This is a genomic window from Paenibacillus sp. 1SOY10 (assembly GCF_056836745.1).
Genome location: NZ_JBXENK010000004.1, coordinates 230,687 through 288,025, shown reverse-complemented (window position 1 = coordinate 288,025; position 57,339 = coordinate 230,687). Strand labels below are relative to the sequence as shown.

The window sequence follows — 57,339 nt, the reverse complement described above, 5'->3', positions numbered from 1 at the left end:
GATTGACACCGGTCTGACTGAGGATGGACTGCTTGATGTCTCCGGGCTAGGGGAGACGGTAAAGCGTTGGGCTGGCCGAAGAGGGCTGGCTGGCAAGCAGGTCTGTCTCGCCGCACCGACAGCCCAGTCCTTCATTCGTTTATTGACAGTGCCGAAGGTCAAGAAGAGACAGCAACGGCGCGTCACTGATCTGGAAATCGAGAGTAGCATCCGTCTGCCCTTTGAGGACCCGGTCATTGATTATCACTGGCTGGAGAGCGAAGGCTCGGATGACGAACTCTTGACCTTTGTAGCTGCTGTGCCGCGTCCGGTTATCCAGGCGTGGGTTCAAGCGCTGGAGGAGGCAGGGATGCGCCCGGAAGCTGTGGATTTGTCCACGATTGCGCTGTCGCGCATCCTGCAGCAGCGGCAGTTGCTTGGAGAATCCAATAATGTGATGGCGATCCACTTTAAGCCTAAGGAAGCGGAGGTTTACACGTATCATCATAAGCTTCCAGACTTTGTCCGCACCTTTCCGCTAGAGCCTGCTGTTGGAGAGAAGCTGGGCACATGGAGATACGGGGAGATCGTATCCGCTGTAACGCGAATTATGAATTTTTATGAATTTACACTGCATGAAGGGCATGAGCGAGTACAACGGATTGTGGTGGTGGGAGCGGTACCGGACAAGCCGGAGATTGTTCGGCATTTGAAGGAAGCCTTCTCGCAGGCGGACGTATCCGAAGTGGATCTCACCCCGTTTTTCACTGGAATTGAACTGCCTGATCATGATAGCTATGCCATTGCACTTGGGCTAGCGATGAGAGGGGCTGATATCCGGTGATTGATATTAACCTTCTGCCGCCCAAAGAACGACCTGCCTCGTCCGGACGTGCACTCGGTCTGCTGCTGCTGCTGGGGGGAGTCCTGATTGGCGGATATTTTGTCTACGAATATGTGGTGGCCCGTCAGGCGACGAATTCACTGAACGTGGCACTGGTCGAAATGGAGCAGCAGCAGCTAGCGTATCAGCAGGAATTGCAAACCATAGGCCCTCTTGGGGGAGGACCTATTGATGCCAACCTGCTGGAGGAACTTCGGCAGCGGCGGCCTGACTTGAACAAGCTGTTGAACCTTTTGCAATCCCCTTTGAAGGCAGGCAGCAAGCTGGAGACGGTTAAGCTTGACCAGGACGGACTGATCTGGACCTGCCTCTTTCCCGGATTGAAGGAAGCCAGCGTGTATGTAGCTACGCTGGGTGAACAAGCGGGTGCGGGTGGGGATAGCATTCGTTCCCTCGTAGAAGTACCAGGACGGGGATATGTGGGTACATTCTCTCTGGCAGCTTTGCCGGTGACGATAGAGGAACAGGCAGGTGAGACTCCTTGAATATGGACCAGAAGATGGCTCCGGGGGGACGCTGGGTACTGGCTGCGGCAATCGTTATGCTGGTAGTAGGCTCATTTTACTATTTCGGATATCGACCAGCAGTTGCGGAATTCACTAACCTGGAGCAGCAATTTGCCGAAAACCGGGATTTCCTTCAGAAGACCGAAGCGATTGTGCTGGCCAGACGTGCAGCCGTGGCTGGTGAGCAGGCATCCCCTGATACGGCCAACCGGGACGCGGCTGTGCCCGCCATTCCGGGGCAGGAGGCGATCTTGCTCGAATTACAGCTTACCGCTGCGGCTACAGGCGTGAAGCTGGAGGAAGTCGTATTCGAAGAACCGACCGTACCAGCGTCGCCGGGAACTGAAGTAGAGGGCTTTGCCCTGGAGCGATTTGCTCTGATTAAGCCATTTTCTACTGAAGGGGCTGGCGCTGCTACCGATCTGTCCGCTGCATTGGAAGGAACGAAGCTGCCTGATGATGAAGTGATTAGCTTGGCGGGGATATCTGCGGTTCGGATACAGGTGAACCTCAGAGGGGCGGCGGCATCGGTCAAAGCTTTCTCCAAAGGGTTGCAGCAGACCGAACGCCTCTATATCGTCAGATCCTTTGCGTATGGTACTGACGCTGCCGGGAAGGAGACTTCATCGCTGGGGCTCGTGGCATTTTACAGAGAGCATCCCCAGTAGCAAGTAGGCGAGTATAGGTCCGAATTTTAAAAAATCCGGTTTTCGGCACCGAGAACCTTTAATAAGTTCGTGTACAAAAAGTCGAGTTCACTCCTTGAACAACCTCTATAATAAGGAATTTTCTTGCAAAAAACCGTGTTTTTATCAAGCATTCTTCGGCTTTCTAGGCGGAGGATGCTTTTTTTATCATAAAACCATATCATTCCTTGATACTTTTTGGTATTGTCACCGTATATATAATTATATTGTGGAAAGGTGGTGCAACAGAGGGGATGGAGATATGGGCGATATGGCTTATCATTGCCGGAATCATACTTGTACTGGAAATGATGACGTTAACCTTCTACATGCTATGGTTCTGCATAGGCTCGTTGGTAGCCGCCCTCGTCGCTTGGATTGCCCCAGATGCTTATTTCCTGCAAGTTCTGGCAGGATGCTTGGTGGCTATCGTGTTGACGATATTTACGAAGCCGATTTCAAGAAAATTTCGTACAGCTAAAGGATTTAAGGATATCGGCACAGAACTTATAGGGCAGCAAGGTGTTGTAGTCGAGCCGATTGAGCCGGGTCAGTTCGGCATTGTCAAGGTCGGTGGGGATACCTGGAGTGCTAGGTCAACCGCCTCTTTTGCCAAGGACGAGAAGGTTCGGGTAGTGAAGCGAAGCAGTACAATAATCGATGTTGAACGATGGGAGGAATTTATTTAATGCCGTGGGCTATTGCTGTAGTAGTTGTTTTGGTAGTTGTTGTATTCATATCGTTAACGATCAAGATTGTACCTCAACAAAGAGTGGGTGTCGTCGAACGGTTGGGTAAATTCCATCGGCTCCTGACACCAGGTCTGAACATTCTGATTCCAGTCATTGATCAGGTGCGTCATACTCATGATTTGCGGATTCAACAGGCGAACGTGCCACCGCAAACCGTAATTACCAAGGATAACGTGCAAGTACAAATCGATACCATCATCTTTTATCAAGTAGTAGGTCCTGAACAGGCTACTTACGGAATCTCTGATTATGTATACGGGGTACGTAACATCTCGACAGCAACGATGCGTCAAATCATCGGTAAGATGGAACTCGACGAAACGTTGTCCGGTCGGGAGAAGATCTCCACCGAAATCCGTATTGCGCTGGATGAAGCGACGGAGAAGTGGGGCGTACGGATCGAGCGCGTAGAAGTTATCGATATCAAGCCACCGCTGGATATTCAAGAAGCGATGGATAAGCAAATGAAGGCCGAGCGGAATAAACGGGCCATCGTGCTTGAAGCCGAAGCTGCCAAGCAGGATATGATCCTGCGTGCAGAGGGTGACAAGCAAAGTAAAATCCTGAAAGCCGAAGGTGACAAGGAAGCGCGGATTCGTGAAGCCGAAGGTTTCCGTCAAGCGCAAGAATTGGAAGCCCTGGGTGAAGCGAAGGCTATTCAAGCCGTTGCCGAAGCTGAGAAATCACGGATCGAGTTGTTGCGTGACGCTGCGCTTAACGAATCCGTATTGGCTTACCAATCCTTTGAAGCCCTTAAGGAAGTGGCTAAGGGACCTGCGAACAAAGTCTTCATTCCTTCCAATGCGATTGAGACGCTGGGTAGCCTTGGAGCAATTGGTGAAGTCTTCAAAGCAAACAAGGATGGCAAATAAGAAAGCTTTTGAAGTGCATAACAAAAGGCGATGCGGGATACTCCGCATCGCTTTTGTTATGGCTCCATATATGACGTTATGTCAGCGAACATATACAAACCAAGTGACAGCCATAGACAAAAGGGCCAGTGAAATGAAAGTGGTAAGAACACTGTAGGTTTGCCACACCAGGATCGTTGACCAATCGTATCCGCTGAATACTGGGAAAATCCAACAGAGGATACACATGGCAACAGTAATCGTCAGCCAAGCCATGGTTAGGAGCTGTCTCTTTTTTGTTGTTTGGCGTCGCGTGTTCCTGTTCTTTCTACGTAATCCAAGAAGGAAAAGGGCTACAGCCGATAAGCAAGCAATCATCGTGACCGACGAAAGCACGACGTCCAAAAGTTGTCTGGCACTCATTTTATAAGACTGTTCAAGGTTGCCGTCCAGCATGCTTTTAATACTCTTTACCAGCTCAAGGTTTGTATTAGCGCTATTGGATAGCAGGCAGATGGCAAACCGCTCATCGGGTAGGATCGTCACTTGTGTCGCAAAATTGGGATTGCCTCCCGAGTGCTCCATGATTGTTCTATCGGTGTTTACCGACCATCCGGCTGCATAATACATGCCGTTGATATCCGGAACGGAGATGTCACTCTGATGGGATTTCATGATAACCGTTGTAAACACTTCGGGTATATCCTGTATCAGGCCCATCTGTATATTCATCCAACGGGCCATATCCGTAGCACTTGATATGATATATCCCGCTGGCTTGTTACCAGCATAATCCGGTGCGTCGTATGGAGTTGTTATAGAGAAAGAAGTTCGGTACCCTTGTGCCAGTTGCCCCGTTGGTTGGGCATCGGCTTTATAGACGTATGTATTGTGTAGTCCTAAAGGTTGGAACACCTGCTCGGTCATAAAGTTCTCGTAGCTTTGACCTGACACGACCTCAATAACCAAGCCTAGTACATCATAATTGACAGTTCCGTAGTTGTATTGCTCGCCGGGAGGGAATGCCAGTTCAGCATCCACTAACATGTCTACGGTTTTATATAACATATCCGTTGCGTTACCCTGTGGGATTTCTTGAATATGCTTCCCATTGGTCAAGCCGCTGGTATGATGCAGAAAGTCATTCAGGGTAAGGGTCTGCATGTCAACGGGCATCCCCTGATACTTTAGCGTAAACCAAGGTAAATAGTTCTGGATAGGGTCTGTCATGGACAGCAATCCCTGCTCCTCCAATAATAAAATCCCCGCGCCGGTAAAAGCTTTACTAACCGAAGCCAGTTCATATAGGGTGTTTTCGCTTGCAGGTAACCCCTTCTCACGATCTGCAAAGCCGGATGAGAAGTAGAACGTTTCATCTCCATCAATGATAGAAACGGATATCCCTGGTACACCTGATGTAAGACGAGCGTCATCCAGCAAGGTTTGTATTGCCTCAGACTGCGCGCTCGGTAACGCATACCCTCGTGTTGCCAATCCAACAACAAGGATAAGTGAGGCTATTGTAGTAATAATAAGCTTTTTCGTTAAGCTTCCCATTTAAACTCTCCGTTAGTTCATTTTGAGGTGAAAGGAACAGTGCGCATTTTCGAAGTGAAAATGCGCACTGATTTTCTTATGAATGACGGGAGGACAGTTGCTCCTTCAACCGCTCAAGCTCATCGTTGACCGCTGCGGATTGGGTAGCATCGCTCCCCGCACTGCCCGCTGATCCGTAATGAGAGCCAGCAACCTCCTGACGTGCCTCCCAATCCAGAATTTTCTCCTCCATCCGCTCGAAGCCACGTGCGGCATCTCCGCTTTCAATCCCGTAGCTGAAGTTAGGGCGTTTGGTTTCTGATTTGACTTGAGCTTTGCGCGCCCGGGCCGCCAGTTCGTTGCGTTTTTCCTTCAAGCGGGCATATTCAGCTTTACCTTCGGCTAAGCGAACTTCCAGTTCGGCTACGCGGTCATAAGCTTCCTTGGCTTCGTTGGCATATTGCTGAGCTTGTTCCTCGTAGCGAATCTTCTCGGCTGCGGCATGACGGGCAGTTACTTCGTCCCCGTTCTCCAAGGCGGTTAGCGCCCGGATTTCACTTTGTTTAGCCAAATGGGCGATATCCGCGCTTTTTCTTTCCTGAACGGTAGCGGCGATTTGCTGCTCCTTAATCATTTTCTCGGCAGTATCGATATCTTCTTCCAAATTGCGCAAGTATTGTCCGGTCATCAATACCGGATCTTCCATCTTGTTCAATACCTCATGAAGGGAAGCTTTGGTCAGGTTGGCAATACGATCGAATATGCTACTCATTATAATCTCTCCTTTGTTTGTGTGTTCTTTTTATTTAGGCTATCTACATTTAAAAGCTGGAAAAAGGGTCGTCGTAACCAAAATCAGCCGTTGGCTCCTTTGGAACGAGAAGACTGCCAATCACGTACAGGGCCACGACCGTACCAAAGCTGAAGAAGACAGCAACGACGGCGATCAGTCTGACGACGGTGGTATCGGTCCCGAAGTATTTGGCCAATCCGCCGCATAAGCCACTAATCTGTTTGTCCGTAGCCGAACGATAAAGTTTCTTCATTGAACACCACTCGCTTTCTGTAATTCCGATTTTTGCTTATGGTTTTATTCTAGCTGGAAGGAGAGCAGAGGTTAACGGGCGTGAGAATGGTTTGTGAACTGGACTTTGGTCGGGCTAACCCCTCGCCGGAGGAATGGGTGATCAAGGCGGGAAACAACGCTTTTTCCCGGAAAAGTTGGCATATGAGGGAAGATCATCGTATAACAATAAGGTAGACAATATTTCGGGAAATTTCGCCGGATAACATCGGAAGGGAAGTGCGTGCTATGCGTATCGCAGTATTACAGGGGAGCGCAAGAGACGGCGGCAACACGGAAGAGTTGACGAAGCTGGTCTTGGATGGGATTCCATATACCAATTTTCTGCTCCGGGAGATGGAGATTAAGCCGATTCACGATCAACGTCATGAGCAGGGCGGATTTGATCCGGTAGATGATGATTACGATCATCTGATCCTCGAAGTGCTGAGTCATGATGTGCTGATCTTTGCCACGCCGGTATATTGGTATGGGGCCTCGGGGCTGCTCAAGAATTTCGTGGACCGCTGGTCGCAAAGTCTTCGAGATGTACGGTTTGACTTTAAAGAACTCATGTCGCACAAGAAAGCCTACGTCGTTGTAGTTGGTGGAGACAACCCCAGAGTCAAGGCATTGCCACTAATTCAGCAGTTGCAGTATACGTTTGATTTTGTCGGCCTCCCATTTGCAGGTTATGTTATTGGTAAAGGAAGCAAGCCGGGAGAAGTGCTTAACGACGTCCGGGCAATCCGTGAGGCAGAGACGCTGAATGCTGAGCTGCGAAGAGCAGAGCCGGTAGCGGCCCATCGTCCTTGACTGCACCGGAAGTCTAGGGTGAATTCAAGATTCAAGATTCGATATTCGGATTCACTCTTCGAATAGCTTAGGGTTGCCGCAGGCTTCCTTAGGCTATTATTACTTTCAAAGGTTGCAGAACCATCTAATATAGCATTTACAATGCAGGAGTATACTACAAGGATGGACGATATTTTTGAGATGAATCCTTAGGAGGACGAGCGTGTTGAACCCTATTATCAATTTTGCCCATCGCGGGGCAGCGGGGTACTACCCGGAGAATACAATGCTTTCTTTCACCAAGGCCTTGGAGCTTGGGGCAACCGGGATTGAGACGGATGTACAAGTGACGAAGGACGGACATCTGGTGTTAATACATGATGAGACTTTACAGCGGACCGCAGGGACCCAGGAATGGGTTAAAGACCTTACACTGGCTGAAATCAAGGAGCACGAGGTTGGAGGCTGGCTGAGTTCGGAGTTTGAGGGAGAAGAAATCCCGACATTGGAGGAGCTGCTGGAACTTGTGAAGGGGACGGACATCCTGATTAACCTGGAGCTCAAGACCGGAATCGTGATGTACCCCGGCATTGAGCAAAAGGTGATTGAGGCTGTTCGCCGTTACGACTTAAGTGGACAAACGATCATTTCCAGCTTCAATCACTACTCTCTGGTGGAATGCAAGAGACTGGCTCCAGAAATACGCACCGGCATTTTATATATGGAAGGCCTGTATGAACCCTGGGTTTATGCTAAAGGAATCGGCGCAGATGCGCTACACGCCTATCAATATGCCTTGGTACCAGAGTTAGTTGTTGCGGCCCGGGCGGCTGGAGTGGTCTATCACCCGTTTACAGTTAATGACCCCAAGGTAATGCAGGCCTTGTTGCGTGCCGGGGTAGCGGGCATCATCACCGATTATCCTGACCGCCTTGCAGAACTGCTACAAAAGCAAGGAGGGTGAGCGGATGAAGAGAACATGGCTGCTAGGATTTGGCTTCTTCAGCATCAGCTTGACCTGGGCGCTGTACAATGCGTTTGTTCCGTTATTCCTGGACAATTATTTGAAGAGTGCCGCTATGATCGGGTTTATGATGACCATAGATAATTATTTTGCCATAGTATTGCAGCCATGGATTGGACACCGCAGCGATAAGACCACCACTCGATTTGGACGGCGCATGCCTTATCTGCTCATTGGTATGCCGCTTGGAGCGGTCTTTGCTTCGTTGATACCGTGGCATACGGGCCTGCTCACGCTGGTTCTGTTCATGGTGCTTATGAATCTGTCGATGAGCATCTTTCGGGCGCCTACGGTCGCGCTGATGCCGGATATTACGCCAGAGCAAGAACGAACGAAAGCCAATGGGGTCATCAACTTTATGGGCGGAATTGGCTCGGTGCTGGCCTTTGGCGTCGGATCTAAGTTATACGGGCTAGGCTCGTACGTGCCGTTTCTGTTCGCGGGGGTAGTTATGCTCGGCTGTCTGATTGTACTCAAGATGAACGTAAGGGAGCCTGTTACACTGGCTGCAGGCCAAGTGGGACAAGCTGTGGCTCCCTTGAAACAGCCCATAAAAATCAAGGGGCAGTTGGACAAGACAACACTGTTGATCCTCGGAGCTATTTTCTTCTGGTTTGTATCCTATCAAGGGGTGGAGGCGTTGTTTACTCTTTACGGGACCAAACGGCTGGGGATGAGCGATGGGGCAGCTTCCTTTTCCCTGACGTTCTTCTCTCTGGCATTCCTGGTGTTCGCATTACCTAGCGGATGGCTGGGGGCCAAATTCGGGAAGAAAGCCATCATCTCCATTGGAGTAATAGGCTTATTTCTTACTTTCGGCACATTGGTATTTATTGAATCTGTTCTGTGGCTGCGCGTGCTGCTGATTATCGGTGGTATATTTTGGGCATGCATTAATATTAATTCTTACCCTTGGATTGTAGCTACAGGGCGGGAAGAGAGTATTGGGACGCGTACGGGAATCTACTATTTCGTCTCATCCTTGGCAGCCATCACCTCGCCGCCACTACTCGGCTGGCTTATTGACGCTTTTGGCTACCCGGCATTGTTCGTCAGTGCTTCCGTGGGCATGCTGCTCGCTCTGCTCTGTCTGCTGGCCGTGGATTCAGAACGTAAGGCGGTAAGTTCGACATAATTCTGTTATATTGCTGGCACAACATGTCACACCTTCGTTGTTAGCTATTTAAAAATAGCCAAGGGTAAGCTACAATAGAAAAAACCTGACATTGTTGAGGAGGAAATGGTGTGACAGCAACGATTAAAGTAGGGATTGTAGGGTATGGAAATTTGGGGCGAGGTGTGGAGCTCGCGTTGAGACAGAACCCGGATTTCGAATTGAAGGCGATTTTCTCGCGGAGAAACCCTGACCATGTGGCGGCAGCAAGCGGCGTCGTACACATTTCCGATATTGAGAAATATAAAAGTGAGATTGATGTATTGATCTTATGTGGCGGTTCCGCTACGGACTTGCCAGAGCAGGGACCTGAAATGGCCGCGTTGTTCAACACGGTCGACAGCTTTGATACTCATGCCAAAATTCCTGAATATTTTGAGCGGGTTAATGAAGTGGCCACGAAAGCAGGCACGGTCAGTGTAATCTCGACCGGATGGGACCCTGGCTTGTTCTCGTTGAACCGGCTGTTAGCTCAGTCCGTGCTGCCGGAAGGTAAAGAGTATACGTTCTGGGGCAAAGGCGTCAGCCAAGGTCACTCGGATGCGATTCGGCGAGTAAATGGAGTCAAGAACGGGGTGCAATACACCATTCCTGTTGAATCTGCTGTTGAGCGGGTACGTTCAGGGGAGAATCCGGAATTGTCGACGAAGGACAAGCATCTGCGCGATTGTTATATTGTCGCGGAAGAAGGTGCAGATTTGGCCAAGATTGAGCAAGAAATCAAGACGATGCCCAATTATTTCGCTGACTATGATACCACCGTTCATTTCATTAGCGAAGAAGAACTCAAAGCGAACCACTCCACCATGCCTCATGGCGGAAACGTGTTGAGAAGCGGACGTACCGGCGAGAACAGCACGCAAATTATCGAGTTCAGCCTGAAGCTGGACAGTAATCCGGAATTTACGGCCAGCGTGTTGGTAGCTTACGCCCGTGCGGCCTACAAGTTGTCCCAATCGGGACAATCCGGAGCCAGAACGGTATTCGACATTCCGTTCGGCTTGTTGTCACCCAAGTCCCCCGAGCAACTACGCAAAGAACTGCTGTAGACCGGCTGGGAGCAAATCAAACAATTTAACGCTCTTTAACAGGAGTTTTTCCCGATAAGTAGGAGAGGGAAGCTTGCGCGCCGAATAGAACCTTAAATAAAATGCTTCAAGACCGTGGTCGGGGAGGGTATCCTCGGCCACAAATTTTTGATCCAGCAGAAGTGGCTGGAATCAATCCCCCCTCCGCAACCTCACCTTGCACTTTAACTATTAAGCCCAATTGATCCGCAGTATCTTGAAATGTACAAATATCAATTTATTTCCATATATTTAAATTTTAATTATTCTAAATAAGCATTTAAAAGTGAACAAAATCACAATATAAGCTGTTTATTATGACAAATTTGCGAACTATTGAGGTGGAACGTGACATTGTGAACAAATATCAAAATCGGAGAATTTGCCGAAATTCGCCCGAATATGATCGATTAGCAGCTTTAGTTACCAAGCAAAGCATAAAAAGAGCGAAAATAATTTGAAATAATTTACATAAATTACATTCTATATGAATTGTTATTCGGTGACCCCTTTCCTAACATATAGGGTAGCTAAATGAACAAAGCCGCCCTATTTTACGGGGGTTATAAGTTCGTTAATGAAGAAAGGGGTATCGTTATCCTATGAAAAGGAAAGGGTTGCTTTTGGTTCTGTTCTCAGCCCTGCTTGTCCTCCTGACCGGCTGCAACTCCTTGGCCGTGTTGAACCCGAAAGGTCCGGTGGCCAAGACCCAATCTGAGGTCATTATTTTCTCTATGATTACAATGGCGTTTATCTTGTTGGTAGTTTATGTTCTGTACATTTACATGCTGACCAAGTATCGTGCTTCCAAAGCGGCTCCAGACTATGAACCACCGCATGTGGAAGGTAGTAAATGGCTGGAGATTACCTGGATTACAATTCCGGTGATTATCGTAGCTGTACTGTCCGTTGTTACGGTCCGCAGTACCAATGCCGTGGAGAGAGTCCCGGAAGGCTATGAAGATCAGAAGCCACTGGTTATCTATGCTTCCTCTTCCAACTGGAAATGGCATTTCAGTTATCCAGAGGAAGAGATTGAAACCGTTAACTACGTAAATATCCCAACGCATCGTCCAGTAGAGTTTCGCCTGTATGCTTTTGGACCGATATCGAGCTTCTGGGTGCCTCAGCTTGGCGGACAGAAGTACGCGATGAGCGATATGGTGAACAAGCTGAATCTGGTAGCCGAGTATGAAGGCTCTTATATGGGCAAGAACTCCAACTTCTCCGGCGAAGGCTTTGCGCACATGGAATTTGAAGCATTAGCCCTGTCACCTGCGGCTTATGATGAATGGGTGGAGGAAGTAAAGGCTACGGCATCTGAGCTGACGGAACAGGAATTCGACGAATTGCTCGATACCGCTCATGTCGGACGGAAGACGTATTCCTCCACGCATCTCACATTCAGACCGGCACCGGAAGGTGAAAATGGGGGACATAACCATGGCGGCGATCATGATGCAGAGGATGCGGATTCGCTAGATATGGATATGTCCGAGATGGACCATTCCGAGATGGATATGTCCGAAGATCATGAGCACGGAGCGCATAACTAACAAGGGGAAGGGAGTAGCTAACATGAAATGGGACGAATTTTTCGTCACCGGGGAACCGATGATTTACGGCGCGATGGTAAGTATCGTCTTAGCTTCGCTAGGCATTCTCATCGGGCTGACCTATTTTAAAAAATGGGGCTACCTGTGGCGCGAATGGTTGACCACTGTTGACCATAAGCGTATTGGAGTCATGTATATTATTGCCGCGCTATTAATGTTGTTCCGCGGCGGTGTTGATGGCCTGCTCATGCGGGGACAATTAGCCAGACCGGAGAACGGTCTGCTGGATGGACAACACTATAATGAGATCTTTACTACCCACGGGGTGGTCATGATTCTGTTCATGGCTATGCCGTTTATTATCGGAATTATGAACGTCGTCATTCCACTGCAAATCGGAGCGCGCGACGTGGCCTTCCCAAGACTAAATGCAGTGAGCTTCTGGCTGTTCTTTGCCGGAGCCATGCTGTTTAATATTTCCTTCGTCATCGGGGGTTCCCCGGATGCCGGGTGGACGGCTTACTTCCCGCTCGCCAGCATAGAATTTAGCCCGACGGTAGGGAATAACTACTATGCTATCGCACTGCAAATCTCCGGGATCGGTACCTTGCTGACCGGGGTCAACTTCCTGGTAACGATTCTGAAGATGCGCGCACCAGGCATGACACTGATGAAAATGCCAATGTTCACCTGGTCTGTATTGATCACGAACGTGATTATCCTGTTTGCGTTCCCGGTATTGACCGTGGCGCTTGCGCTGATGATGTTCGACCGAATGTTCGGAACACAGTTCTTCACGATGGCCAATGGCGGCATGGATATGCTCTGGGCCAACCTGTTCTGGGTATGGGGCCATCCAGAGGTATACATCGTAATCCTGCCAGCCTTCGGGATCTATAGTGAGATTATATCGACCTTCTCCCGTAAAAATTTGTACGGCTATAGCTCCATGGTATGGAGTATGATCATCATTTCCCTCTTGTCCTTTGTCGTATGGGCGCATCACTTCTACACAATGGGACACGGAGCCATGGTTAACGGGGTCTTCTCCGTCACCACGATGGCGATTGCGGTACCAACCGGGGTGAAGATATTCAACTGGTTGTTCACCTTGCATAAGGGACGTATAGAATTTACCACACCGATGATGTATTCCTTAGCCTTTATTCCGATCTTTACGATCGGTGGTGTTACCGGAGTCATGCTGGCGATGGCCAGTGCGGACTATCAATATCACAATACTATGTTCCTGGTAGCTCACTTTCACTATGTGCTCATTCCAGGTACAGTGTTTGCGGTTATTGCCGGTCTCTACTACTGGTTCCCTAAAATATTCGGGTTCCGGCTTAATGACCGTCAAGGCAAAATTGCCTTCTGGACGATTGCCATTAGCTTTAACGTGACCTTCCTGCCGTTGTTCTTCCTCGGCTTGAAGGGGATGACTCGTCGGATGTACACGTATTCGGAGAGCACCGGCTTTGGTCCGCTTAACCTGATCGCTTCGATCGGCTCGGTGGGACTCGCCATAGGGTTTATTCTCCTGGTCTACAATATTTATTGGAGCTTCCGCTATGCGGAAAGAGACACGACAGGCGACCCGTGGAACGCACGGACCCTGGAGTGGAGCACGCACAGCCCGGTTCCGGAGTACAACTTCGCCGTTGTGCCTGAGGTGGATAGTCTTGATCCATTCTGGCAAGCGAAGAAGAGTGGCAAGTCATTGTACAGTGATGATAAGTTTGAAGAGATTCATATGCCGAATAATAGCGGTCAACCGGTTATTCTTGGGGGTATCTTCTTCTTCTTCGGATTCTTCATGGTATTCAGTTGGTGGGCACCGGCTATTGTGACGGGCATCGGCATTATTATCATGCTTGCGGTGCGTTCCTTCGAACGCGATCATGGTAGACACATCCCGGTGAACGAGATTATCAAGACCGAGAAGGCCTTGGCTAATCGGGCCGGATTGGATGCAGAATTGCGGGGTGAACATGTATGAAGATAGATCATAGTTTGCCGCTCGAATATCAGACGGAAGAGAACAGTAACCGCGTTCTTGGATTCTGGCTCTTCCTGGGCGCAGAAATCGTATTGTTCTCCACTTTGTTTGCGGTCTACTTTACACTGTGGAACCGCACAGGAAGCGGTCCGGATGGACGAGAGATCTTCGAGCTCGCCCCGGTGCTTGCCGAGACCTTCCTGCTGCTGACCAGTAGCTTTACCTGTGGACTGGCGGTGCACAGTATGCGTCTGGGATTGAAGAAGCCCTTTATGGTCTTCTTCCTGATCACGCTGGCCCTGGGCCTTGCCTTCCTAGGAGTGGAAATTTTTGAATTCGTAACCTATGTCGGCGAAGGTGCCACGATGCAGACGAGCGCATTTCTGTCCAGCTTGTTCGTCCTGCTCGGTACCCACGGCGCTCACGTAGCGCTGGGTCTACTATGGGGTGGGGGATTGGCTATTCAGATCGCTCGCGAAGGCTTCAACCACGGTACCGCGAACAAAGCCTTTATTTTCTCGCTGTACTGGCACTTCCTTGACGTTGTCTGGATCTTCATCTTCAGCTTTGTCTATTTGAAAGGACTGATGTGATATGAAACAACTATTCCCGATCAAGCATGTGATGGGATATGTATTCTCGCTCATCCTTTCCGTTGTGGCGTTGGCGGTAGTCTTCTGGGATATGTCCTTTGTCATGGGCATGACCATTCTGCTCGCATGTGCGGCCATTCAGATGTCAGTTCAATTGTTCATGTTCATGCATATTGGCGAGAACGGCACAAAGGGTGCATTGTACACCAATATTGCATATGCCCTGTTCGTAGGCCTGGTTACCGTATTCGGTACCTTGTTCACGATGATATGGGGATATCAGTAATCTCCTGTAATTTTAATGCCCATCTCCCTTGTAAGGGGAGGTGGGCTTTTTCTATCCCCTTTACATACCCCATGGGGGTATATTATAATGGATGTATTGATGAACACCAAGCCGTTTTGAGAAAGGAGAGAGCCTATGGCGGCAAAGATACAGCAACAGCACGAAGCGGCTCAGAAGCATCTGTTGGCGGAGGAATCACCGCAAGCATGCGCGCATGATCACGGACACTGTTCATCCTCACATGACGGGACTCAGGCTGAGATGGGCAAGGATGGCAAGCTGGTAAGGCGTAGCCATCATTCCGAAGCGATGAAGAGCAACCTGACCAGTCGGTTGAACCGCATAGAAGGGCAGATTCGCGGAATCAAAGGCTTGATCGAGAGAGATACTTATTGTGACGATGTGCTTAATCAGGTAGCTGCTGTACAATCTGCGCTCAATAGCGTGGGCAAGCTGCTGCTGGAGGGGCATATGAAGAGTTGTGTCGTGGAGCGCATTCAAGCCGGAGAGACAGAAGTGCTTGATGAGCTTTTGGTCACTGTTAATAAATTAATGAAGTGAACTAAAAGGCTCAATCTAAAAATTAGTGTTTGACAAAAGACATCTAGAGATCGGAGGGTCGTAGGGATTCTGGAGAAACGAAGTGGTCGTCTTTGCGAGTGGATTTCTACCTTATAAGAATTTATTGAATTAGGAAAATCCAGGAGGGGCAGCGATCGGAAGAACCCTACGAACCCGGAGGACCTCATTGCTCACATGTCAAGTACTGATATCAGTGTTGAGCCGAATTGAAAATAATCAAATTATATAAATCAGGAGGTTAATGAAATGCAAAACATTACTTTAAACGTAGAAGGTATGTCCTGCAATCATTGCGTGAAGTCTGTAGAAGGAGCTATTTCTGGTCTCGGGGCTACCGGCAAGGTGGATCTGGCCGCCAAGAAAGTAGACATTGCCTTCGACGAAGCCAAAGTTACAGTAGATCAAATTAAAGAAGCGATTGAGGACCAAGGGTACGACGTGGTCTGAGGCTGACGCAGAGCTGGCATGGAGTTGTTGGTGCGCTGACTGTAAGTCTATCAGAAATGTCGGCTCTGCAAGGTTCACCCGTAATGATTGTGCATTAAACGCTTAATCCGCAGCCGGGAGCATGAGTTGTCATGTCCGGGTATGGGGAAGTGATGTTGCTTGGATTTTGGATTGAAGTAACATCCTATTTTTGCTGTCTCAAACATACCCCTAGGGGGTATGATGTGGACGCAATGATATTGGAGGAAATATCATGGAAAAAGCGCTGGCTAGAGAAAGCGAACCAACTGGGCAAACGATGCTGCAAATTACCGGCATGACCTGTGCCGCTTGTGCGACCCGGATCGAGAAGGGACTTAATCGCCTTTCAGGCGTAGAACAGGCGAATGTGAACCTGGCGCTAGAGACGGCTCAGGTACGATTTGAGCCGGCCGAGGTATCGCTGGAGCAGATCGTAGCCAAGGTCAGTCAATTGGGCTATGGAGCCGTCGTGAAGCCTACAGAACAGGAAGCTGAAGATATCCGGTCTAGGGAGATTCACAAACAGCGCAATAAATTAATTGTATCTGCGCTATTATCGTTCCCGCTATTATGGGCGATGGCGGGACATTTTTCTTTTACCTCGTGGATTTGGACACCGGAATTGTTCATGAATCCCTGGTTCCAATTGGTGCTGGCAACGCCCGTCCAATTCGTAATCGGCTGGGGATTTTATGTGGGAGCATTTAAAGCGCTTCGCAGCCGCAGTGCCAACATGGATGTGTTGGTAGCGCTCGGAACATCGGCTGCTTATTTTTACAGTCTCTATTTGAGCTTGAAGGCCTCACCGATGTCGCATGGGCATACCACCGAGTTGTATTATGAGACGAGCTCCATCCTGATTACATTAATTCTGATGGGCAAGTGGTTTGAGGCGCTGGCGAAGGGGCGTTCTTCCCAGGCGATCAAGACGCTGATGGGTTTGCAGGCCAAGACAGCCCTGGTCATCAGGGACGACGAAGAAGTAATGGTGCCAATTGAAACGGTGGTACCTGGCGATATTGTAATTGTGAAGCCGGGCGAGAAAATTCCGGTGGACGGCTTCGTCATTGGTGGGGCTTCGGCTGTCGATGAATCCATGCTGACCGGGGAGAGCATTCCCGCGGAGAAAAAAGAAGGCGACCCCGTCATCGGGGCCACGGTGAACAAACACGGCGTACTGCGAATTGAGGCTACCAAGGTGGGTAGCGAAACGGCGCTGGCTCAAATCATTCGCGTCGTAGAGGAGGCTCAAGGCTCGAAGGCTCCGATCCAGCGGGTAGCGGATGTAATCTCGGGCATCTTTGTGCCCATCGTGGTCGGGATTGCACTGGTGACATTTCTGGCCTGGTTCTTCCTAGTAGAACCGGGAAGCTTTGCCGGAGCCTTGGAGAAAGCAATCGCGGTGTTGGTCATTGCTTGTCCGTGTGCGCTGGGCCTGGCTACGCCAACGTCAATCATGGCCGGTTCCGGGCGTGCGGCGGAATACGGCATCTTGTTTAAGGGCGGCGAGCATCTGGAAGCCGCCCAGGGGATTCAGGCGATCGTGCTGGATAAGACCGGCACGATCACCCGGGGGCAGCCGGAGCTGCGCGATGTCGTCCCTGCCGCAGGCTGGGACGAGGTGGAGGTGCTCCGGCTCGTTGGCGCCGCGGAGCGCGGCTCGGAGCATCCGCTCGCGGATGCGATCGTAGCCGGGGCGCGGGAGCGCGCCCTGGCTTTGCCCGAGGCATCCGCCTTTGAGGCGGTGCCGGGGCATGGCATTGCGGCGGTCGTAGAGGACCGCCGGGTGCTTGCCGGCACGCGCCGCCTAATGGCGCGTGAGGGCGTAGACGTCACCGCTGCGCTTACGGAGATGACGGCGCTGGAAGCCGCCGGCAATACCGTGCTGCTGGTAGCGGTGGACGGCGTCTACGCCGGCATGGTCGCCATCCGGGACAACGTGAAGGACACCTCCCAGGCCGCGGTGGCGCGGCTGAAGGAACTGGGACTTCACGTGATCATGATCACCGGCGACAACGAGCGTACGGCCAGAGCCATCGCCGCCGAGGTCGGGATCGACGAGGTTCTGGCCGAGGTGCTGCCGGAAGGCAAGGCAGCCGAGGTGAAGAAGCTGCAAAGCCGCGGCATGAAGGTGGCGATGGTGGGCGACGGCATTAATGACGCCCCGGCGCTGGCCGTAGCGGATGTCGGCATTGCCATCGGGACGGGAACCGACGTCGCCATGGAAGCCGCGGATGTCACTCTCATGCGCGGTGACCTCCAAGGCGTGCCTGATGCCATCGCCATGAGCAAGAAGACGATGGGCAATATCAAGCAGAACCTGTTCTGGGCGCTGGCCTATAACACGATTGGCATTCCGGTGGCGGCGGCCGGTTTTCTGGCCCCTTGGCTGGCCGGAGCGGCGATGGCCTTGAGCTCCGTGTCCGTCGTCCTGAACGCGCTCCGGTTGCAGCGGGTAAAGCTGTAAGCGAAATCGGGCGTTACTAACTAGCACGCATTATTGCTATTTACTACAGTTCCTACTGTAGCTGTCACTACGGTCACTACCGTCACGTCACTGGTACTATGCTGTGCCGTGCCGCTATAGATGCAGTTACGTTATTCTGCTCCATGCCAGGGCGGCCTGAAATCTAGGCCGCCCTATTTCTATATGTAGCAATGCGTAGCAACTTACAGAGCAACAGATCTACCGCACCAACTTAACTGGAAATCCTCATGTTAATTTGCCGATAATCGGCCTGTAGCAAGCTTTATATGGAATTTCTCCTTATAAAATCAGCATTTTTCCTCTGTTTTCTGTATTTCGGAAGAATTAACTGGAGGATTTCCATATAATAGCGCCAAAAGTGGATGATGTGAGCATTTTAGCTGGAGGATTTCCCTCTAATGTGGTCAAACATGCTAACTCAGCAAACCTAGCTACCTCACTTACCCCAACTAGCTACAACCACCACCACAACCACACCTAACCCAACAAACGCCCACTAATCTATCCTACCAATCTTGCATGCTGACCTACCTCACCTATCTTAAGTAGCCTAACTTGTCACAAAAAATTGGTGTGGCTTATTACGGCACTACTGAAGGAAGCAGCGGTGAGAGTATATGAGCTAAAACCTGCCTAAGCCAAACAAGCCTTACGGTAAAACGGAAACTCTATCCGTTTGATCCGTAAGGCTTGTGAAGTTGAGGCTATTTAGGTTGAAATCCTGCCCAGCACACAGCCGATCACCCGTATCGACAGTGTGCTACTGCCAGGCATTAAGGGCTAAATAGGATTAGGTCAGATTAAGAGTTCGTTTAATCTAAGCACATCCGCCAGTTCAATCGTTATTTCTGTGAGTGTGAACAGGCTCGCCGACGGCGGTTTGCTCCTCTAGTGCGTGGAGGACGAGCTTCGTCAGCTTTACCACATCCTGCAAAGAGTGGGCATCGGCCTCTTTGACCCTGTTTGCACAGCAGAGGGTAGCAACGCCGTTCTTCACACGAAGCCGTAACTGTACCTCGGGATGCAGTTCCAGCCATTGGCTTACCCCCTCGTGTTTTAGAACTGAGCGCAGGAGGGAGGGATGCGATGCCTTGGCTACGTAGTTTTTGCTCATCGCAGAATTGGGCATCGCTGTTTCCTTAAGATGTTTGGTGAACAGCAGCAACATCGGATTTTTGGCAGGGGCAACCGTGAATTCCAGCTTGCGGCGTAGGCGGTAGCTGTATTTCATAGTGATACCAAACGTAAGCCCCGTTTCATTTGTCGGATCAGCAACGGTAAGTTCGCCTGTGCCGTAGTGTTGCCCGAGCTTAATGCGCACATGATGTCCCTTGTATTTCCAGCCATGTAGCTTGGCAGGGACGAAGGTGCCATCCTTATAGCTTTTCTCATATTCCTTGAGGAGCACTGTTGATTTTAATTGCCACCATGATTTGTTTAACTGGTTAGTTCTGGTCATGTTGTTCCTCCTCCTTGTCAATTCTTTTGGGTGAAGGGAGTCGGCCTTCCCGGCGTAACGCTTCCCGTAGTAGATACTCCATATGACCATTCACGCTTCGGAATTCGTCCGCTGCCCAGCGTTCCAAAGCCTGATAAAGCATCGGGTCAAGGCGAAGAGGGAAGCTCTTTTTGCTGGCCATTGGTTATGGATTGCCTTTCTTAGTATAAGCTACTCGTGTTGATGACCGGCTGGGCGGAACGGTCTGACACAACGGCAACGAGCAAGTTGTTGATCATCGCGGCCTTACGTTCATCATCCAGCTCAACCACTTGACCGGCTTGCAGTCGTTCAACGGCCATCTGTACCATGGTTACGGCCCCGTCCACAATCTTCTCACGGGCAGCGATGATGGCTTCGGCTTGCTGGCGTTGTAGCATGGCACTGGCAATTTCAGTGGAGTAAGCCAGATGCGTGAGACGCGATTCAATAACCTTGACGCCGGCGATAGCAAGTCTTTTCTGTAATTCGCTGGTTAACTCCAGAGCAATCTCCTCTGTATTTCCGCGAAGCGAGAAGCTGATATCGTCCGGTTGATCGTACGGATATTTGCTGGCAACATGCCGCAAGGCCGTTTCGCTCTGAATTTCTACAAACGTTTCGTACTCATCGACTTCAAACAATGCTTTGGCCGAGTCAACAACCGAGAATACTACGACGGTGGAGATCTCAATCGGATTCCCGTTCACATCGTTAACCTTGAGCTTGGCACTGTTAAAATTGCGGACACGCAGTGAAACTTTTTTGCGGTTGGAGAAGGGAATAGCCAGATAAAATCCGCTCTTGCGAATCACGCCCAGATAACGACCGAAGAAGGTCACGACCGCTGACTGGTTTGGCTGGACAATGGATAGTCCTGTAAGCAATACGAACGCAATAAGACAAGCCACAATACCACCAATAAGCGGAAGGATCGCCATTAAGGTGAAGAGATAAACCCCGACTCCCAAAAAGGCGAAAATAAAAAGCAAGGCAACAAAGCCGTTCAGATAGGACACTTCTTTTTCTTTAAACATAAAGAGCACTCCTCTGCATATATTGTTTTGATATTTTTATGATATCACTTTTGCAATTATTTGTAAAACTATTCTTCTCAATTACCTACTGTAAAAAAATGACTGGATAGTGCCAAATCTGACATACCTCGTAAGTTAGGTGACATCAAAAAAAGGCTAGCCCAAGCTCTGAACTATGCCTTCAGCCAGATGGATGTCATAAACAAACCGTCTGCTTGAGGACAAGTTCACTTGGGCTAACCTCATTCAGCTATTCTTTTAACTCATGTTCTATAGTGGTCTATATCATGGTTCGGCATATTTATCTTAACTGATCCAATTGATCTCGGTATCGGATAGCTTCCAAAGTCCATCCACGAACTCCAACGTCACCTTAACCCCGAGAGCCCCTGTACCGGAGCGATATTTAGCACCTTCAATCAAGGCACTGGCTTCACCGATGTCTACCTTGTCCACGCGCAGGAACACGCCACTTAGCAATAAGGGGTCTTCTTCGTTGCCTTCTTCCTGCCTCAATTGCTCCAGCGTGCGGTCGCGAATGACCGTATCAAAGGTTTGCAAATATTCCATGATGTAGTTTTTATCCTCTGTGGTCAACTGGGTCATTTCACTCAGGTCCACGGCGATATATTTCATGTCGCTACCCAGGCCTTCATCCAGCTTCATCATCGCTTCAAAAGCAACGGCATAGAGTTGTCCAGCCGTTCCATCCATTTCTGCGCCGGGTCCCTTCTTGGAGTCATCGTCCACTACGGGCTGCGGGTCCGTATCTTCTATTGTCCCTTTGTCATTATTGGTAGGCTCTTTCTCTATGTCGGTGTTGCCGCTAACTGGAGGTGCGGGTGAACTGATGTTATCACCGTCGTCTGGTGAGCAGGCCACGGATAACGTTAGAGCGGCAATGATGATTAGATATGCTGTGCCTTTAAGCATACGCATGACGATTCCCCTTTCCTTACGTAATATAGACGCGGTGGGGGTGTAAATAGTTTCCGCTTTCAAGAAAGAAGGAACGGAATTATAGCCCATAAAAGCTTCGGGCGTTACGGCACAGAACGGTAGCTGCTACCTCCGGTGACAGGCCCTGAATATGAGCCCAGGCTGTGGCGACCTCCGCTGTCATGGCAGGGTGAGTGATTTGACCCGTAAAAGGACCTTCAAACGGCCAGGGGCCATCGGTCTCAGTCATTACCCGGTCAGAGGGATAACGACGGGCTAAATCTTGAATTTCCGACTCGTACAAAAGATCGGGCGTAAACGAAACGTAATAACCCCGTTCCGCCATCCTCCGGATTGTGGAAGAAGATCCTTTGAACCAGTGGAAATGAGCCCGGGAAATGCCATGCCGCTCCAACATATCGCAGACCAGGTCGGCATCCTCATAGACGGCATGCAAAGCAACCGGTTTATCTAATTCCCGTGCCAGTGCAAACAACTTGTCCAGCAAGGCCACATAGGGTTCAAGTTCAAAGGGGACCCCTTGTTCCTCCGCCTCTTTCCGGGCATAATAGGGAAGCCCGATTTCACCCACAGCAATCATATTGCCGGCATGCCCCCGAATCCAGCCCAAGAGCCTGTTAATTTCCTCATCCGCCGGTATCGGCTGCTCGGGATGGAAGCCAAAGGCCGGAAATACCAAGCCGGGATGCCGCTCAGCTAAAGCGAGGTTCACCTGGGAGGAAGCCAGATGCATTGAGACGGCAATAACGGCTTGTACCCCGAGATTCGGCAATTCCTGTAGCAGTCGCTCACGAGTAACCTCATCATAGAGGTCGAGATGTATATGGGCGTCAATCAACGGAAACGAGGCCTCGCAAGGCAATCCGTGTACGTAGGACATATCGCAAACTCCCCTTTCCTAACAGGCCGTAATCAACTTTTAAACCTGTCTTCATTATACCTGTTTTTTTGGAGAAAGCGGGGTAGAGATAGGAATGCGGTTGCCTCAAATTTCTCAGATAGACGAGTAAGTTGACATGGATGTTATACAGCCGAAAGAAAGATGTCGCATAATAACAATTATGCGACAAAATCTAGTCAACAGGAGGACTTTAATCATGGCTCAAAAAGATTTGTCGGCTGTAGCCCAGCAATATCCATTCCACCTGCCCGTGCAGGATTACCATGATGAACAAATCATCCAGATGTTTCTTGCGGCATGTGCCAAAGCACCTAACACGCGTAAAAATTATTACAGAGCTTTGATGCAGTTCAAGCTTTTTTTATCCGGCAAACCCTTCAAAGATGTGACTTGGCGTGAGATTGAAGCCTTCAAAATCTATCTGATGCAGGGCTTCTACCGTGATTCTCAAAAGCCGCTGGCCCCGGCCAGCGTTGCCGCCTTCATTGCCCCGCTTAAATCCCTCTATAAGTGGGGAAGCGACCGGGGGATTGGCATTTTCGAGCATAATCCTACGCAAAGCATACGAATTCCGCCTACCGTGGTAACTAGTCGGAAGCATTTCTTAACCCGAAGCGAGGTAGGAAGATTACTGGATACCTTGAGAGGGCAGAGCTTGAGAAATTATCTAATCGGCTTGTCGCTGGTGCTGTTGGGATTGCGGGTATCTGAACTTAGCGGGATCAAGTGGGGGGACTTTAATTCAGACTTGATGGATACCTCGGTTTGGCTGACCGTTTCCCACGCCAAAAGGGGTAAAATTCGGGAAGTCAAGGTTCCTCCCCAGCTTTGGGAGCTATATCAAGAGCATATGAACAGGTTGACGGGGTCAGAATCGGCCAAGCCGGAGCAATTGCTCTTCTCGATTACGCCGCGACAAATTGAACGTATTATTAAGCAGGCCGGGAAAGCTAGCGGTTTGCAAAAAGAACCGACACCACATTGGCTAAGACACACGAATGCAACGCTGGCCTTGCTTCAAGGCGCTTCATTGCAGCAAGTGCAGGAAACTCTGGGGCATTCGCATATTAATACGACACAACGATATTTGCATACGGTAGAGCAGATGAAGAAGGCCGCTCCTGACTTTGTTCAGGACTGTTTATTGGAATTTATGTAGATTTGTAAAAAAATAATAGTTCTTTTTATCTACATTTTCTCTATTATTAATGCATTAATCGCCCTTTTGTCCTATAATATAACATGAGTAGATTACAAACCTTGCCAAATTCACACCATAATCTTCCTTATTTTGTCGCATAATTGTTATTGTACGACATGGTTCGTTTTTTCTGGTATTTGCTCTGAAACATATCGGGTAAATGGCAGAGAAATTTAACTGGAAAATAGTGAAATTTTCGTTTCATCTTCAAAATTGATAGGCAAGTGAAGTCAGAGGCTTTTTTAGGGGGCAGAGTTGGTTGATTGGGTTGAATGAGTTCATTGATGGACTATATACGGGCAAGGGCCACGATGCGGTACAATGGTTCGACATGCTCGTGCGAAAGCATCCGGGAACCTATCATCATAGTATCCGGGTAGCGATTCTCGCTGAGAAAATAGCTGAGCCCTTGGGAATCAGCGGAACGGAGAAGGAACTTCTGATCCGGGGTTGCTTCATGCACGATATTGGCAAAACGATGGTGCCGCGACACATCATTGAACAGAGTGAACCGCTGACCGACCAGCAATGGAATATCGTTAAGCTGCACCCTGTAGTGGGCGCAGAGTTGGTTCAGGAGAACCCGGCCTTTGGTGAAGAGATCGTAGCTATCGTTCGTTCCCATCATGAGCGTTGGGATGGGGCAGGATATCCCGATGGTTTGAAGGAAGAGGAGATTCCCTTTGCAGCAAGGATTTGCGCGGTGGTGGATGCGTTTGACTCCATGACCTCCGACAGGAATTATCGGGAGCGACGATTGACGATGATGGAAGCCAAGGAGGAGCTGCTGCGTTGTCAAGGGACGCAATTTGATCCAAAAGTAGTGGATGCACTTATGCAGCTACCTGATGATATGCTGAATATTTATTCGACGAAGTGAAGTCATGTTTAATCAAAGGGACGCAAGCACTTGATCTGTGTTTGCGTCCCTTTGTGATCTATAGTTGAGAAGGAATTCTAAGAGCTATTTACCTGTAGTTATATTTCGACGTTGCTGTTCGGCCATAAGGCCAGAAATTTCCCGCTTGAGCCGGATAAATTCAGGGTCCTCCATGATGGCCTCCCCGCGCGGACGCGGGAAGGGGACCTTAATGGTGTGCAGCACACTGGCTGGGCGATTCGAGAACAGATAGATCGTATCCGAGAGCAGCAGCGCTTCGTCGATACTGTGCGTAATCATCAGCACTGCCCGCTTGTTCTCCTCCCACATTTCCAGCAGCCATCGCTGCATCTCGCTGCGGGTTAACGCATCCAGGGCACTAAATGGCTCGTCCAGACACATGACCTCTTGAGGAGCCATCAAACCGCGCAGGAAAGAAGCGCGCTGCTGCATCCCTCCGGATAGCATGTGAGGGTATGCTTTCTCAAAGCCGCCTAGCCCGGCCTTCTCCAGCCATTGTTGTACTTCGCTACGGGGCAGGCGTTCGCTGCCGTGCGCGGCGATATCTCTGGCCAGGATGACATTGTCTTCTACGGTTCGCCAAGGGAATAGAGCGGGCTGCTGCGGAACATAGCTGATATGGCCCCGTTGTCCGGTGACGGGTAGCCCGCGAAGCAGCACTTCGCCTTGATCAGGGGCTGTCAGACCACCGATGATGTGGAAGAGCGTGCTCTTTCCGCAACCGGAGGGCCCGATAATGGACACGAACTCTCCCGAGGGCACGCTAAGCGAAATATCGTTCAAGACGGGGACAGGCTTTCGCCGGTCTCGAAAGGTTTTGCTGATATGCTGGACTTCCAGTGCCATAGCACTCCGTGTGGGAGTGGGGGACTGACCGCTCATGATGAACCTCCTTTCTATATATCATTTAATTCTATCGTCGGTCGTTCGCTGGCTTATATCGAACCAGCCATTTCTCTAGTAAGGCTACGCAGGCGAACATGGTGAGGCTGATAGCAACGATGATTGCAATGGCAACAAAGATCTTATCCGTACGGAAGGAAGACTTCTGCAGCATCATATAATACCCGATGCCCTTATCCGCCCCAATCCACTCGGCAATCACGGCCCCCATGACGCTGTAGGTAGCCGCAATCTTGACTCCCGATAGAATGGAGGGAATCGCATAAGGCACTTCAAGCTTACGGAAGATATTCCCTTTGGATGCGCCAATCATTCGCATGTAGTCCAGCATGGCCCGGTCCGTGCGCATCAGTCCGTCCATAGCGGCTACTGCCACCGGGAAGAAGCAAACCAGCGTAATTACGATAATTTTGGGCAATATCCCGAAGCCGAACCAGATCATCAACAGAGGGGCGAGGGCGATGGTAGGCACGTTTTGACTCAAAATGATAAGCGGGTACAGTGATTTTTTTAAGAATGGTACATAGTGCAGGGTAAAAGCTACCATAAGACCCACCAGCGTCCCGATGGCAAAGCCCATCAGCATCAGTCGCAGCGTTGCCAGCGTATGTCCCCATAAGCCCGTGGCTCCTGCTGCCGCTTCCCGGCCGATATCTACGGGGCTGGGAAGAATCCATTTTTCAATCCGGAACCAGGTGGTTGCTCCTTGCCAGATCAGTAAAAACAAGATGACCGCCACGAGGGGCGGCCAAATGCTGTTCCACAGGCTGCGGAGATTCATGGCCGATATTTCTCTATCAGCTTGTCCATACTGACACCTTTGGGATTATAAGATATTTTGATTTGTGAAATGACGCCGTTGCTGCCGAATTCGACCAACGCTTCATTCATTTTCTTGACAATTTCCAGCAGTTCGTCAAGCTCTCCCTCCATGGTTGTCTCTAGTGGGTTAACCTGATATTTGACTCCAGAATCCTGAATGACCTCAATAGCGCGGTCTACATAAGGAATAACATCTTCACCGCCGGGTGTCTTTGGAATCACTTGAATACTGAGTAGTGCGTTTGGCATAGTAGGTAACCATCCTTTCAAGATGAGAGTTTATTGTATTATTCAGGCAAGAACTCATTGGTAAAGGCGGCATCAACCTCAAGTGGCTTCTCTAGCAAGCCCCGTTCGTGCATCCAGTTCGCATAGTTCTCCCAGACTTCACGTTTTTGTTCTCCCCAACGCGGGGCATCTTCCTGGTATTTCGGGCTCAGCCATTTCTGGCTGGCTACAACCAGGTCCTTGTCCAATTCCGGTACGGCTTTGAGCAGAATTTCTGCGGCTGCCTCCGGTTGATCGATCGTGTACTCATAACCCTTCGTAACGGCCCGCATAAATGCTTTGACCAGTTCCGGGTCATCCTTGATGGTCTGCTCGTTGGTAACGATGATCGGGGTGTAGTAGTCAAGCTGGTCAGAGAAGTCCTTCACGTACAGCATATCCAGCGGCTCACCACGAAGCTCAGCTTCAATACCGGTCCAGGCATAAAAAATCCAGGCAAAATCGATGTCCCGCTTCACGGCTGTGAAATAGTCGGCATCTCCGATGTTCAGATACTTCACCTTGCTGGAATCGGCACCCTGCAAATCCATAATCGATTTGATAACTGCTTCTTCAACAGGGGAACCCCAGCCGCCATAAGCTTTGCCTTCAAAATCTTTGGGCGATTTGATATTTTTGGCTACCGGTGCGGCAAATCCGGAGGTATTATGCTGAATGACCGCAGCTAGAGAAACGAGCGGAACGTTCTGAATACGTCCTTGTGTGACGTTCTCCTGAATGCTGACGCCAAACGGGACTTCACCCGAGGCAACCATTGCATCGGCACCACCGGCCCCCGGCAGTACGATATCGACGTTCAGGCCTTCCTCTTCAAAAAATCCCTGGTCCTTAGCGACATAAAGTCCGGTATGGTTCGTGTTAGGGCTCCAGTCGAGCACCAGTCTAATATCCCGCAATTCTTCATTTGATGATGCTTCCGGTTCGGTGGCCGCCGAATTGTTGCCGTTACCTCCGGAAGTGTTGTTCGCCGCTCCTGAATTAGCATTGGTCCCGCAGCCGCTCAGTGCGAGTGCCAGCAACATGCCGCAGAGGGTCAGCGTGGTGAATGTGCCGAGCTTTCGTTGTTTTCTCATGGCAGTAGTCTCCTTCTTATCATTTATTTCCGCAGCGTTGTTCTTGTATAACCCTGGATGACTGTCCGTAAACGGCCTGCTGCCTTGGGACAACGGCCTGGACGCAAAAAAAGCGCCCCAGACTGGGACGCGACAGGTAGACGGAAATGAAGCAAAGCTTCTTCCATTAATCATGGCTCCCTACGCTGGCATTATCCAGATCAGGTCAAAGGGTCAGTATTATAAGGAATACAATCTCAGCCGGCCATGTCCCGGCACCCCCGAACTATTCAACTGCAGCTTACCCTGTCATTATAAGGAGATTGCGTCCCATTTGTCCACCCTGGCCCTTTTTTTATTAGAATTGCACAGGAGATTTGCTTTTTATTTGCCAACGGGCTATAATACAAATAACTCTTATTTTTGGAAGAAGATATTCACACATTGAAAAGAGTGTCACTTTTAAAAAAATGGAACTTTTTTCAATATGTGAATTTTTTTTATGTAAGTAGAAAAAATGGATCATGTTAATCTTTAAACAGGAGGTATACCTTCATGGAAACAGGAACAGTTAAATGGTTTAACGCAGAAAAAGGTTTTGGCTTTATCGAAGTGGAAGGCGGAAATGACGTATTCGTACATTTCAGCGCGATCACTGGCGAAGGCTTCAAAACGCTGGACGAAGGCCAACGCGTACAATTCAACGTGGTTCAAGGCAACCGCGGCCCACAAGCTGAAAACGTTGTAAAACTGTAATGCAGGCTGAAACTGCTCTTAATGCGTTTTCGCATTAAGGGCAGTTTTTATTAACTCTTTTTAGTTCATGAGGTTAATTATTTTGAAGTTCGCTTCGGCCTCTGAATAGTATATATTTAGAACTAACCAATACATCCGGGTGGCTGACATGCTCACTTTTGGAGGAGGGGAATTATGAACTACCGTAAAAAAACGTTAGAAGAAATTCCTGAGGAGAATACACCGGTTTGGACTTGTACGAGTGAGGATTGCAACGGATGGATGCGGGACAACTTCACCTTCGATTACAGCCCTGTTTGTCCGCTTTGCTCTTCCGAAATGGTAAAAGGAACGCGCATGCTTCCTCAATTGTCAAATCCCAGCTCGGAACATAAATCGGCGACCAAGAAGGCTTAGATACGCCGCTCTAAGGTCAACAACAATAAAGAAGCTTTGCCCATCGAACTGATTTCAGTGGGGAAAGCTTCTTTTTGTTTTACACAGAAGTTCTGGCTTGTGTCCGGGGATTGCAAGTACATCTAAAATCTAATATGTTGAAGGGAGTCACCGTTCATGCTTCCGAGTTCAAGCCGCGGTTCAATCACCCGTGATCGAGCGATATTGCTTGAACATGAAGAGCCGCCAGCGGGTAATCATGCCGTAGGCAAGCAAGAAGAAGACGGCTCCCGTCTGCATGACGGAGATGTATTGGTACACGACCTCGTGAAGCAACAGCCTTACGATGAGTAGCCCAATCAGAATCAGGACGAAGCTCCGTGAACGTTCGGCATAAATCTCGCCGTTAATGTTCTCGAATTTGGTCGTGCGGATGAGCGGGTATGAGAATAAGAACCAGCCGCAGACAAAGGCAATCAAACCCCAAAGTATCGGAATATGGGTCTCCGGGACAATGAACATGCCAAACCCGGTCGTCATGCCTAGCGGCGGGATGATAATCTTCTTGACGGTAATAGGCCGACGACTGGCCTTTAATCGAATGAATAGAGCGGTCACGGCCATGGCGAGCGCACCAAAAGTAAAGGCAAACGGCATATATGGAGAATTAATCAGGTTCGTGATCAGGTTCATGCAAGAGTCCCTTTCTACAAGTGGTAGTTCAAAAAAAGTCATCTTTTGATCACGATTATATCACAGTAGTTCCACTTTGTTTCAAATCCTTGCTTTAAAGAATATCAGATCAACAATAGGAGGAATTTATCACTTATGAATAAGGAAAAAGCAGAGAGTTTACGGTTTTATGTTGGAACTTACGCGGAGGAGAGCGAGTCGGGTATTTATTTGTGCGAACTTGAGCTTCAGTCCGGCAAAATACGAATAGTACAGGAGCAGGCGGGGATAGCAAATCCCTCCTTCTTAATCACGGATGCTAAGAAATTACGGCTATATACCGTTAGTGAACAGAGCGAGGGACAGGTAGCCGGTTATGCTATTGATCCCAAGGAGGGGAGCCTTACCAAGATGGGGGACAATGTGGGCACCGAGGGGGCGGACCCTTGTCATTTGGCGCTGCTGCCGGGGACCGAGCGGCACTTGCTGGTAGCCAATTATTCCAGTGGTGATGTCAATGTCTTTGCGCTGGATACGAATGGGGCGCCAGGAGAGATGACCGCCCGGGTCCGTCATGAGGGGAGCAGTGTGAATGCGGAGCGGCAGGAGTCTGCTCATGCCCATAGCCTGGTCCCAAGTCCGGATGGGCGATTCGCCTTTGCCTCTGATCTGGGAACCGACAAGGTTATCATCTATCGGCTGGAGGGAGGAGACTTGAAGTGGCATGGCGAGGTTGACTTACCACCAGGTGCGGGGCCGCGGCATTTCGTCATTCATCCTTCTCAACGCTTCGCCTATGGCATTAATGAATTGAACAGTACGCTGACGACCTATGCCTTCAATCCCGTAGAGGGCCGGTTGGAGGCGGTGCAGCATATCTGCTCGCTGCCGGATGGGTACACGGGGGAGAATTATCCAGCAGATATTCATCTATCTTCAGATGGGCGATCTGTCTATGGCTCCAATCGGGGGCATGACAGTGTCGTGGGCTTCCGCATTGATCCCGATACGGGGTATCTTCATGATCCATCCTGGACAGCCGCAGGAGGAAGTTGGCCGCGTAATTTTGCGATGCTGGGAAGTTATGTGCTTGTGGCTAACCAGTACAGCGACAATATCGCCGTGTTACGGCGAGATGAGCTAACAGGGCGGCTTGAGCTAACCGGGCAAAACGTGACTATCAGCAAGCCATCTTGCATTGCCCCCTGGGTTGAGAAGTGATTTTTCAAATTTTTACATAAAAAGGTTTGACAGGAGTAGACGACGCATATAAAATAACACCATAGCATACTAAACAGGTAGGATTAATTGAGTTCCCGCCGTACAAACGGAGGAACGCTCTGCTTGCCTCGGCAGACACGGGTAGTAGCTCGGTTTGACCGTAGGGACAGGGCGTTTTTCTGTTTTTTAAGAGGCGTGGTGACAAGCACTGGAGAGAGGATAGGGAGCGGGATGAGGAGTAGAAGCCCCTGCTGGTGGTAGGCTCCGGTGTGTTCACCTGACTTTTGGAGGAGCGAGTTAGCCTGCCGTGTCTATGTAACGCGAACAATAAAAGGGAGCTAAGGGAGTGATACGATGAGCAGAAGGTTGAAGCGAGGAATTCTGAATGGTCTGGCAATAGCATTGGTTGTGGTGATGGCAGCTTGCTCGGCGGGCGAAGGAGGAAGCGGAACTGCCGGTGCGAAGGCGGATGCGTCCGGGGGAAGCGACAAACCGAAGGCTGTTGAGCTGCTGAACGTATCCTACGACCCGACTCGGGAATTGTATGAGAAATATAACGAAGCCTTCGCTGCGTATTGGAAGCAGGAGAGCGGACAGCAAATCACGATTAAGCAGTCGCATGGGGGGTCAGGCAAGCAAAGCCGGTCGGTCATCGACGGGTTGAAGGCGGATGTAGTTACTCTGGCACTGGGGTACGACATTGATGCCATTCAAGAGAGTGGCTTGATTGACGAAGGGTGGCAACAGAGGTTCGAGCTTAACAGTTCACCTTATACCTCGACCATCGTCTTTCTGGTCCGCAAGGGGAATCCCAAGGGCTTGGAGGACTGGGATGATCTGATCAAGGAAGGCGTGGAAGTCATTACGCCAAATCCGCAGACCTCCGGTGGCGCACGTTGGAATTATCTTGCAGCCTGGGGATATGCTCTGCACAACAACAATAATGATGAAGAGAAGGCCAAGGAATTCGTCCAGGAATTGTTCAGACATGTTCCCGTGTTGGACAGCGGAGCCCGTGGATCGACGACTACCTTCGTAGAACGTGGCCTGGGGGATGTATTGCTAGCTTGGGAGAACGAAGCTTGGTTGTCTGTGAAGGAATTAGGCCCGGATAAATTCGACATTGTGTATCCGTCGGAAAGTATTTTGGCCGAACCGCCCGTGGCGATTGTAGACAAGAATGTGGATAAGAAGGGGACACGGGAGGTAGCCGAAGCCTACTTGAAATACCTCTATACCGAGGAAGGACAGACCATTGCCGCAGAGAATTATTATCGTCCAACCTTGGCGAGCGTTCAAGAGAAGTTCGCCGATCAGTTCCCGGAGATCAAGCTGTTTACCATCGATGAGTTCGGCGGCTGGGGAGAGGCTCAGACCAAGCACTTCAAGGATGATGGCATCTTTAGTCAAATCTATGTACCGCAGTAACCGCCCTGCCTGAAAGGATGGAGTTGTTCTATGCATAGTGGCACTACGAAGCGCGGCGTCTTGCCCGGCTTTGGCCTGACGATGGGATACAGCGTCTTGTACCTCAGTCTGGTCGTATTGATTCCGCTCTCGGCTCTGCTGCTGAATTCGACGGGGCTCACCTGGGAGAAGTTCTGGGACATTGCGACCGATCCTCGGGTGCTGGCGTCGTACAAGGTAAGCTTCCTGACGGCGGCGGCAGCCGGCTTGATCGATGCGGTGCTGGGCCTGCTGCTTGCCTGGGTGCTGGTGCGTTATGATTTCCCTGGCAAGGGCGTATTTGATGCCATGATTGATCTTCCATTTGCCTTGCCTACTGCTGTTGCCGGGGTATCATTAACGGCGATCTACTCTGCTAACGGATGGATCGGCTCGCTGCTGGAGCCGTTGGGATTGCGCATAGCCTTTACGCCTATTGGGATTACACTGGCGCTGATGTTCATTGGCATTCCCTTCGTCGTCCGAACCGTCCAGCCGGTGCTGCAAGATCTTGATGCTGAGGTGGAGGAGGCGGCCGCTACGCTTGGAGCGAGTCGTCTTCGCACTTTCCGTTCGGTGGTGCTGCCCGAGCTACTGCCACCGCTGCTTACCGGCTTTGCGCTTGCTTTCGCCCGTGGTATTGGGGAGTATGGCTCGGTGGTCTTCATTTCCGGTAATATGCCGATGAAGACGGAGATTGCGCCGCTACTGATAATGTCCAAGCTGGAGCAATTTGACTATGCCGGGGCCACGGCAGTGGCTTTAATGCTGCTGTTGATTTCTTTTGTGCTGCTGCTTCTGATCAATTCACTGCAGCGCCGAATCCGTAAAACTGCACGTTAATGAAGCGCGGTAGAAGACAAGCCGGAACATGATTGAGTGGACGGGAGGGAAGAGCATGGCAGGTACTGTGCCCATGGCTGCGGGTCAACCAACAACACCGCGCAGAGCGGCAAAGAAAGATTCCAACGTCATGAAATGGGTGCTGGTGACAGCCGCCGGACTGGTGCTGCTTTGGTTAATTGTTCTGCCGCTGGCGGTGGTGCTGACGGAAGCGCTCAAGCGAGGCTGGGGAGTATATGTAGCGGCGATCAGAGATCCTGATGCCTTATCGGCCTTGAGGCTCACGTTGTTGGTAGCAGCCATCACCGTTCCGCTGAATACGGTATTTGGCGTAGCTGCTGCCTGGGCGATTACGAAGTTCAGGTTCCGCGGCAGGCAGGTACTTGTGACGCTAATCGATTTGCCTTTTGCTGTATCTCCGGTAATCGGTGGCTTGATTTACGTCCTGGTGTATGGCTCCAATGGCTGGTTTGGCCCTTGGCTGGATGAACACAATATATCGATTATTTTTGCTTTTCCCGGTATTTTACTGGCTACGATCTTCGTCACCTTCCCGTTCGTTGCCCGGGAATTGATTCCGTTGATGGAGGATCAAGGGCAGCAGGAGGAAGAGGCGGCGGTCATGCTGGGCGCGAGGGGATTTCGTATTTTCTGGAAGGTCACCTTGCCTAATATCAAATGGGGACTACTGTATGGCATCGTATTATGCAACGCCCGGGCGATGGGGGAATTTGGGGCTGTGTCCGTCGTATCGGGGCATATTCGGGGAGAAACAAACACGTTGCCGCTGCATGTAGAAATTTTGTACAACGAATACCAGTTCTCCGCTTCATTTGCGGTTGCATCTCTGCTATTGTTGCTGGCGCTGGTCACGTTGTTACTGAAGGGCTGGTTTACACGCAAGAGCCGTCATTAACGAAAGAACTGAATATAGTTGGGGAGGGCTGTCGTGATGGCAAAACCATTAAAAGTAGATGAAGTATGGCTGGAGCGGATTGGGGAACTGCTCAGTGGGCTGGAATTCGGTTCCCTGAACATCGTGGTTCATGAAGGACAGATTGTTCAGGTGGAACGGACGGAGCGCAAACGCTATGAACTCGGCACAGGTGCGGCGCGGTCGGCTGTTCCTGCACGCCGTGCTGCCAAGGCTATTCGCGAATCATAATGATATGGCTGATGCTTATGCAAACACCCTCTATTCCGGTGCGATTCTGCCCGGAGTAGAGGGTGTTATTGCATCTGATCATCTTCACTGAGCATCGGTGATGTAGACTCAGCATCCTTCGCCATAGTGCCTGGTGCGGCAGGATCGGCTTGGCCTGCATAAGGGCGGGCTTTGCGGGGCTTGCGACCGTTCAGGCGGAAGCCGCCAAGCAACAGTAGCCCTTGAAGACCCAAAATGTAAGGAGCGAGCCAGAGGCCTGCGAGATGCAACAAGGTTAGTAAGCCGATAAAGAGAGCTAATACACGCATCGAGAATGCGCGAGGATGTCGGTTAGGGCCACCAGAGGTGGCAAGATAAATCAGCAGTAGAGCGAGCCAGACCGAAGCCAGGCGAATCCAGGAGAAGATTATGAATTCGCTATTAACACGGCCGGAGAAGGACGTGTGCAGCAATCCAAGCGACCCTAACAGCAGTCCTCCAAGAGCGAATGTGCATAACGCAGGGAGCAAGGGGCGACATATACGCCAAATCCAGCTTCCCCATCCGGGTCGTTCCCGGCGATTTAGCAGTCTGTTGCGTTCGGCAATAAGCTGCTCGCTTTCCCGTTCAATCGCTCTAAGCAGGATGGGCAACCGAGCTTCATCACCATCGGCTATGAAGGCTAACACATTATCCGTTGCGTAGGGAGCGGTACGGCATGCCAGCAGCTTCTCGTTCAGATCCTTATGCTGCTGCGCGGCCGAGACTTCGTCTTCCTGTAGAACGGTAATCAGCGAGGCCGAGGCAGCGGCATACCGCTCCAGGCTAAGCATTATGTATTCCAGGCGGGTCTGTTCGTTCCGAGATATGCTGTAGCGCGAGGCGCCATATAAGCCTGCAATAATAATTAATCCAATGAAGGCTGCGAATGCGGAATGATCCTGCTGATGCAGCCAGGCGATAAAGTCCGGCAGTGACAAGACGATCACCCTTTCCAGTTTCCTCTTTCCACTATTGCACATGAGCTTGCTGGATTCAAGTTCAGGGGATAAAAATGAGACCAGGCGATGATGAACAGGCTGGACGAGTAGGGTTTGCGTTGACTTTTGCTTAAAATGTTGATAGCATCATTTTAAAGTGTAGTCATTTTGTCGGAATTATGCATAACATATATTCGCCATATACAGGGAGGAAACCTATTCATGAAGATTACAATCATCAACGGCAGTCCTACGCCGGGTTCACGGCTTAGCGCGGTTATAGCACGGACAGAGGAATTACTCATTCAAGAGGGATTTGAAGTGAGCCGACTGAATGTCAGTGAATTGCCTGCGGAAGATTTGATCAACGCCCGCTTTGAGAGCGAGGCCATCGTCAAGGCCAATGCCCGAGTGGCGGAAGCGGATGCTATCATCGTGGCAAGTCCCGTGTATCAAGCTTCGTATACCGGCGTGCTGAAGACGTTCCTGGACTTAATCCCGCAAAAAGGATTAACTGGCAAGGTGGTCTTGCCCCTCTTTATTGGGGGGAGTCTGGCCCATCTGCTCAGTATTGAATATGCCTTGAAGCCTGTGCTGTCCGTACTTGGTGCGCGTTATATTCTGGGTGGCGTCTACACGGTGGACTCGCAGGTCGCGCGCAAGGAGGAGGGGGGCTTCGAACTGGCCGACGAGCTGGTTAGTCGTCTGGAGGATAATGTTCGTGAGCTGGTTCGGGAGACTCGCCTGCGTCAGGGATAGGCTTAGCGTTAATGAGTTACAGAGCCGGCGGTCCGGGAGATTCCGGATGCCGGCTTTTTTTGTGCCGGGGGATGGCTGTGAACCACTGTTAAATAGTACAATAGAATAAGTTGACTTTAGGAGGATATGACATCATGTTGAAGTTGGTCTTTTTTGTAGGGGTTGCCGGGACAGGGAAAACCACGGTGGCCCGCAAGCTGGCAGGACGCATGTCCGCGGCTTTCCTGGATCGGGATACGGTGGGCGGCCGCTTTGCCGAGAAAATTCTGGAGATGAATGGGCTGGATACCAACGACCGGGACTCTGATTTTTACAAAAAACATTTGCGTGATTTGGAGTATGAGGCCACCCGTGATATCTGTATTGAGAATCTGTCGGCGGGTCAGAATGTCTTCATGATCTCCCCCTTTACAGCAGAGCTGAAGAGCCGGGAATGGCTGGGGAGGCTTCTGCAAGATGCAGGTATGTCGAGTCAAGAGGTAGACGTGAAGGTCGTTGTGGTTACGCTTGAGGACATGGATACGCAGAAAGAACGAATTATTGAACGAAGCACGGACCGCGATAGCTGGAAGCTGAGCCATTGGGACGACTTCAAGCAGCGGGTACAATTCGTACCGGAGATTAATTGGGATATTCCCGCTTCATCTATTTATGTATTCGATAATAGCGGCCAACTGACGGAAGAGAAGGTGGACGCGGTCTTTGAATTTGTCCAGAGTGAGGCTGGACGGATGTAGTTATAGCTTATGCCTTTCCTGCGGCCAAGCCGTCAGGAGGGGCTTTATTTGTCTTCGGACTGGGCCGGAAACGGAGGGGTAGGGATGACTGTCATATTTGGATTTCTTAAAAAGTACCGGGTAGCCGCCATTTCGGCGATTGCCATGCTATTCATCGAACTGGCTGTGGAACTCATTCAGCCGCTATTAATTGCCCGTATCATTGATGATGGCATTCGTGAAGGTAATGTGGCCGTCGCCTGGCTCTGGGGCGGAGTCCTTACAGGTAGTGCGTTGCTCGCTTTTCTTGGAGGCATCGGCAGTTCCTTTTTTGCTGCTCACGTCAGCCAAGGGGTAGGTTATGATCTTCGGGACAAGTTGTATGAGAAGGTACAATCGTTCTCCTATGAGGTGTTCAACCGCTTTGCGGCTTCCTCGTTAATCACTCGGCTGACCGGGGATATCACCGTGCTGCAGGATATGATCTTCATGAGTCTGCGCTTTGCCACGCGGGTTCCATTATTAGTGATTGGCAGCGTGGTTATGGCCCTTCTGGTCCATGCGAAGCTGGGGCTTCTGCTCACCGTGATGGTGCCTATACTGCTGTGGTTCGTGTTGTGGATGATTAAGAAGGCGGCGGCTTTGTTCCGAACTGTGCAGCAGCGTACCGACCGTATGAATGGCTTGATTCAGGAAAATCTGACCGGCATGCGGCTGATTCGGGTATTCGTGCGTATGGGCCATGAGATCGGCCGGTTTCAGCGGCGCAATCGCGAGTTAAGAGAAGACTCGGTTACGGCATTGCGGCTGACGGAGACTACGATGCCATTTCTGTTATTCGTCATGAATGCCGGAATTATTGCGGTGCTGTGGTTTGGGAGGCTGGAGATTCAAAGTGGCGGGGCTACCGTGGGTGAGGTTGTCGCCGTTATCAACTATTCCTTGCGCACGATTGGCGCTTTGTCGGCATTGTCATGGATTATGAATTCGTTCTCCCGAGCTTCAGCGTCGGAAGGGCGGATTCGGGAGGTGCTGACCACCGATGATCCGGAAGCAGAACTTGGGGTCATTGCCGGGAATTCTGTGCAGCCGAAAGTTGTGGATAGGAAGGATAGTCCGGATGTCGCCCTCACGCCAATCCAGGGGGCCATTGAATTCTCCGGGGTGTCCTTCCATTATCCGGGCCGGGAGGAGGCTGTATTGGAGCAGGTGTCCTTCACCGTGAAGCCGGGGCAACGAGTAGCAATCATGGGAGCAACGGGCTCCGGTAAGTCCTCGCTGATCCAGCTAGTGCCCCGGCTGTACGAACCAACTGAGGGAACGATTCGCATCGACGGCAGGGACATTCGGGAAGTAGACCGTACCGAACTGCGTCATGCCATCGGCTACGTTCCCCAAGAGGTGATGCTGTTCACCGGAACGATTCGGGAGAACATTGCGTGGGGACTGGAAGAGGCGGATGACCGGCAGATTGAGACGGCGGCCAGGCGTGCGCAGATCCATGAGATGATCACCCGCCTTCCGCTCGGCTACAAGACGCGGCTCGGTCAACGTGGTGTGAACCTGTCGGGTGGACAGAAGCAGCGTTTATCGATTGCCAGAGCGTTGGTGCGGCAGCCTTCGATTCTCATTCTGGACGACAGCACCAGTGCTCTGGACGTACGTACGGAGGCTGCCCTGCTGGAGGAAGTATCGCATCTCTCCTGCACCACCCTGCTGGTCACGCAAAAGATCAGTGCCGTAGCTTCTGCAGATTTAATCCTGCTGCTTGACGATGGGCGTCTGATCGCAAGCGGCAAGCACGAGGAATTGCTTGAAAGCTCGGCGTTATATCGTCGCATCTATGAATCCCAATATGGCAAGGAAGGGGAGGTGCAGCATGTTCAAGACCTTCATTGAGCCCTTTCGTCATCCTTATCCCAAGCTGGACGTGAGTAAGGGGAATCCAGAGCGCGATGTGCAGGCTGAACGGGCGATAGCACAGGAGAAGCAGAGACGGGGCGGACATGGCGGAAGCCGGGGAATGCCAGCTCCTAAGGTCAGGGCCAAGAACTGGTCGGGTACGCTGGGACGAATCTGGCAGTATCTATCCGTGCATCGGGCCCGGCTTGGAGCCGTTCTGTTGATGGTTGTGTTCAGTTCAGGGCTGGCCCTGCTGGGTCCGTACATGGTCGGTATGGCCGTGGACCATTACCTTGAGGGTGGAGGCGGATCGTGGGGGCTGTTCCTGCTTGGCCTGCTGGCAGTATATGCCGGTTCTTCGTTGACCACCTGGCTGCAAAATATATGGATGATCGAGATTGCTCAGGAAACGGTGTACCGCATGCGCTCCGAGTTATTCGCCCAGCTTCACAAGCTACCGATTCCCTTCTATGGGAAGCGGCAGCAGGGCGATATCATGAGTCGGATGACCAATGATATGGATAACGTCAGTTCTACGCTCAACAGCTCGGCCATTCAAATTTTCTCCAGTGTTCTGACCTTGCTGGGGACGCTGGCGGTGATGCTGTATCTCAGTCCGTTGTTAACGTTGTTAACCTTTCTCGTTGTTCCGCTTATGCTGGCTGGCATGCGGTGGATTACGAAGCGGACGGGTCCTTTGTATCGCAAACGCCAGCAGGATTTGGGCAGTCTGAATGGCTATATAGAAGAAACCTTGTCCGGCCAGCGAATCATTAAGGCCTTCTCTCAGGAGCAGCGCGTGCTGCGGAACTTCCGTGAGCGCAATGAGACCATTCTTAGCTCCGGCTTCTGGGCACAGACTATCTCCGGATTTATCCCAAAGCTGATGAATGGGCTGAACAATCTTAGCTTTGCCATGGTTGCCGGGATCGGGGCTATCTTGGCTATTCGCGGTCATGGTGCGGTGACGATAGGGGTTATTATCGTGTTCGTGGAATATGCCCGTCAATTCACCCGGCCGTTAAATGATCTGGCCAATCAGTGGAATACCTTGCTATCAGCGATTGCCGGGGCAGAACGCGTATTTGAAGTGCTTGACGAGCAGGTGGAAGCCAGCGATGAAGTGGAAGCGGTGGAGCTGGACGCTGTGCGCGGAGCAGTTGCTTTCTCCGGGGTAGCCTTTTCCTATGGGGAAGACGATAAGGGGAATACGTTAGAGGACATCAATTTTGAGGCGGAGCCCGGAGAGTTAATTGCCCTGGTTGGGCCAACAGGGGCGGGAAAGACGACATTAATTCAATTGTTGTCACGATTCTATGAGCCATCAGAGGGAACAATATCTATTGATGGACATGATACGAGGACAATCCGCCGCGAGAGCTTGCGTTCGCATATGGCCTTTGTGCTTCAGGACTCCTTCCTGTTCCAGGGCACGGTCCGCGAGAACATTCGTTATGGGCGGCTGGATGCCACCGATGCCGAGGTAGAAGAAGCAGCCAAACTGGCTAACGCACATTCCTTTATTGTCCGGCTGCCTGGGGGTTACGACAAGGTGCTGGATGTGGGGGGCGGAGGAATCAGTCAGGGGCAACGTCAATTGCTTGGGATCGCACGGGCGATTCTGGCTAATCCGTCCATCCTTGTGCTGGATGAGGCTACAAGCAGCATCGACACGGTGACGGAAATCAAAATTCAGGAGGGCTTGCATCGCTTGATGCAGGGGCGCACCAGCTTTGTCATTGCCCACCGTCTGAACACGATTCGCATGGCTGACAAAATTATCGTTCTCAAAGAAGGAAGGCTAATTGAGCAGGGACCACATGAGGAGTTGCTTTCGCAGCGCGGGTTCTATTATAGCCTGTATCACGGCGGACTTATGGAGGAGTAAATGAATGGAGGGAACCATGGCATGAATATGCATGCTTATCTGCGGTCCATGCTGCTGCTGCGAGGAGAGGTTCCCGGCTTTGGGGCCTATCCTTTCAACCTTCCGGCCGTGACTTCACTGGAACGCCTGGAGTTCCATCCCAAGGTCACTTATATTGTTGGAGAAAATGGGATGGGGAAGTCGACCCTGCTGGAGGCCATCGCGATTGCGCTTGGTTTTAATGCAGAGGGAGGAACACTCAATTTAAACTTTGCTACAGCGGAGACGCATTCCGAGTTGTACCGCTATCTTCGGATGGTTCGTGGGGCGGTGAGGCCGAGGGATGGCTTCTTCTTCCGGGCAGAAAGTTACTATAATCTGGCGACGGCCATCGATGAACTGGACCGACAGCCGATGGCTGGGAGAGCCATTAAGGACTCGTACGGAGGGAAATCCTTGCACATGATGTCGCATGGAGAGTCCTTTTTTGCTACCTTTATGAACCGCTTCGGCGGGCGTGGCCTATACATTCTGGATGAGCCTGAAGCCGCCTTGTCTCCCTATCGCCAGATGGCGATGTTATCCCGAATTCATCAATTGGTGGGGCGTCATTCGCAGTTTATCATTTCAACGCACTCACCTATTTTGATGGCTTATCCAGACAGCTTGATGTACCAATTAACCCCTGCCGGGATTGAACAAACGGTGCTGGAGGCGACGGACCATTTTGTCATTATGAAGGAATTCGTCAACCATCGGGCGGGGATGCTGGAAGAGCTGTTCAAGGAGGAATAGAAGCTCAATTTAAAGATTAGCGGTTGACGTTGACCGTTAGTAAGACTTATGAGGGGAATTGCACGTATCCCAAGAATTAGCTGAATACCACTGGTTCCCAAGAAGGCTCTATTCGAGGATTTTTTATTATAGGGAAAAACTCCCGCTAAATGGAGCATATCAGCCGAAATTGGGGGTTTATAGGGATTTTCTCATGCTAATTATTGTGAAATGGTCGATTTTGGGGTAAAACCACAAAATTAACATGAGGATTTCCTGCTATATGTGATATTTGGGGAAATACAGGCGAATTAGCATGAGGATTTCCCGTTAGAGGTATTCGTTTTTGTTCTGATCTGGAGTAGAAGCTATGTAAGTTGAACAAATGATTTAGGCGAGGAAGCAGACGAGATAATGTTCGTACAAGCGCTGCCTCTCCTTTAGTTCAACTATATAGTTTTTGCAGGAGTAGTAATGCTGTTTGACTTATCACCAACCTGAAACTATAATGGTTACAGGTTAAAAAATTCTTGATCAGGAATTTAACGATAAGGGAGGAATTCAGGATGAAAATATTAGTAACGGGCGCAACGGGGCAATTAGGTTCCAAGGTAGTAGATGCGTTGTTAGGCTTGGTTCCGGCAGGGGAAGTCGTGGTTAGTGTACGTCAGCCTGAGAAGGCTTCTGCGCTGAGCGCGCTTGGTGTGGAGGTGAGGTACGGGGACTTTGATGAACCGGCTTCGCTGGATAAGGCCTTTGCAGGCATTGACCGTCTGCTGATCGTATCCACGCAAGGGGATAACGACACTCGGGTGCGTCAGCATGGGGCAGCCGTTGAAGCTGCGAAACGGGCAGGGGTACAGTTCATTGCCTACACCAGCGTGGTGAACGCAGCCGATAGCCAACTAGCCTTGGCACCCGTGCATAAGGCCACTGAGGAAGCCATCCTGAAGACAGGCATTCCTTACGCATTCCTGCGCAACAACTGGTATATTGAAAATGAAACAGGCACGATCCAGGGCGTTCTTGCCGGAGCTCCTGTTATTACCTCAGCCGGTAGTGGCAAGGTAGGCTGGGCTACGCGTGGAGATTATGCCGGGGCTGCTGCTGTGGTGCTTGCTGGCACAGGTCATGAGAACAAAATTTATGAGCTCTCGGGTAAGCTGCTTACCCATGATGATCTGGCCAAGAGCATGGGTGAAGCGCTGGGGCGCGAGGTTCCCATTCAGCATGTGGACGATGCAGGTTATGCTGAGGCTATGCGCGGAGCGGGAGTACCGGAGCCGGTCGTTCCTTTCCTCGTTGCAATCCAAAGCGGTATTCGCGAGGGAGGCTTGGATATAGCCAGCGATGATCTGGAGACGTTGCTTGGTCGTCCTGCAACTCCGCTGGTTGAAGCCATTCGTGAAATTGTGAAGGAAGTACAGGGATAAACCAGGATTGGCTAATGGACATAGTTATACAAGGATGAGCATCCTTCCCTTTTAGTGGGGAGGATGCTTTTTTTATGTAATAGAGGATGTTCTAAAAGTCTGTGTACGAGGTAAAATTAAGAATTTCTTCAGAAAGTTCCTTCATGAATGTTAAGATTTTCCCTTTACTATACAATGATGAGAGCAGATTAATAGGGAAAGTAGGGAGAGCATGAGCAATTACGCTGTGCTGGTTGTCGATGATGATAAGGAAATTCGGGATGGCATCGAAATTTACCTCAAGAATGAAGGACTTACGGTACATAAGGCAACGAATGGCATAGAAGCGCTAGCGGTCCTATCCAGCCAGCAGGTTCATCTTATCATTATGGATATTATGATGCCGGGGCTTGATGGAATTGCTGCAACGTCAAAAATTCGTGAGGAGAAGAATATTCCTATCCTGATGCTAAGCGCTAAAAGTGAGGACAGCGATAAGATATTAGGTCTTCATATAGGAGCCGACGATTATGTGACCAAGCCATTTCATCCGATGGAGCTAGTGGCCCGAGTGAAGTCACAGCTAAGAAGATATGTAAACCTGGGGGCTTATGCGGAAATATCCTCCCTTATTGATCTAAAGGGCCTGATCCTGGATACAGCCTCCAAGGAGGTCAAGGTCTTTGAGCAAGCGGTCAAGCTTACGCCGATCGAGTATAAAATTGTCGAGTTGCTAATGACAAATGCGGGGCGTGTATTTTCGATCCATGAGATTTATGAGCGGGTATGGAGAGAGCCTTGCTTTAACGCAGAAAATACAGTCGCGGTTCATATTCGGAAAATAAGAGAAAAAATCGAAATTGATCCGAAAAATCCAAAGTATTTAAAGGTGGTGTGGGGTATTGGCTACAAAATGGAAAAATAAATACATAGTGGGTTTTTGGGCAATCCTGCTCACCTTTGGTTTGAGCGGAATCGTAATTACTTTTTCCTTAGGCGGTAATTATGCGCAACGAAATTATTTTCATACGCCGGCCTTTCAAGGGCAACTAGATGAATTTGCTAGCTACTTGAACATGTTCGTGCTTAATGATCTGCCCCTTGAGGAAGCCAAGCAGCAATTGACGGTTACGGAAGGTGAGATCGTTGACTACTGGATGAGTCAAGGAGGTATTACGGTTCAATCCGACTCCTTGGCGGGCGATTATCAATTTTATATCAGTGATGCACCGCCGGCTGGTCATGAAGAAGCGAGGGCTTATCCTGATGCTGAAATGGAGGCTTTTGCTCGGGTTGAGCTGCTGCGCGAAAAGGAACGGCAACTGGAGGAATACTTTCAAGAGAGAGAAATCTTCAGAAGCCAATATGCCAAGTTTCATGACCAGTTTCAATATTATTTTACAAGCAGCGTTTCCGATAAATTTTACACAAATATGAGCAGTGTTGATGCGAGAGCAGCCGAAATAGAGATGAATTCCCAGAGCTTGCATTATCGGACACGCTACTATGTTCCCAATGACGTATACCTCATGACTTTTAACACTGCCCATGGGGAGCTGAAAGAGAAGCACATCCCGTTTCAAGGGGAGATCGCTGTATCCTCAGACTTAGCTCCAGGCAGTGACCTGATGGTTGAGTACAACAGGTACAGGCAAGGGCAAATCATTGTCTGGTCTTATGTGTTTGCGGCTATGGCTGCTCTCCTAATTTGTGGTCTCAAGCTCAATAAGAAAGTGCTCCTTCTTTGGTCAGGGAACAAATGGGCGATGTATTATAATAAGCTGCCTGTAGATCTGCGGATCATGTTGTTAATCTTGACCAGTATCGGTGCTGTCAGCCTGCTGTTTTTTATGAAAGGAACCTTTGAGTACTTGTATCACAGCTATTTTGCAGGTTTGTGGACATTCTTTGTTGATATGCTGACAGGCTGGCTGCTGGCCTCGCTGCTGGTGCTGGTTACTTTTATTCAGGGAAAATATATAGTGGACGCTGTGACGAACGGGCAGCTTCTTCGGCAAGAGTGGGAGAGGAGCCTGCTGTACCGTACTGCCCAACGAATGAAGTTAGGGTCTCGTCAAGTCAAAACAGGTTTTACCAACGCCTTTCTTAAAAAGAGTGTGGGCATGCAATCTGTGTCGCTTATGCTTATGGTATTCACTTGGGGAGCGTTGACGGTAATCATCGTATTTTATCCCTTAATGATCTTCTTGTATGCTCTCTGGCTTGCGGCAGCCATTCCAATGGCTTGGCTCTCAATTAAGCAGATCGGCTATTTTAACCAGATTGTGATCAAGACCGAAGAACTGACCAGAGGGGATATCCGTCAAGACCTTCCGGTGAAGGGTAAATCTGTACTGGCTGTCATGGCTGGAAATATGAATCTGTTAACTCAAGCCGCCAAGACCTGGCAGAATGAGCAGGCCAAGAGTGAACGATTAAAGACGGAGCTCATCACGAATGTAAGTCATGACTTGCGGACACCGTTAACCTCTATTATTACCTATACGGAGTTGCTGAAAAAGGAAGACGTAACCCGTGACGAACGGCAAGCTTACGTAAATATCATTGATCAGAAATCCCAGCGGCTCAAGGTGCTGATTAATGATTTATTTGAAATCTCCAAAATGGCTAGTGGAAATGTGGAGGTGGTGAAGGAAAAGGTTGATTTGATTCAGCTACTCCAGCAGGCATTGGCAGAATACAGTGATAGTATTGCTGAATCCAGCCTGCACTTCAGATTCTTGAACGGTTCTGGGCCGGTGTATGCTTCAGTGGATGGTCAAAAGCTGTGGCGTGTATTCGATAATCTCATTGGAAATGTCCTGAAATATTCACTTGAACACTCGCGCGTCTATATCTCTGTACAAGAGCTTGGTAATCAGGCAATGATCTCCTTTAAGAACGTAACTAAATATGAACTTAGCGGAGATATGGATGAGCTTCTGGAAAGGTTCAAACGGGGAGACTCGTCGCGCCATACTGAGGGCTCGGGGCTGGGTCTGGCGATTGCCAAATCCATTGTAGAGCTTCATGGAGGGAAGTTTGATGTTCATGTGGAGGGTGACCTGTTTAAAGTAGATATCACTTTGAGTTAAAATAAAACCCAAAGCTGGTTAGGATGAGCGGGGTGGGGAAGATGAGAGATCACACGAAAGCTGGAAATGTCTATTATGCCGAGCTATTTGTGGCTGATAAGAAGGACTTTGAATTTGTTTATTCTGTAGGCATAGACTTAATCACGAACCAATATATGACCGAACATTCCAGGTATATGGAGCAATCTTTTGTAGCCTATAATGAAAATACGTATCGCCTAATTGATACAACAGAGTTTATGCAATTGTTGGAGCAGGCCTTTTCCCGGCATATCATCTCGGAACAGACCTATACGCAGCTCAAGACATATGAGAAGCTCAACCTCGAGGCCATTCAAAATTTGTCAGCTCAGTATGAGAAAATAGCTCAGAAGATCATCAGGGAGCAGAGAAGGAAAGTTCGTATTCCGACTAAGACAGGCCCGGAACAACAGCATGTGTATAAACATTATCATAACTACCGGGACCAAAATGATTTTGAACTCTTTTATTTAAATCGGTATTCCAAAAATCATGGTTGGTGTATCAGACTGGTGCGTAACGAAATTGGCTATAACCTGGTTGTCATATACAGCAAGGACCCGATTACTGATTTGTATGAGGAATCGGAATACATCGGCTTCTTAAAGCGCTACTACCATGAAGTTGACTGCTACGCCAGCTACGATGTCTACGAGAAACAACTGACAGCATGGGAGATCAACGATATTATACAATGGCTAGAGGAAGAGCAGTTCTATGCTCTACTTGCCCCTAAGATGAAATTGACTAATCAAAAGAGCGTGGGGTATACAGGGGAATGTCAGATTAAAGTGAAGTATGATAAAACAGAAATAAACGGATATACCTCTAATGATTCTAAAGAAGCGTGTGGCATTGACTTCTTTAAGCTGATTGATCGCTGCTGGAATATAGCAGAGCATGGGTCTTTCTTAATAATATGAACGGGGTGATATAACTGCTAATCCTCATTCTGATTCTTCAGATCATCATACTCTTCTTCCTATTCGCCATTAATGAAAAAATTCCTAAACGGGATTTTGTAAAAGAAGCTATGGAACGCGATGCCAAGGCACGTGAGGAGAAAGAGAAGAACCGATAGCATATTGCTCTGGAAGGTTACCTGTCCACACCGGGTAGCCTTCTTTTTTGCTTCTCCCGCCTTAGAGCAATCCGATATTTTTCACCCCTATGCCCGCAAATCGTCACCTTACCTATTGATAACGCTTCCATTAGAATGTAATTAATTTAAAGTAAGGGGGAAACGTTCTTGAAGACAAAATGGATAGCTATGATATGCAGTGCTGCCATGATGGTGTTATTGCTCTCCGGTTGTGGTGGGGGGAATGAGGGCTCCGGCAGTGGAGGAGAAGGAGAGAAGGTTAGCATTTCCATTTGGCATAACTGGACGGGGCAGGATGCCAAGGCGGTGGCGATGCGTAAGATTATTGAGGACTTCCGTGCCGATCATCCGGAGATTGAAGTAATCGATGAAGGTCTGCCAACCGATGGTCTTAGAACGCGCTTGCGGACGGTGGCTGCCGCAGATGAAATGCCAGAGCTGTTCGTCATGTTCCCGGATGCGATGACTAAGGAATTCGTGAAGGGTAATCTGCTGCAACCTATTGATGAGGAATTGAATGCGAATCCTGAATGGCGGGATAACTTTATTCCCAATGCGCTGGACGGCTTCACGGTGGATGGCAAGGTGTACTCCGTACCGATGAATCTGGCGCCTAGCTCCTTTGTATTTTATAACGATGCCCTGTTCAAACAACATGATGTAAAGGTGCCTGAAACGTGGGAGGAATTACAGACAGCGGTGCAAACGTTCAAGGAGAACGGCGTCATTCCGATCGCGCTGGGCAATAAAACGAACTGGGTGGCACAGTCGACGTTCTTCAGTACCGTGGCGGATAGAATCACGGGTACAGATTGGTTCCTGAAGGCCGTCGAGCAGGAAGGAGCGAAGTTCACAGATCCTGAGTTCATCGAAGCGCTGAAGATGTTCCAGGAGCTGGGTGAGCTTGGTGCCTTCCAGGAGGGCTTCAATAGCCTGGATGAGACGCAGATGATGCAGCTTTACTTCCAAGGTAACGCAGCGATGGTTATCAATGGCGGCTGGGCATTGGCGAATCTGGTCAACAACGCACCACCTGAGGTGCTGGATAATACGCATATTACCATTGTGCCCGCCATCCCTGGCGGTAAAGGGGCACCGGATACCACCTCCGGAGTGGTCGGAACGGGTCTTGGCGTAAGCAAGAAGCTAAGCGGCAGTCAGAAGGAAGCAGCGATGAAGCTGTTCTATGCGCTGGCTGGCCCGGATGGACAAAAGGCGACGCTGGAGAGCAGTACCCTGGTTAGCTATAACATCGAGTTGGATAAGAGCAAGGCTCATCCACTGTTTGTCGAGCTGTATGAATTAATTCAGAATGTGAAGATTGTACCGGTATATGATTCCAAGCTCGGCTCAGCCACGGTGGAAGTGGTCAATAATGGCCTGCAAGAGCTGCTGATGGGCGGAAATGCCGAGGATATTGCAGCGAAAATTCAAAGTGCTCAGGCTACGGCAGTAGAGAATTAAGCTCAGGCCCTCTCCCGACAATGGGTTGAACTCGCCCTAATAAGGAGGGGGCTTTCTATATGAAGCCTTGTTGAAGCAGGGACTCTCGGTTAAAAGGATGTGAAAAGAGGATGCATGCACTGCGCAGCAAGCGGTTTATTATCACCGGGCTATTGCCCGCCGTTGTGATCTACTCCTTGTTCGTATTTGTACCCGTCGTCTGGTCGGCTTATTATGGCTTCTTCAGTTGGTCCGGTATGGGCGAGGCCAAATATATCGGACTAGGCAATTATGCAGAAATTTTGAGGGACCCCGTGTTCGGGCGTGCACTTAAGAACAATGTTATCTTCGTGCTGGCCTCGGTATTTGGGCAGATTCCGCTGGCCTTGGCGTTGGCGGTGCTACTGCATAAAAATAATTTCTTGCAACGCTTCCTGCGTTCGGCGATTTTTCTGCCCATGGTGCTCTCGACAGTCGTCATCGGTATGATTTGGCAGTATATTTATCACCCGCAGATCGGCATTCTGAACTTTTTGCTGGATGCGCTCAAGCTGGGGGATTGGAAGCTGCAATGGCTGTCCGACGGTCATATCGCCATTTATTCCTTAATTCCGCCGCTCATTTGGAGTTATGTGGGCCTATACCTGATCATTTTTATGTCTGCCCTGCAAAATATTCCTGGTGAAATTCACGATGCTGCTAAGATCGATGGCGTCTCCGGTGTGCGTAAGCTGCTCTCTATCTCGCTACCGATGATCAAGAATACCGTGCAGGTGGCGGTTATTCTTTGTATTTCGGGGAGCCTCAAATCCTTTGATCTGGTCTATATCATGACCAAGGGCGGGCCGGCTCATGCCACTGAGCTGCTAGCCACATACATGTATAACTCGACGTTTGCGACGTATCGTTATGGCTTCGGGAGCGCTATTTCAACCAGCATTATGCTGATTAGTCTGCTGCTGATCGGCACCAGCCAGTGGCTGACCAACCGCAGGAGAGCACGTGACTAAGGGGAAAGGGGAGGTTATCATGAGTTCGACAACACCGATGTTCATGGGCAAGGCAGGACCCTCCGCTCAAGCGGGAAATCCGATATGGCGGAAAACGAGAAATGCGATATTTTGGACCCTGCTGACGTGCTATGGCATCGTGACTTTATATCCGTTTTTGTGGCTGGTGCTAAGTGCTTTTAAAACCAACGAAGATTTCTATGTACGTCCCTTTGGGCTACCTCAAGTGTGGCAAAGCGAGAACTTTATTCGGGCTTGGGACAGCTCTCGCCTGGGTACGGCGTTTGGGAACTCATTGATCGTAGCCTTGGGGGCGCTGGTATTAACCTTGTTCATCGCCGCGCTGACATCCTTCATTCTGGCCCGGTTTCAATTCCGCTGGAAAGGTGGAGTGCTGGCCTTCTTCGTCGTGGGGATGTTGATTCCGATTCACAGCACGCTGGTTCCCTTATTCATTCTAATGAAGCAGATGTCGCTGCTTAATACGTATTGGGCACTCATTTTGCCTTATACCGCCTTTGCCTTGCCTACTGCGGTCTTCGTATTGACGGCCTATTTGACCAGCGTGCCACGCGATCTGGAGGAAGCGGCGTTTATTGATGGGACAGGGTTATGGGGCTTGTTCTTCCGCATCATGTTGCCTATGTCTATCCCGGCGCTGGCCACCGTGACCATTCTTAGCTTTCTGCATTCCTGGAACGATTTTTCCTTTGCTTTGGTATTTATCAATAAAACAGCGCTTAAGACGCTGCCACTGGCCATCGCCAATTTTGCCGATGGCTATCAGACGGATTACGGCTTGACCTTGGCTGCGATGACGCTATCCGTGATTCCAACGATTGCCCTGTATTTGGTATTTCAGGAGCAGATGATGAAGGGAATGACCGCTGGCGCGGTGAAAGGATAAGGAAGGCTTCTTTGCATAAATCAGAAGCACAACTTACAGAAACCAAAGGGAGGGGCATGGCCATGCGCGGTTGGATGACTTCATCCTTACAGCGGAAGCTGTCGGTTGTTGTGGCAGGCTCGATGATCGTCCCTATGCTGGCTCTCGGGTTATTTGCCTTCCTGATCTCCTCCCGCATATCCGAGGAGAAGACCAAGCTGACGGGGAGCGACATGCTGAAGCAAATGGATGCCAATGTGCGGTTCATGCTGGAGGATATCGAGACGATCTCCATCTTCCTGATTGGTGAACGCGATTTGCAGGCGTATCTTAGCGAAACTGAGGATGAGGAAAGTGAGCGTATCGCGCTCGTAGGACGAATGACCAATTTGGCGGCTTCCAAGCCGTACATTGCCAATATTGCCATTTACCCAGGACAATTCCAGGCTGGACTGTCTACGGCTTTCTGGTATGAAAGTGGGTTGCCTAAGGAGGCGGAACAAGCCTTTGCCGGTGGGGTTAAAGTGTGGTCCGGTGTCTATGAGGTTCACGACTACGCCGGGCCACGGCAAGTAATAACCCTGTTTCGTCCTATCCGCAGTGTTCATGATTTCCGCCATTTGGGGTGGCTGGCCATCAGTCTGGATGAACGAGAGTTGTCCCGCAACTGGAAGGCACCGGAGCTTGGGCAGGCGGCTGGACAGGTAGAACTGATCGGGAAGGACGGGGCAATCCTCTCTGCCAGTGATTCAGATCGGCTGGGTCAGCCGCTGGAGGCCTATAGACCAGGGCTCTTGCAGCTAATTACCAGCCGTGCAGCGGGGCCGGAAGAAGCTGCCTATCGAAGTGGAAGTGTGATCTACGGGGAAGGGGAGGGGAAATCGACGGTGCTATACCGCCGGCAGCCGCTCACCGGCTGGGTGTTGACAGGGAGTGTGCCGTACGATCAGTATCGCGCTGAAAACCGTTATATGCTGACTCTGACTGCGGCTGTCGTAGGCTTGTCCGTGGCACTCAGCGTGCTGCTGATCTGGTTCATCGTGCGGCGAATTACGCTGCCGCTGCGTGTATTGACCCGGCATCTCTCGCGTATCGATCCGGAGCGGCCTCTGCCACGCTTCCCGGCCGAAGCAGATGATGAAATCGGCCGTCTTGGCCGCAGCTATAATATGTTGGGTGCTCACATCGAGCGCTTGAAGCGGGAAGTGATCCAGGGCGAAGTTCGCAAGAAGGAAGCAGATTTGCGCGCCCTCCAGGCACAGATTAACCCGCACTTTTTATACAATACCTTGTCCTCTGTACATTGGATCGCCTTAATGTCGGGGGAACGAAGGATAGCCGAGATGGTCGAGGGGTTAAGTGATTTTTTGCGGATTAGCTTGAATCAAGGGCGGGAATATTGTCCGGTGGAGCAGGAACTGGCGCATATTCATAACTACGTGCGTGTCCAATCGATTCGGTATCCAGACAAATTTATCGTAGATTACATGGTCGATGAGCATTTGCAGAATAAATGGATGCTCAAGCTGCTATTACAGCCCCTGGTGGAAAATGCAATGATTCACGGCATTCAGAAGCGAGAAGGGTTGGGAACGATTACGATTTTGCTGCAACATGAGGGCCACTCCATGAAGGTAATGGTGCTGGATGATGGAATTGGCATGTCTCCCGAGCGCTTGCAAGAGGTTCGCCAAGCCTTGGCAGCTCCGCTCTCCAAGCAAGACCGATCAGCACAAATAGGGGACAGCTATGGACTGGGTAATGTGAACGAACGGCTGCTGCTGCATTATGGCAAGGCGGCTTTGTTGCAAGTGGAGAGCCGGGAAGGTGAAGGCACGCAGGTATCGTTTTCGATTCCGCTTATGGAGGAGGTTCCTCATGAACATACTGATCGTTGATGATGAAGTCATCATCCGTACCGGGTTAGCCAGTGTCATTTCCTGGAGCGAGCTTGGCCTCCATCTGCTACACCCGGCCGCTTCTGCAGAAGAAGCACTAGAGCGTCTGGAAGAGGAACGTCCGGATATTCTCATGACCGATATTCGAATGAATGGTAAGAGTGGACTTGAACTGGCTGAGGAGGCTTCCCGGCTGCTTCCCGGGCTGGAGGTTATCATTCTGTCGGGATATGGGGATTTTGACTATACCCAGCAAGCCATTCGTCAAGGCGTAGGGGATTATTTGCTCAAAACAAGCAAGCCCGAAGAGATCATTAAGACGGTGTTGCAGGCGAAGCAACGGCTAATGGAGCGACGGTTGAAGGAATCCCATGCGCAGCGGCTGGCTCGGGAGGATCGGGTCCGGCAATTACAGCGCTGGGTCATCGGCGGGGAGGCCAAGGTGGCAGCCTCAATTTTGAGTGAAGAGGGATTTGGCCAGGGTGAGGGCTTATGGCAGGTACTCCTGGTTGCAGCCGAGGGCTGGGGAGCGGAAGGGAAAGCGGCTTCGCTGCTCAGCTTTGCCGTACATAATATGCTGGTAGAACTGTTGCCGCATACGGAAATATTTATTCATGAAGGGATTAATGTCTGTGTCAGGAGGGTATCTCTGGAGGGCCGGTACGAAGGAATAATAGAGCGGATTGAAGCCCTGCTGAAATGCCAACTGCATGCGGCCAAGGGGACTTGGGTTAACGACTACCAGCAGGTTCATCAAGCTTATGCTACGGCTCGGACCGCGCTCACCTACCATACTTTGCTGACAGGAGGGCATCTGATCGATTACAGCGAGGTAGCTAGGCGGCAAGGTGGAAGAACGGTATTGTCGCAAGAAGAGGAGAATGGGCTGGGGAGGATCTTGCTGGAGCAAGATGCAGTGGGCTTAAAAAGCTGGACCCGCATCTTGGCAGAAACATTGATTGCTGATCCGGAATGTACGCCATTATCGTTCAAGGCGTGCCTGCAATCGGCAGCCGTTGCAGCCCATCGCTGGCTGGAGCGTACGCTTCGGGCCATCGGCCGGGAGGATGAGGCCCGCTATGAGCCTTGCCTGCTGGAGCCTACGGAGGGCCTGAAGCAACGGGATATCCTGTTCCGTCACCTGCATGGCATCATGAGTCTGTACCATACTAAGCTGGCAGAGGGGCAGACCTCTCATGTGCAGCGCGCCAAGGCCTTTATTGAGTCCTGTCCCCCCCAAGAGCTTAGCTTGCAGCAAACGGCAAACTATGTTCATCTGCATCCGGGACATCTTAGCGAATTGTTCAAGAAGGAGACAGGAAGTACCTTTGGCGATTATGTCACGGGTACACGTATGCGCCGGGCTATGGAACTGCTCTCTGTGTCCCCGGCCAAAGTTAGTGAGGTGGCGGCCATGACGGGGTATGAGGATGTGAAGTATTTTAGCCGCTTATTTAAGAAGCACACGGGCAAGACGCCTAGCGAATATCGGGACCACATGCTGAACACCTATGTATAGAGATGATTATATGATCCATGTTGTTTGAATAAGCCAATAGCGTATACTAACAATAGATACGGAATGGATTATTACGCAAAGGGGATTATTATTGACCATGACAACGAAAAATAACTATGTGATGACCAGTGTTAAGTCCGGCTGGACTCATGCTGAGCAGGCTTGGAAATTGAATTCCCAGTCCAGATTAGTGATTGATCCTGCCTCTTATACAGCAGAAAGCACCTTGCAGCAGATTGTTGATTTGGTTCAAGTTGAAATATCGGATGGCATCTTGCCTTCTGCTGGATTGCCGGTGGTTCAGGGAACCGCGGCTGAAGCGGGGACAGGAGATATCTATATTGAACTAGATAGATCTACCGATTCAGACAAGCAGGAGAGCTACACCCTGGAGATCGGACCCTATATTCATCTTCGTGCTGCTAGTGAACGTGCGGTACTTTATGCACTGCGAGCACTGTTGGTTCAGGCTGCGGAAGACAAGCGCCTTGCCTTTGGAACCGTGACCGACTATCCGGTGATGCAGGAGCGGGCACTCCATCTGGATATGGGACGCAAGTTCTTTTCTGCTGATTGGATCAAGGCACGCATCAGAGAAATGTCCAGACTTCGCTTAAATATGCTGCAGCTTCACTTTTCTGAAAATGAAGGCTTCCGACTGGAGAGTAAACGTCACCCCGAGGTGATGTCTGAGGAGTATATAACGCAGGATGAACTGGCTGAATTGTTGAAGGAAGCGGCTGCGTATCAAGTGACGATTATCCCTTCGTTTGATTCGCCAGGCCATTTAGGCCATGCACTCCGGCTGCATCAGGAGTGGCTGCTGCATAATCGTGAGGGACAGGCGGCCAAAGGCGCCCTGGATATTACCAACCCGCAGGCCAAAGCGTTTGTGTTCGATCTGCTGGAGGAATATGCGGAATTGTTTAAAGACAGTCCCTTCTTCCACATCGGCGGTGATGAATTTATTGATTTTGAGCATTTTGATCAATATCCTCAGTTGGCGGATTATGCGAGAGAGACATTGGGTGTAAAGGGTGGAACGGGAATCGATGCCTACCTTCACTACATTAATGAAGTGGCCGACATTCTGGAGGGCAGAGGGTTTGTTGTGCGGGCCTGGAATGATGGATTGTACCGGGCCAATCAGACGCAACGGGTAGAGCTGAAAACCTCGATTCAGATTACTTACTGGACCAAGTGGCATCAAAATATGGCTTCCGTACAAACGATCATGGACCAGGGGCATGAGCTGATCAACTTCAACGATGCTTATTTTTATTACGTGCTTGGGGAAAATGCAGGCTACAAATATCCAACAGGTGATAAAATTTACGATGCCTGGCATCCTGGCTTATTCCCAAGAGTGAACGAGACGGAGAAGCAGGAGGTTTTGGCTCCGTATCCTCCCCAGCTTAAAGGCTGCTCCTTTGCCATCTGGAGCGATAAGCCGGAGGCCCAGACCCAGGAAGAGGTTAGCACTGGTATTCTGGAGCCACTCATGGCCTTGGCCGAATTGTCCTGGATTGGCGAGAAGCGGATGGGGAGTTTTGCAGAAGTTAAGGCAGCTTTCGCTGCATCGCTCTCCTAGATTGGGGATATGCCCACAAAAAAGCCTGCATCCGATTGGATGCAGGCTTTTGCAACTTAAAATGAAAGGATAGACTCCCATAAAACAACCTGCCCATGACGCAGACTTTGCTGAATATCAATCAATCGCTGATTGGAGCTGCCACAATAGAGTAGAGAAGGGTCACGTTTCGCTTCCTCAAACCGTCCATCCACCAGTACCTCGCAGCGTCGTAGTAGCTCATATTCATCAGAGTCAGGACGCGCTAGCAATTCCTCATACGTATAACCAGTATAAATCCATATAGAAATGGGTCCGGTTGCCGCGACCAGTCGATCGATAAATCCACTCACCTCGGCAGAGGAGAAGAAAGGATCGCCCCCCAGGATCGATAGACCACTCAGCAAGGGATTGTGCTTGATGTCGTCGATAATTTCTGCTTCTCGCTCCGGTGTAAACGGCTCGCCATAATCAAAATTCCATGTCTTGGGGCTAAAACAACCCTTGCAGTAGTGGCGACAGCCGCTGATGAAGATAGCAGCCCTTAAGCCTTCACCTTCATTAATTGATTCCGGGTAATATCCACAAATGTTCATGCGTCGTGCTTCACGCGGTCCCGAACCTCCGCTTGCTTGGCTGCATTGAACCGTGTCTGGAAATCCCCGGTCAAGTAGCCCGTTACCCGGCGTAGACGGCGAATATGGACGTCATTCTCATGAGCTGCGCAGGATGGACAGTTCGCCCCGATAATGCCTTCGTAGCCGCATGCTGAGCAACGATCGATCGGGTGATTGATGCTAAAATAGCTAACCTGCTGCTCGAGCGCATATTGAATAATCTTGAGGAAGGCAGCCGGATTGCTCCGGGCATTGCCGTTCAGTTCAATATAAGAGATCGCACCGGCGTTGCACAGATCATGGAATTTGGCTTCCAGCTCGATCTTCCGGGCCGCGCTCAGGTTGTAGTATACCGGAATGTGGAACGAGTTCGTGTAATACTCGCGATCTACCACACCGGGAACCGTACCGTATACCGCATGATCGCGTTTGGTAAATTTACCGGACAGCCCTTCAGCGGGCGTAGCAAATAACGTAATGTTTAAATTGTGGCGTTCGCCTTGCTCATCGCAATAACGGCGCATATAAGCGATGATATCATAGGCTTTCTGGTAGACTTCTTCATCTTCCCCATGATGCTTGCCATACATAGCCTTCATGCATTCGGCCAAGCCGATGAACCCGATGGACAGGCTGCCATGCTTGAGCAACTCGCCTACCGTATCTTCAGAACCGAGTTGTTCGCCGCCTTCCCATACGCCTTCCCGCATCATAAAGTCAGAAGCCTTGGCCTTCTGGGAGGCTTGAATCTGGAAGCGATGCAGCAGTCCTTCCAAGGCGATGTCCATATAGTGGGTCAGTTCGCGGTAAAAGCCGCGTTCGTCTGCCGTTTTGCGTTTGCCTAAAGCGATACCATGCTCCAGCCCCAGCTTGACCAGATTCAGGGTGTTAAAGGAGAGGTTCCCCTTGCCGGACAAATGGTTCCGTCCAAATCGGTCCGCCAGCACCCGCGTGCGGCAGCCCATCGTGGCAAATTCCGTGTCCGGGTTGGCCGGATCGTAATACATGAGATTGAGCGGAGCATCCAGATTGGCGAAGTTCGGATACAAACGCTTGGCTGAGCATTCTGCGGCTTTAAGGAACAAGGCGTAGTTGGGCTCACCCGGATTTTGATTAACGCCCTGTTTGCATTTGAAGATTTGAATCGGGAAAATTGGCGTCTCTCCGCTACCCAAGCCACGAATCGTAGCGTCCAGCAGGGAACGAATGACGAGCTGACCTTCTGGTGACGTGCAGGTCCCATAGTTAATGCTGGTAAAAGGAATCTGTCCTCCAGCCCGGCTCGACATCGTGTTCAGGTTATGCACCAGACTTTCCGCCGCTTGCAGCGTTTCAATTTCCGTTTCCTTCAGGGCATATTTAAACGTTCTAGGCAACTGTTCTTGCAGGTCCAAGCGGCTCATCGTAATCTCGCCCAAGTCAGCATCTGCGAGGTTTTCCTCGAAATACTCCAGACCTTT

General features: G+C 50.3%; 56 protein-coding genes and 1 riboswitch (2 of these 57 only partly in view). Of the genes, 40 read left to right on the top strand and 16 right to left on the bottom strand.

What is annotated here, in order from left to right; all coding sequences use genetic code 11:
• The 5 genes from pilM to AC1VOR_RS13890 form a co-directional block, all read left to right on the top strand.
• Positions 1-823 carry the 3' portion of a type IV pilus biogenesis protein PilM gene (pilM, locus tag AC1VOR_RS13910; RefSeq protein ID WP_482618550.1) on the top strand. Its footprint begins 134 nt before the window's first position, so only the last 823 of its 957 coding nucleotides appear in the window; the start codon falls outside the window, past its left edge; its stop codon occupies positions 821-823.
• Positions 820-1,368 (top strand): hypothetical protein, encoded by a 549-nt coding sequence (locus AC1VOR_RS13905; RefSeq protein WP_482618549.1) that lies wholly within the window; start codon positions 820-822, stop codon positions 1,366-1,368. Before pilM ends, AC1VOR_RS13905 begins: the two co-directional genes overlap by 4 nt.
• A complete protein-coding gene (locus tag AC1VOR_RS13900; protein WP_482618548.1) occupies positions 1,365-2,057 on the top strand; it encodes a hypothetical protein in 693 nt (230 codons plus the stop codon). The genes AC1VOR_RS13905 and AC1VOR_RS13900 overlap by 4 nt, the downstream gene beginning before the upstream one ends.
• A gap of 272 nt (positions 2,058-2,329) precedes the next feature.
• Complete coding sequence (locus AC1VOR_RS13895; RefSeq protein WP_482618547.1) at positions 2,330-2,764, top strand: NfeD family protein; 435 nt, start codon at positions 2,330-2,332, stop codon at positions 2,762-2,764.
• Positions 2,764-3,699, top strand: coding sequence for an SPFH domain-containing protein (locus AC1VOR_RS13890; protein ID WP_482618546.1), 936 nt, complete (start codon positions 2,764-2,766; stop codon positions 3,697-3,699). The genes AC1VOR_RS13895 and AC1VOR_RS13890 overlap by 1 nt, the downstream gene beginning before the upstream one ends.
• Before the next feature lie 81 nt (positions 3,700-3,780).
• On the opposite strand, the gene AC1VOR_RS13885 is transcribed toward AC1VOR_RS13890, so the two are convergent.
• The 3 genes from AC1VOR_RS13885 to AC1VOR_RS13875 all read right to left on the bottom strand — a co-directional run bounded on the left by AC1VOR_RS13885 (position 3,781) and on the right by AC1VOR_RS13875 (position 6,260).
• Positions 3,781-5,235, bottom strand: a complete 1,455-nt coding sequence (locus AC1VOR_RS13885) for a serine hydrolase domain-containing protein (protein ID WP_482618545.1) — start codon at positions 5,233-5,235, stop codon at positions 3,781-3,783.
• A 76-nt stretch (positions 5,236-5,311) separates the two neighbouring features.
• Positions 5,312-5,986 carry a PspA/IM30 family protein gene (locus tag AC1VOR_RS13880; protein WP_482618544.1) on the bottom strand — a complete coding sequence of 225 codons (675 nt, stop codon included), beginning with the start codon at positions 5,984-5,986 and terminating at the stop codon, positions 5,312-5,314.
• A gap of 49 nt (positions 5,987-6,035) precedes the next feature.
• Positions 6,036-6,260, bottom strand: a complete 225-nt coding sequence (locus AC1VOR_RS13875; RefSeq protein WP_482618543.1) for a PspC domain-containing protein — start codon at positions 6,258-6,260, stop codon at positions 6,036-6,038.
• A 266-nt stretch (positions 6,261-6,526) separates the two neighbouring features.
• Between AC1VOR_RS13875 and AC1VOR_RS13870 the strand changes: the two genes are divergently transcribed.
• The 11 genes from AC1VOR_RS13870 (at position 6,527) to AC1VOR_RS13820 (ending at position 18,288) form a co-directional block, all read left to right on the top strand.
• Complete coding sequence (locus AC1VOR_RS13870; RefSeq protein ID WP_482618542.1) at positions 6,527-7,093, top strand: flavodoxin family protein; 567 nt, start codon at positions 6,527-6,529, stop codon at positions 7,091-7,093.
• Positions 7,094-7,298: 205 nt separating this feature from the next.
• Positions 7,299-8,036, top strand: coding sequence for a glycerophosphodiester phosphodiesterase (locus tag AC1VOR_RS13865; protein WP_482618574.1), 738 nt, complete (start codon positions 7,299-7,301; stop codon positions 8,034-8,036).
• A 4-nt stretch (positions 8,037-8,040) separates the two neighbouring features.
• Entirely contained in the window at positions 8,041-9,231 is a 1,191-nt protein-coding gene (locus AC1VOR_RS13860) for an SLC45 family MFS transporter (RefSeq protein WP_482618541.1), read from the top strand.
• Positions 9,232-9,341: 110 nt separating this feature from the next.
• Complete coding sequence (locus AC1VOR_RS13855) at positions 9,342-10,319, top strand: diaminopimelate dehydrogenase (RefSeq protein WP_482618540.1); 978 nt, start codon at positions 9,342-9,344, stop codon at positions 10,317-10,319.
• A gap of 620 nt (positions 10,320-10,939) precedes the next feature.
• Positions 10,940-11,893: a cytochrome aa3 quinol oxidase subunit II gene (gene qoxA, locus AC1VOR_RS13850; RefSeq protein ID WP_482618539.1), complete on the top strand. Its 954-nt coding sequence runs from the start codon at positions 10,940-10,942 to the stop codon at positions 11,891-11,893.
• 22 nt (positions 11,894-11,915) lie between these two features.
• Positions 11,916-13,892 carry a cytochrome aa3 quinol oxidase subunit I gene (gene qoxB / locus AC1VOR_RS13845; protein WP_482618538.1) on the top strand — a complete coding sequence of 659 codons (1,977 nt, stop codon included), beginning with the start codon at positions 11,916-11,918 and terminating at the stop codon, positions 13,890-13,892.
• Complete coding sequence (gene qoxC, locus AC1VOR_RS13840) at positions 13,889-14,485, top strand: cytochrome aa3 quinol oxidase subunit III (RefSeq protein ID WP_482618537.1); 597 nt, start codon at positions 13,889-13,891, stop codon at positions 14,483-14,485. Before qoxB ends, qoxC begins: the two co-directional genes overlap by 4 nt.
• 1 nt (position 14,486) lies before the next feature.
• Positions 14,487-14,771: a cytochrome aa3 quinol oxidase subunit IV gene (gene qoxD, locus AC1VOR_RS13835; RefSeq protein ID WP_482618536.1), complete on the top strand. Its 285-nt coding sequence runs from the start codon at positions 14,487-14,489 to the stop codon at positions 14,769-14,771.
• 183 nt (positions 14,772-14,954) lie between these two features.
• On the top strand, positions 14,955-15,332 hold the full coding sequence (locus tag AC1VOR_RS13830; protein ID WP_482618573.1) for a metal-sensitive transcriptional regulator: 378 nt from the start codon (positions 14,955-14,957) through the stop codon (positions 15,330-15,332).
• Between the two features lie 267 nt (positions 15,333-15,599).
• Positions 15,600-15,800, top strand: coding sequence for a copper chaperone CopZ (gene copZ / locus AC1VOR_RS13825; protein ID WP_059049909.1), 201 nt, complete (start codon positions 15,600-15,602; stop codon positions 15,798-15,800).
• A 253-nt stretch (positions 15,801-16,053) separates the two neighbouring features.
• Positions 16,054-18,288 carry a heavy metal translocating P-type ATPase gene (locus tag AC1VOR_RS13820; protein ID WP_482618535.1) on the top strand — a complete coding sequence of 745 codons (2,235 nt, stop codon included), beginning with the start codon at positions 16,054-16,056 and terminating at the stop codon, positions 18,286-18,288.
• A gap of 856 nt (positions 18,289-19,144) precedes the next feature.
• Here AC1VOR_RS13820 and AC1VOR_RS13815 read toward each other — a convergent pair.
• From AC1VOR_RS13815 to AC1VOR_RS13795, 5 genes are all read right to left on the bottom strand, one after another.
• Positions 19,145-19,768, bottom strand: a complete 624-nt coding sequence (locus AC1VOR_RS13815) for a hypothetical protein (RefSeq protein ID WP_482618534.1) — start codon at positions 19,766-19,768, stop codon at positions 19,145-19,147.
• Positions 19,755-19,949, bottom strand: coding sequence for a type II toxin-antitoxin system antitoxin (locus tag AC1VOR_RS13810; protein WP_482618533.1), 195 nt, complete (start codon positions 19,947-19,949; stop codon positions 19,755-19,757). The genes AC1VOR_RS13815 and AC1VOR_RS13810 overlap by 14 nt, the downstream gene beginning before the upstream one ends.
• A gap of 19 nt (positions 19,950-19,968) precedes the next feature.
• On the bottom strand, positions 19,969-20,823 hold the full coding sequence (locus AC1VOR_RS13805) for an SPFH domain-containing protein (protein WP_482618532.1): 855 nt from the start codon (positions 20,821-20,823) through the stop codon (positions 19,969-19,971).
• Positions 20,824-21,129: 306 nt separating this feature from the next.
• On the bottom strand, positions 21,130-21,762 hold the full coding sequence (locus AC1VOR_RS13800; RefSeq protein ID WP_482618531.1) for a hypothetical protein: 633 nt from the start codon (positions 21,760-21,762) through the stop codon (positions 21,130-21,132).
• Positions 21,763-21,841: 79 nt separating this feature from the next.
• Positions 21,842-22,663 (bottom strand): TatD family hydrolase, encoded by an 822-nt coding sequence (locus AC1VOR_RS13795; protein WP_482618530.1) that lies wholly within the window; start codon positions 22,661-22,663, stop codon positions 21,842-21,844.
• Positions 22,664-22,880: 217 nt separating this feature from the next.
• Between AC1VOR_RS13795 and AC1VOR_RS13790 the strand changes: the two genes are divergently transcribed.
• Positions 22,881-23,843: a tyrosine-type recombinase/integrase gene (locus AC1VOR_RS13790; RefSeq protein ID WP_482618529.1), complete on the top strand. Its 963-nt coding sequence runs from the start codon at positions 22,881-22,883 to the stop codon at positions 23,841-23,843.
• Between the two features lie 301 nt (positions 23,844-24,144).
• On the top strand, positions 24,145-24,765 hold the full coding sequence (locus AC1VOR_RS13785; RefSeq protein WP_482618528.1) for an HD-GYP domain-containing protein: 621 nt from the start codon (positions 24,145-24,147) through the stop codon (positions 24,763-24,765).
• A gap of 84 nt (positions 24,766-24,849) precedes the next feature.
• On the opposite strand, the gene AC1VOR_RS13780 is transcribed toward AC1VOR_RS13785, so the two are convergent.
• The 4 genes from AC1VOR_RS13780 to AC1VOR_RS13765 are packed head-to-tail and all read right to left on the bottom strand — an operon-like array spanning position 24,850 to position 27,872.
• The gene (locus AC1VOR_RS13780) at positions 24,850-25,668 is read right to left on the bottom strand and encodes an ABC transporter ATP-binding protein (protein ID WP_482618527.1); all 819 of its coding nucleotides are present in this window, start codon (positions 25,666-25,668) and stop codon (positions 24,850-24,852) included.
• Between the two features lie 31 nt (positions 25,669-25,699).
• Positions 25,700-26,470, bottom strand: coding sequence for an ABC transporter permease (locus tag AC1VOR_RS13775; protein WP_482618526.1), 771 nt, complete (start codon positions 26,468-26,470; stop codon positions 25,700-25,702).
• On the bottom strand, positions 26,467-26,760 hold the full coding sequence (locus AC1VOR_RS13770; RefSeq protein ID WP_482618525.1) for an MTH1187 family thiamine-binding protein: 294 nt from the start codon (positions 26,758-26,760) through the stop codon (positions 26,467-26,469). Before AC1VOR_RS13770 ends, AC1VOR_RS13775 begins: the two co-directional genes overlap by 4 nt.
• A 38-nt stretch (positions 26,761-26,798) precedes the next feature.
• Positions 26,799-27,872 carry an ABC transporter substrate-binding protein gene (locus AC1VOR_RS13765; protein ID WP_482618524.1) on the bottom strand — a complete coding sequence of 358 codons (1,074 nt, stop codon included), beginning with the start codon at positions 27,870-27,872 and terminating at the stop codon, positions 26,799-26,801.
• Between the two features lie 160 nt (positions 27,873-28,032).
• Positions 28,033-28,144: riboswitch (TPP riboswitch) on the bottom strand.
• Between the two features lie 262 nt (positions 28,145-28,406).
• Between AC1VOR_RS13765 and AC1VOR_RS13760 the strand changes: the two genes are divergently transcribed.
• Together AC1VOR_RS13760 and AC1VOR_RS13755 are read left to right on the top strand one after the other, a co-directional pair.
• Positions 28,407-28,607: a cold-shock protein gene (locus tag AC1VOR_RS13760; protein WP_009223993.1), complete on the top strand. Its 201-nt coding sequence runs from the start codon at positions 28,407-28,409 to the stop codon at positions 28,605-28,607.
• A gap of 174 nt (positions 28,608-28,781) precedes the next feature.
• The gene (locus AC1VOR_RS13755; RefSeq protein ID WP_018749911.1) at positions 28,782-29,003 is read left to right on the top strand and encodes a cold-shock protein; all 222 of its coding nucleotides are present in this window, start codon (positions 28,782-28,784) and stop codon (positions 29,001-29,003) included.
• Positions 29,004-29,183: 180 nt separating this feature from the next.
• Here AC1VOR_RS13755 and AC1VOR_RS13750 read toward each other — a convergent pair whose 3' ends face one another.
• Positions 29,184-29,675 carry a CcdC family protein gene (locus AC1VOR_RS13750; RefSeq protein ID WP_482618523.1) on the bottom strand — a complete coding sequence of 164 codons (492 nt, stop codon included), beginning with the start codon at positions 29,673-29,675 and terminating at the stop codon, positions 29,184-29,186.
• A 135-nt stretch (positions 29,676-29,810) separates the two neighbouring features.
• Here AC1VOR_RS13750 and AC1VOR_RS13745 point away from each other — a divergent pair, with 135 nt between their 5' ends.
• The 5 genes from AC1VOR_RS13745 to AC1VOR_RS13725 all read left to right on the top strand — a co-directional run bounded on the left by AC1VOR_RS13745 (position 29,811) and on the right by AC1VOR_RS13725 (position 34,329).
• Positions 29,811-30,875: a lactonase family protein gene (locus tag AC1VOR_RS13745; protein WP_482618522.1), complete on the top strand. Its 1,065-nt coding sequence runs from the start codon at positions 29,811-29,813 to the stop codon at positions 30,873-30,875.
• A 354-nt stretch (positions 30,876-31,229) separates the two neighbouring features.
• Positions 31,230-32,303, top strand: a complete 1,074-nt coding sequence (locus AC1VOR_RS13740; RefSeq protein ID WP_482618521.1) for a sulfate ABC transporter substrate-binding protein — start codon at positions 31,230-31,232, stop codon at positions 32,301-32,303.
• Positions 32,304-32,333: 30 nt separating this feature from the next.
• Complete coding sequence (gene cysT / locus AC1VOR_RS13735; protein WP_482618520.1) at positions 32,334-33,164, top strand: sulfate ABC transporter permease subunit CysT; 831 nt, start codon at positions 32,334-32,336, stop codon at positions 33,162-33,164.
• Between the two features lie 73 nt (positions 33,165-33,237).
• Positions 33,238-34,080, top strand: coding sequence for a sulfate ABC transporter permease subunit CysW (gene cysW / locus AC1VOR_RS13730; protein ID WP_482618572.1), 843 nt, complete (start codon positions 33,238-33,240; stop codon positions 34,078-34,080).
• Between the two features lie 36 nt (positions 34,081-34,116).
• Positions 34,117-34,329: a YezD family protein gene (locus AC1VOR_RS13725; protein WP_482618519.1), complete on the top strand. Its 213-nt coding sequence runs from the start codon at positions 34,117-34,119 to the stop codon at positions 34,327-34,329.
• A 65-nt stretch (positions 34,330-34,394) separates the two neighbouring features.
• On the opposite strand, the gene AC1VOR_RS13720 is transcribed toward AC1VOR_RS13725, so the two are convergent.
• Complete coding sequence (locus AC1VOR_RS13720) at positions 34,395-35,297, bottom strand: hypothetical protein (protein ID WP_482618518.1); 903 nt, start codon at positions 35,295-35,297, stop codon at positions 34,395-34,397.
• Positions 35,298-35,510: 213 nt separating this feature from the next.
• Here AC1VOR_RS13720 and ssuE point away from each other — a divergent pair, with 213 nt between their 5' ends.
• From ssuE to AC1VOR_RS13645, 15 genes are all read left to right on the top strand, one after another.
• A complete protein-coding gene (gene ssuE / locus AC1VOR_RS13715; RefSeq protein ID WP_482618517.1) occupies positions 35,511-36,047 on the top strand; it encodes an NADPH-dependent FMN reductase in 537 nt (178 codons plus the stop codon).
• Positions 36,048-36,181: 134 nt separating this feature from the next.
• Positions 36,182-36,784, top strand: a complete 603-nt coding sequence (locus tag AC1VOR_RS13710; protein WP_482618516.1) for a P-loop nucleotide/nucleoside kinase family protein — start codon at positions 36,182-36,184, stop codon at positions 36,782-36,784.
• Positions 36,785-36,868: 84 nt separating this feature from the next.
• Positions 36,869-38,662 carry an ABC transporter ATP-binding protein gene (locus AC1VOR_RS13705; RefSeq protein WP_482618571.1) on the top strand — a complete coding sequence of 598 codons (1,794 nt, stop codon included), beginning with the start codon at positions 36,869-36,871 and terminating at the stop codon, positions 38,660-38,662.
• A complete protein-coding gene (locus tag AC1VOR_RS13700) occupies positions 38,643-40,553 on the top strand; it encodes an ABC transporter ATP-binding protein (RefSeq protein ID WP_482618515.1) in 1,911 nt (636 codons plus the stop codon). The genes AC1VOR_RS13705 and AC1VOR_RS13700 overlap by 20 nt, the downstream gene beginning before the upstream one ends.
• A gap of 21 nt (positions 40,554-40,574) precedes the next feature.
• A complete protein-coding gene (locus tag AC1VOR_RS13695; RefSeq protein WP_482618514.1) occupies positions 40,575-41,327 on the top strand; it encodes an AAA family ATPase in 753 nt (250 codons plus the stop codon).
• Positions 41,328-41,872: 545 nt separating this feature from the next.
• On the top strand, positions 41,873-42,739 hold the full coding sequence (locus AC1VOR_RS13690; protein ID WP_482618513.1) for an SDR family oxidoreductase: 867 nt from the start codon (positions 41,873-41,875) through the stop codon (positions 42,737-42,739).
• Positions 42,740-42,950: 211 nt separating this feature from the next.
• A complete protein-coding gene (locus AC1VOR_RS13685) occupies positions 42,951-43,643 on the top strand; it encodes a response regulator transcription factor (RefSeq protein WP_482618512.1) in 693 nt (230 codons plus the stop codon).
• Positions 43,621-45,813, top strand: a complete 2,193-nt coding sequence (locus AC1VOR_RS13680; protein ID WP_482618511.1) for a sensor histidine kinase — start codon at positions 43,621-43,623, stop codon at positions 45,811-45,813. Before AC1VOR_RS13685 ends, AC1VOR_RS13680 begins: the two co-directional genes overlap by 23 nt.
• A gap of 41 nt (positions 45,814-45,854) precedes the next feature.
• Positions 45,855-46,757, top strand: a complete 903-nt coding sequence (locus tag AC1VOR_RS13675) for a hypothetical protein (protein ID WP_482618510.1) — start codon at positions 45,855-45,857, stop codon at positions 46,755-46,757.
• A 347-nt stretch (positions 46,758-47,104) separates the two neighbouring features.
• Entirely contained in the window at positions 47,105-48,400 is a 1,296-nt protein-coding gene (locus AC1VOR_RS13670) for an extracellular solute-binding protein (protein WP_482618570.1), read from the top strand.
• A 110-nt stretch (positions 48,401-48,510) separates the two neighbouring features.
• Positions 48,511-49,389 carry a carbohydrate ABC transporter permease gene (locus tag AC1VOR_RS13665; RefSeq protein WP_482618509.1) on the top strand — a complete coding sequence of 293 codons (879 nt, stop codon included), beginning with the start codon at positions 48,511-48,513 and terminating at the stop codon, positions 49,387-49,389.
• Positions 49,390-49,432: 43 nt separating this feature from the next.
• Positions 49,433-50,296: a carbohydrate ABC transporter permease gene (locus AC1VOR_RS13660; RefSeq protein WP_482618569.1), complete on the top strand. Its 864-nt coding sequence runs from the start codon at positions 49,433-49,435 to the stop codon at positions 50,294-50,296.
• Positions 50,297-50,358: 62 nt separating this feature from the next.
• A complete protein-coding gene (locus tag AC1VOR_RS13655; protein WP_482618508.1) occupies positions 50,359-52,173 on the top strand; it encodes a histidine kinase in 1,815 nt (604 codons plus the stop codon).
• Positions 52,154-53,692 carry a response regulator transcription factor gene (locus tag AC1VOR_RS13650; protein ID WP_482618507.1) on the top strand — a complete coding sequence of 513 codons (1,539 nt, stop codon included), beginning with the start codon at positions 52,154-52,156 and terminating at the stop codon, positions 53,690-53,692. Before AC1VOR_RS13655 ends, AC1VOR_RS13650 begins: the two co-directional genes overlap by 20 nt.
• A gap of 97 nt (positions 53,693-53,789) precedes the next feature.
• Positions 53,790-55,283, top strand: a complete 1,494-nt coding sequence (locus tag AC1VOR_RS13645; RefSeq protein ID WP_482618506.1) for a family 20 glycosylhydrolase — start codon at positions 53,790-53,792, stop codon at positions 55,281-55,283.
• A 56-nt stretch (positions 55,284-55,339) separates the two neighbouring features.
• On the opposite strand, the gene nrdG is transcribed toward AC1VOR_RS13645, so the two are convergent.
• Positions 55,340-55,858, bottom strand: coding sequence for an anaerobic ribonucleoside-triphosphate reductase activating protein (nrdG, locus tag AC1VOR_RS13640; protein ID WP_482618505.1), 519 nt, complete (start codon positions 55,856-55,858; stop codon positions 55,340-55,342).
• Positions 55,855-57,339 carry the 3' portion of an anaerobic ribonucleoside triphosphate reductase gene (locus AC1VOR_RS13635; protein ID WP_482618504.1) on the bottom strand. It continues 492 nt past the right edge of the window, so only the last 1,485 of its 1,977 coding nucleotides appear in the window; the start codon falls outside the window, past its right edge — the gene reads right to left on this strand; its stop codon occupies positions 55,855-55,857. The genes nrdG and AC1VOR_RS13635 overlap by 4 nt, the downstream gene beginning before the upstream one ends.

What these genes read in the sequence shown, in the direction of transcription:
- AC1VOR_RS13780 (WP_482618527.1), bottom strand. Translation starts at nt 25,668, where the DNA reads ATGAGCGGTCAGTCCCCCACTCCCACACGGAGTGCTATGGCACTGGAA.
- AC1VOR_RS13770 (WP_482618525.1), bottom strand. Translation starts at nt 26,760, where the DNA reads ATGCCAAACGCACTACTCAGTATTCAAGTGATTCCAAAGACACCCGGC.
- AC1VOR_RS13805 (WP_482618532.1), bottom strand. Translation starts at nt 20,823, where the DNA reads ATGTTTAAAGAAAAAGAAGTGTCCTATCTGAACGGCTTTGTTGCCTTG.
- nrdG (WP_482618505.1), bottom strand. Translation starts at nt 55,858, where the DNA reads ATGAACATTTGTGGATATTACCCGGAATCAATTAATGAAGGTGAAGGC.
- AC1VOR_RS13755 (WP_018749911.1), top strand. Translation starts at nt 28,782, where the DNA reads ATGAACTACCGTAAAAAAACGTTAGAAGAAATTCCTGAGGAGAATACA.
- AC1VOR_RS13675 (WP_482618510.1), top strand. Translation starts at nt 45,855, where the DNA reads ATGAGAGATCACACGAAAGCTGGAAATGTCTATTATGCCGAGCTATTT.
- AC1VOR_RS13875 (WP_482618543.1), bottom strand. Translation starts at nt 6,260, where the DNA reads ATGAAGAAACTTTATCGTTCGGCTACGGACAAACAGATTAGTGGCTTA.
- AC1VOR_RS13740 (WP_482618521.1), top strand. Translation starts at nt 31,230, where the DNA reads ATGAGCAGAAGGTTGAAGCGAGGAATTCTGAATGGTCTGGCAATAGCA.
- AC1VOR_RS13650 (WP_482618507.1), top strand. Translation starts at nt 52,154, where the DNA reads ATGAACATACTGATCGTTGATGATGAAGTCATCATCCGTACCGGGTTA.
- AC1VOR_RS13760 (WP_009223993.1), top strand. Translation starts at nt 28,407, where the DNA reads ATGGAAACAGGAACAGTTAAATGGTTTAACGCAGAAAAAGGTTTTGGC.
- cysW (WP_482618572.1), top strand. Translation starts at nt 33,238, where the DNA reads ATGGCTGCGGGTCAACCAACAACACCGCGCAGAGCGGCAAAGAAAGAT.
- copZ (WP_059049909.1), top strand. Translation starts at nt 15,600, where the DNA reads ATGCAAAACATTACTTTAAACGTAGAAGGTATGTCCTGCAATCATTGC.
- AC1VOR_RS13645 (WP_482618506.1), top strand. Translation starts at nt 53,790, where the DNA reads ATGACAACGAAAAATAACTATGTGATGACCAGTGTTAAGTCCGGCTGG.
- AC1VOR_RS13810 (WP_482618533.1), bottom strand. Translation starts at nt 19,949, where the DNA reads ATGGCCAGCAAAAAGAGCTTCCCTCTTCGCCTTGACCCGATGCTTTAT.
- qoxD (WP_482618536.1), top strand. Translation starts at nt 14,487, where the DNA reads ATGAAACAACTATTCCCGATCAAGCATGTGATGGGATATGTATTCTCG.
- AC1VOR_RS13660 (WP_482618569.1), top strand. Translation starts at nt 49,433, where the DNA reads ATGGGCAAGGCAGGACCCTCCGCTCAAGCGGGAAATCCGATATGGCGG.
- AC1VOR_RS13895 (WP_482618547.1), top strand. Translation starts at nt 2,330, where the DNA reads ATGGAGATATGGGCGATATGGCTTATCATTGCCGGAATCATACTTGTA.
- AC1VOR_RS13705 (WP_482618571.1), top strand. Translation starts at nt 36,869, where the DNA reads ATGACTGTCATATTTGGATTTCTTAAAAAGTACCGGGTAGCCGCCATT.
- AC1VOR_RS13690 (WP_482618513.1), top strand. Translation starts at nt 41,873, where the DNA reads ATGAAAATATTAGTAACGGGCGCAACGGGGCAATTAGGTTCCAAGGTA.
- AC1VOR_RS13685 (WP_482618512.1), top strand. Translation starts at nt 42,951, where the DNA reads ATGAGCAATTACGCTGTGCTGGTTGTCGATGATGATAAGGAAATTCGG.
- AC1VOR_RS13710 (WP_482618516.1), top strand. Translation starts at nt 36,182, where the DNA reads ATGTTGAAGTTGGTCTTTTTTGTAGGGGTTGCCGGGACAGGGAAAACC.
- AC1VOR_RS13700 (WP_482618515.1), top strand. Translation starts at nt 38,643, where the DNA reads ATGTTCAAGACCTTCATTGAGCCCTTTCGTCATCCTTATCCCAAGCTG.
- AC1VOR_RS13665 (WP_482618509.1), top strand. Translation starts at nt 48,511, where the DNA reads ATGCATGCACTGCGCAGCAAGCGGTTTATTATCACCGGGCTATTGCCC.
- AC1VOR_RS13800 (WP_482618531.1), bottom strand. Translation starts at nt 21,762, where the DNA reads ATGCGTATGCTTAAAGGCACAGCATATCTAATCATCATTGCCGCTCTA.
- AC1VOR_RS13670 (WP_482618570.1), top strand. Translation starts at nt 47,105, where the DNA reads ATGATATGCAGTGCTGCCATGATGGTGTTATTGCTCTCCGGTTGTGGT.
- AC1VOR_RS13880 (WP_482618544.1), bottom strand. Translation starts at nt 5,986, where the DNA reads ATGAGTAGCATATTCGATCGTATTGCCAACCTGACCAAAGCTTCCCTT.
- AC1VOR_RS13815 (WP_482618534.1), bottom strand. Translation starts at nt 19,768, where the DNA reads ATGACCAGAACTAACCAGTTAAACAAATCATGGTGGCAATTAAAATCA.
- AC1VOR_RS13885 (WP_482618545.1), bottom strand. Translation starts at nt 5,235, where the DNA reads ATGGGAAGCTTAACGAAAAAGCTTATTATTACTACAATAGCCTCACTT.
- AC1VOR_RS13750 (WP_482618523.1), bottom strand. Translation starts at nt 29,675, where the DNA reads ATGAACCTGATCACGAACCTGATTAATTCTCCATATATGCCGTTTGCC.
- qoxB (WP_482618538.1), top strand. Translation starts at nt 11,916, where the DNA reads ATGAAATGGGACGAATTTTTCGTCACCGGGGAACCGATGATTTACGGC.
- ssuE (WP_482618517.1), top strand. Translation starts at nt 35,511, where the DNA reads ATGAAGATTACAATCATCAACGGCAGTCCTACGCCGGGTTCACGGCTT.
- AC1VOR_RS13790 (WP_482618529.1), top strand. Translation starts at nt 22,881, where the DNA reads ATGGCTCAAAAAGATTTGTCGGCTGTAGCCCAGCAATATCCATTCCAC.
- AC1VOR_RS13870 (WP_482618542.1), top strand. Translation starts at nt 6,527, where the DNA reads ATGCGTATCGCAGTATTACAGGGGAGCGCAAGAGACGGCGGCAACACG.
- AC1VOR_RS13795 (WP_482618530.1), bottom strand. Translation starts at nt 22,663, where the DNA reads ATGTCCTACGTACACGGATTGCCTTGCGAGGCCTCGTTTCCGTTGATT.
- AC1VOR_RS13765 (WP_482618524.1), bottom strand. Translation starts at nt 27,872, where the DNA reads ATGAGAAAACAACGAAAGCTCGGCACATTCACCACGCTGACCCTCTGC.
- cysT (WP_482618520.1), top strand. Translation starts at nt 32,334, where the DNA reads ATGCATAGTGGCACTACGAAGCGCGGCGTCTTGCCCGGCTTTGGCCTG.
- AC1VOR_RS13860 (WP_482618541.1), top strand. Translation starts at nt 8,041, where the DNA reads ATGAAGAGAACATGGCTGCTAGGATTTGGCTTCTTCAGCATCAGCTTG.
- qoxC (WP_482618537.1), top strand. Translation starts at nt 13,889, where the DNA reads ATGAAGATAGATCATAGTTTGCCGCTCGAATATCAGACGGAAGAGAAC.
- AC1VOR_RS13725 (WP_482618519.1), top strand. Translation starts at nt 34,117, where the DNA reads ATGGCAAAACCATTAAAAGTAGATGAAGTATGGCTGGAGCGGATTGGG.
- AC1VOR_RS13745 (WP_482618522.1), top strand. Translation starts at nt 29,811, where the DNA reads ATGAATAAGGAAAAAGCAGAGAGTTTACGGTTTTATGTTGGAACTTAC.
- AC1VOR_RS13820 (WP_482618535.1), top strand. Translation starts at nt 16,054, where the DNA reads ATGGAAAAAGCGCTGGCTAGAGAAAGCGAACCAACTGGGCAAACGATG.
- AC1VOR_RS13775 (WP_482618526.1), bottom strand. Translation starts at nt 26,470, where the DNA reads ATGAATCTCCGCAGCCTGTGGAACAGCATTTGGCCGCCCCTCGTGGCG.
- AC1VOR_RS13695 (WP_482618514.1), top strand. Translation starts at nt 40,575, where the DNA reads ATGAATATGCATGCTTATCTGCGGTCCATGCTGCTGCTGCGAGGAGAG.
- AC1VOR_RS13655 (WP_482618508.1), top strand. Translation starts at nt 50,359, where the DNA reads ATGCGCGGTTGGATGACTTCATCCTTACAGCGGAAGCTGTCGGTTGTT.
- AC1VOR_RS13890 (WP_482618546.1), top strand. Translation starts at nt 2,764, where the DNA reads ATGCCGTGGGCTATTGCTGTAGTAGTTGTTTTGGTAGTTGTTGTATTC.
- qoxA (WP_482618539.1), top strand. Translation starts at nt 10,940, where the DNA reads ATGAAAAGGAAAGGGTTGCTTTTGGTTCTGTTCTCAGCCCTGCTTGTC.